This is a genomic window from Pseudomonas sp. YuFO20, from assembly GCF_035064975.1.
Classification (GTDB): Bacteria; Pseudomonadota; Gammaproteobacteria; order Pseudomonadales; family Pseudomonadaceae; genus Aquipseudomonas; species Aquipseudomonas putida_AE.
This window is the reverse complement of the sequence record NZ_JAXDEO010000019.1, coordinates 1-56,972: the sequence shown is the minus strand read 5'-3', so window position 1 is coordinate 56,972 and position 56,972 is coordinate 1. Positions and strand designations below refer to the sequence as shown.

General features: G+C 60.5%; 53 protein-coding genes, 2 pseudogenes and 1 riboswitch. Of the genes and pseudogenes, 39 read left to right on the top strand and 16 right to left on the bottom strand.

Features of this window, described 5'->3' with window-relative positions:
* Positions 1-155 precede the first annotated feature (155 nt).
* From SOP85_RS12775 to SOP85_RS12745, 7 genes are all read left to right on the top strand, one after another.
* On the top strand, positions 156-1,454 hold the full coding sequence (locus tag SOP85_RS12775; protein ID WP_425313640.1) for an OprD family porin: 1,299 nt from the start codon (positions 156-158) through the stop codon (positions 1,452-1,454).
* Positions 1,455-1,730: 276 nt separating this feature from the next.
* On the top strand, positions 1,731-2,555 hold the full coding sequence (locus SOP85_RS12770) for an NAD-dependent epimerase/dehydratase family protein (protein ID WP_323606017.1): 825 nt from the start codon (positions 1,731-1,733) through the stop codon (positions 2,553-2,555).
* A gap of 36 nt (positions 2,556-2,591) precedes the next feature.
* On the top strand, positions 2,592-3,479 hold the full coding sequence (locus tag SOP85_RS12765) for an SMP-30/gluconolactonase/LRE family protein (RefSeq protein WP_323627126.1): 888 nt from the start codon (positions 2,592-2,594) through the stop codon (positions 3,477-3,479).
* Between the two features lie 60 nt (positions 3,480-3,539).
* Complete coding sequence (locus SOP85_RS12760; RefSeq protein ID WP_274076310.1) at positions 3,540-4,511, top strand: TRAP transporter substrate-binding protein; 972 nt, start codon at positions 3,540-3,542, stop codon at positions 4,509-4,511.
* A gap of 78 nt (positions 4,512-4,589) precedes the next feature.
* Entirely contained in the window at positions 4,590-5,117 is a 528-nt protein-coding gene (locus SOP85_RS12755) for a TRAP transporter small permease (RefSeq protein WP_274076309.1), read from the top strand.
* A complete protein-coding gene (locus SOP85_RS12750; RefSeq protein ID WP_056852883.1) occupies positions 5,118-6,398 on the top strand; it encodes a TRAP transporter large permease in 1,281 nt (426 codons plus the stop codon). It abuts the gene before it with no gap.
* A 129-nt stretch (positions 6,399-6,527) separates the two neighbouring features.
* Positions 6,528-7,394, top strand: coding sequence for an aldose 1-epimerase (locus tag SOP85_RS12745; RefSeq protein WP_323606112.1), 867 nt, complete (start codon positions 6,528-6,530; stop codon positions 7,392-7,394).
* 67 nt (positions 7,395-7,461) lie between these two features.
* Here the strand turns inward: SOP85_RS12745 and SOP85_RS12740 are convergent, their stop codons facing one another.
* Positions 7,462-8,268 carry a sulfite exporter TauE/SafE family protein gene (locus SOP85_RS12740; RefSeq protein ID WP_323627163.1) on the bottom strand — a complete coding sequence of 269 codons (807 nt, stop codon included), beginning with the start codon at positions 8,266-8,268 and terminating at the stop codon, positions 7,462-7,464.
* A 161-nt stretch (positions 8,269-8,429) separates the two neighbouring features.
* On the opposite strand from SOP85_RS12740, the gene SOP85_RS12735 reads away from it, so the two are divergent.
* The gene (locus SOP85_RS12735) at positions 8,430-9,293 is read left to right on the top strand and encodes an MBL fold metallo-hydrolase (protein ID WP_323606021.1); all 864 of its coding nucleotides are present in this window, start codon (positions 8,430-8,432) and stop codon (positions 9,291-9,293) included.
* Positions 9,294-9,414: 121 nt separating this feature from the next.
* Here the strand turns inward: SOP85_RS12735 and bkdR are convergent, their stop codons facing one another.
* A complete protein-coding gene (gene bkdR, locus SOP85_RS12730) occupies positions 9,415-9,903 on the bottom strand; it encodes a Bkd operon transcriptional regulator BkdR (protein ID WP_008005367.1) in 489 nt (162 codons plus the stop codon).
* Positions 9,904-10,088: 185 nt separating this feature from the next.
* On the opposite strand from bkdR, the gene SOP85_RS12725 reads away from it, so the two are divergent.
* From SOP85_RS12725 to SOP85_RS12705, 5 genes are all read left to right on the top strand, one after another.
* Entirely contained in the window at positions 10,089-11,324 is a 1,236-nt protein-coding gene (locus tag SOP85_RS12725) for a 3-methyl-2-oxobutanoate dehydrogenase (2-methylpropanoyl-transferring) subunit alpha (protein WP_323627123.1), read from the top strand.
* Position 11,325: 1 nt separating this feature from the next.
* Entirely contained in the window at positions 11,326-12,384 is a 1,059-nt protein-coding gene (locus SOP85_RS12720) for an alpha-ketoacid dehydrogenase subunit beta (protein WP_274076305.1), read from the top strand.
* Positions 12,385-13,656: a dihydrolipoamide acetyltransferase family protein gene (locus SOP85_RS12715; protein ID WP_323606027.1), complete on the top strand. Its 1,272-nt coding sequence runs from the start codon at positions 12,385-12,387 to the stop codon at positions 13,654-13,656.
* Between the two features lie 18 nt (positions 13,657-13,674).
* Complete coding sequence (gene lpdA, locus SOP85_RS12710) at positions 13,675-15,057, top strand: dihydrolipoyl dehydrogenase (RefSeq protein ID WP_323627122.1); 1,383 nt, start codon at positions 13,675-13,677, stop codon at positions 15,055-15,057.
* Positions 15,058-15,324: 267 nt separating this feature from the next.
* Positions 15,325-16,344 carry a branched-chain amino acid aminotransferase gene (locus tag SOP85_RS12705; protein ID WP_323627121.1) on the top strand — a complete coding sequence of 340 codons (1,020 nt, stop codon included), beginning with the start codon at positions 15,325-15,327 and terminating at the stop codon, positions 16,342-16,344.
* Positions 16,345-16,408: 64 nt separating this feature from the next.
* Here the strand turns inward: SOP85_RS12705 and SOP85_RS12700 are convergent, their stop codons facing one another.
* A complete protein-coding gene (locus SOP85_RS12700) occupies positions 16,409-16,750 on the bottom strand; it encodes an FKBP-type peptidyl-prolyl cis-trans isomerase (RefSeq protein WP_323627120.1) in 342 nt (113 codons plus the stop codon).
* 145 nt (positions 16,751-16,895) lie between these two features.
* Between SOP85_RS12700 and SOP85_RS12695 the strand changes: the two genes are divergently transcribed.
* The 4 genes from SOP85_RS12695 (at position 16,896) to SOP85_RS12680 (ending at position 21,331) form a co-directional block, all read left to right on the top strand.
* Positions 16,896-17,951, top strand: coding sequence for a M4 family metallopeptidase (locus SOP85_RS12695; RefSeq protein ID WP_323627119.1), 1,056 nt, complete (start codon positions 16,896-16,898; stop codon positions 17,949-17,951).
* Positions 17,948-18,271 (top strand): protealysin inhibitor emfourin, encoded by a 324-nt coding sequence (locus SOP85_RS12690; protein ID WP_274076299.1) that lies wholly within the window; start codon positions 17,948-17,950, stop codon positions 18,269-18,271. The genes SOP85_RS12695 and SOP85_RS12690 overlap by 4 nt, the downstream gene beginning before the upstream one ends.
* Positions 18,272-18,375: 104 nt before the next feature.
* Positions 18,376-20,184 (top strand): monovalent cation:proton antiporter-2 (CPA2) family protein, encoded by a 1,809-nt coding sequence (locus SOP85_RS12685; RefSeq protein WP_274076298.1) that lies wholly within the window; start codon positions 18,376-18,378, stop codon positions 20,182-20,184.
* Positions 20,185-20,230: 46 nt separating this feature from the next.
* Positions 20,231-21,331, top strand: a complete 1,101-nt coding sequence (locus tag SOP85_RS12680) for a DNA alkylation repair protein (RefSeq protein ID WP_274076297.1) — start codon at positions 20,231-20,233, stop codon at positions 21,329-21,331.
* 63 nt (positions 21,332-21,394) lie between these two features.
* On the opposite strand, the pseudogene SOP85_RS12675 reads toward SOP85_RS12680, so the two are convergent.
* Positions 21,395-21,475 (bottom strand): annotated as a pseudogene (locus tag SOP85_RS12675) (outer membrane lipoprotein carrier protein LolA); the annotation flags it as partial.
* A gap of 81 nt (positions 21,476-21,556) precedes the next feature.
* Positions 21,557-22,462: a LysR family transcriptional regulator gene (locus SOP85_RS12670; protein ID WP_323627118.1), complete on the bottom strand. Its 906-nt coding sequence runs from the start codon at positions 22,460-22,462 to the stop codon at positions 21,557-21,559.
* A 120-nt stretch (positions 22,463-22,582) separates the two neighbouring features.
* On the opposite strand from SOP85_RS12670, the gene SOP85_RS12665 reads away from it, so the two are divergent.
* Positions 22,583-24,229, top strand: a complete 1,647-nt coding sequence (locus SOP85_RS12665) for a GMC family oxidoreductase (RefSeq protein WP_274076295.1) — start codon at positions 22,583-22,585, stop codon at positions 24,227-24,229.
* Positions 24,230-24,433: 204 nt separating this feature from the next.
* The gene (locus SOP85_RS12660) at positions 24,434-26,056 is read left to right on the top strand and encodes an MFS transporter (protein WP_274076294.1); all 1,623 of its coding nucleotides are present in this window, start codon (positions 24,434-24,436) and stop codon (positions 26,054-26,056) included.
* Between the two features lie 166 nt (positions 26,057-26,222).
* Here the strand turns inward: SOP85_RS12660 and SOP85_RS12655 are convergent, their stop codons facing one another.
* A complete protein-coding gene (locus tag SOP85_RS12655) occupies positions 26,223-26,591 on the bottom strand; it encodes a DUF427 domain-containing protein (protein WP_272606185.1) in 369 nt (122 codons plus the stop codon).
* 243 nt (positions 26,592-26,834) lie between these two features.
* Here SOP85_RS12655 and SOP85_RS12650 point away from each other — a divergent pair, with 243 nt between their 5' ends.
* From SOP85_RS12650 to SOP85_RS12635, 4 genes are all read left to right on the top strand, one after another.
* Complete coding sequence (locus SOP85_RS12650; RefSeq protein WP_323627115.1) at positions 26,835-28,778, top strand: DNA topoisomerase III; 1,944 nt, start codon at positions 26,835-26,837, stop codon at positions 28,776-28,778.
* A 247-nt stretch (positions 28,779-29,025) separates the two neighbouring features.
* Positions 29,026-30,765, top strand: coding sequence for a dipeptidase (locus tag SOP85_RS12645; RefSeq protein ID WP_323627113.1), 1,740 nt, complete (start codon positions 29,026-29,028; stop codon positions 30,763-30,765).
* A gap of 480 nt (positions 30,766-31,245) precedes the next feature.
* Entirely contained in the window at positions 31,246-32,223 is a 978-nt protein-coding gene (locus SOP85_RS12640; RefSeq protein WP_323627112.1) for an alpha/beta fold hydrolase, read from the top strand.
* Between the two features lie 271 nt (positions 32,224-32,494).
* The gene (locus tag SOP85_RS12635; RefSeq protein WP_274076284.1) at positions 32,495-33,055 is read left to right on the top strand and encodes a lipid-binding SYLF domain-containing protein; all 561 of its coding nucleotides are present in this window, start codon (positions 32,495-32,497) and stop codon (positions 33,053-33,055) included.
* A gap of 74 nt (positions 33,056-33,129) precedes the next feature.
* Here the strand turns inward: SOP85_RS12635 and SOP85_RS12630 are convergent, their stop codons facing one another.
* The 4 genes from SOP85_RS12630 to SOP85_RS12615 all read right to left on the bottom strand — a co-directional run bounded on the left by SOP85_RS12630 (position 33,130) and on the right by SOP85_RS12615 (position 38,351).
* On the bottom strand, positions 33,130-34,383 hold the full coding sequence (locus SOP85_RS12630; RefSeq protein WP_323627111.1) for an OprD family porin: 1,254 nt from the start codon (positions 34,381-34,383) through the stop codon (positions 33,130-33,132).
* A gap of 92 nt (positions 34,384-34,475) precedes the next feature.
* On the bottom strand, positions 34,476-35,780 hold the full coding sequence (locus SOP85_RS12625; RefSeq protein WP_323627110.1) for a CitMHS family transporter: 1,305 nt from the start codon (positions 35,778-35,780) through the stop codon (positions 34,476-34,478).
* 125 nt (positions 35,781-35,905) lie between these two features.
* The gene (locus SOP85_RS12620) at positions 35,906-37,225 is read right to left on the bottom strand and encodes a dicarboxylate/amino acid:cation symporter (RefSeq protein WP_323627109.1); all 1,320 of its coding nucleotides are present in this window, start codon (positions 37,223-37,225) and stop codon (positions 35,906-35,908) included.
* Positions 37,226-37,268: 43 nt separating this feature from the next.
* Entirely contained in the window at positions 37,269-38,351 is a 1,083-nt protein-coding gene (locus SOP85_RS12615; protein WP_274076280.1) for a 4-oxalomesaconate tautomerase, read from the bottom strand.
* 160 nt (positions 38,352-38,511) lie between these two features.
* On the opposite strand from SOP85_RS12615, the gene SOP85_RS12610 reads away from it, so the two are divergent.
* Positions 38,512-39,402: a LysR family transcriptional regulator gene (locus SOP85_RS12610; protein ID WP_274076279.1), complete on the top strand. Its 891-nt coding sequence runs from the start codon at positions 38,512-38,514 to the stop codon at positions 39,400-39,402.
* Between the two features lie 51 nt (positions 39,403-39,453).
* On the opposite strand, the gene SOP85_RS12605 is transcribed toward SOP85_RS12610, so the two are convergent.
* Genes SOP85_RS12605 through SOP85_RS12590 form a run of 4 tightly spaced genes read right to left on the bottom strand, consistent with a single transcriptional unit; the run spans position 39,454 to position 43,554 of the window.
* Entirely contained in the window at positions 39,454-40,347 is an 894-nt protein-coding gene (locus SOP85_RS12605; RefSeq protein ID WP_323627108.1) for a polysaccharide deacetylase family protein, read from the bottom strand.
* A gap of 52 nt (positions 40,348-40,399) precedes the next feature.
* Positions 40,400-41,308, bottom strand: coding sequence for an NAD-dependent epimerase/dehydratase family protein (locus SOP85_RS12600; protein WP_323627106.1), 909 nt, complete (start codon positions 41,306-41,308; stop codon positions 40,400-40,402).
* Between the two features lie 50 nt (positions 41,309-41,358).
* A complete protein-coding gene (locus tag SOP85_RS12595) occupies positions 41,359-42,093 on the bottom strand; it encodes an SDR family NAD(P)-dependent oxidoreductase (RefSeq protein WP_323627105.1) in 735 nt (244 codons plus the stop codon).
* Positions 42,094-42,135: 42 nt separating this feature from the next.
* Positions 42,136-43,554 (bottom strand): APC family permease, encoded by a 1,419-nt coding sequence (locus tag SOP85_RS12590; protein ID WP_323627104.1) that lies wholly within the window; start codon positions 43,552-43,554, stop codon positions 42,136-42,138.
* 433 nt (positions 43,555-43,987) lie between these two features.
* On the opposite strand from SOP85_RS12590, the gene SOP85_RS12585 reads away from it, so the two are divergent.
* From SOP85_RS12585 to SOP85_RS12515, 15 genes are all read left to right on the top strand, one after another.
* Complete coding sequence (locus SOP85_RS12585; protein ID WP_323627103.1) at positions 43,988-44,803, top strand: winged helix-turn-helix domain-containing protein; 816 nt, start codon at positions 43,988-43,990, stop codon at positions 44,801-44,803.
* Complete coding sequence (locus SOP85_RS12580; protein WP_274076273.1) at positions 44,800-45,282, top strand: hypothetical protein; 483 nt, start codon at positions 44,800-44,802, stop codon at positions 45,280-45,282. Before SOP85_RS12585 ends, SOP85_RS12580 begins: the two co-directional genes overlap by 4 nt.
* 153 nt (positions 45,283-45,435) lie before the next feature.
* Entirely contained in the window at positions 45,436-45,708 is a 273-nt protein-coding gene (locus SOP85_RS12575) for a hypothetical protein (protein WP_323627102.1), read from the top strand.
* 83 nt (positions 45,709-45,791) lie between these two features.
* Positions 45,792-46,163 carry a hypothetical protein gene (locus SOP85_RS12570; protein ID WP_274076271.1) on the top strand — a complete coding sequence of 124 codons (372 nt, stop codon included), beginning with the start codon at positions 45,792-45,794 and terminating at the stop codon, positions 46,161-46,163.
* Positions 46,160-47,146 (top strand): AraC family transcriptional regulator, encoded by a 987-nt coding sequence (locus SOP85_RS12565; RefSeq protein WP_323627101.1) that lies wholly within the window; start codon positions 46,160-46,162, stop codon positions 47,144-47,146. The genes SOP85_RS12570 and SOP85_RS12565 overlap by 4 nt, the downstream gene beginning before the upstream one ends.
* Positions 47,147-47,417: 271 nt before the next feature.
* Positions 47,418-47,918, top strand: a complete 501-nt coding sequence (locus SOP85_RS12560; RefSeq protein ID WP_323627100.1) for an outer membrane beta-barrel protein — start codon at positions 47,418-47,420, stop codon at positions 47,916-47,918.
* Positions 47,919-48,057: 139 nt separating this feature from the next.
* Positions 48,058-49,230, top strand: coding sequence for a DUF1624 domain-containing protein (locus tag SOP85_RS12555; RefSeq protein ID WP_323627099.1), 1,173 nt, complete (start codon positions 48,058-48,060; stop codon positions 49,228-49,230).
* A gap of 33 nt (positions 49,231-49,263) precedes the next feature.
* Positions 49,264-49,458: riboswitch (cobalamin riboswitch) on the top strand.
* A gap of 138 nt (positions 49,459-49,596) precedes the next feature.
* Positions 49,597-50,610, top strand: coding sequence for an ABC transporter substrate-binding protein (locus SOP85_RS12550; RefSeq protein WP_323627098.1), 1,014 nt, complete (start codon positions 49,597-49,599; stop codon positions 50,608-50,610).
* 8 nt (positions 50,611-50,618) lie between these two features.
* Positions 50,619-51,623 (top strand): FecCD family ABC transporter permease, encoded by a 1,005-nt coding sequence (locus SOP85_RS12545; RefSeq protein WP_323627162.1) that lies wholly within the window; start codon positions 50,619-50,621, stop codon positions 51,621-51,623.
* Positions 51,620-52,411 (top strand): ABC transporter ATP-binding protein, encoded by a 792-nt coding sequence (locus tag SOP85_RS12540; RefSeq protein WP_323627097.1) that lies wholly within the window; start codon positions 51,620-51,622, stop codon positions 52,409-52,411. The genes SOP85_RS12545 and SOP85_RS12540 overlap by 4 nt, the downstream gene beginning before the upstream one ends.
* A 23-nt stretch (positions 52,412-52,434) precedes the next feature.
* Positions 52,435-53,769: an OprD family porin gene (locus SOP85_RS12535; RefSeq protein ID WP_323627096.1), complete on the top strand. Its 1,335-nt coding sequence runs from the start codon at positions 52,435-52,437 to the stop codon at positions 53,767-53,769.
* Positions 53,770-53,877: 108 nt separating this feature from the next.
* Positions 53,878-54,486 carry a trimeric intracellular cation channel family protein gene (locus SOP85_RS12530; protein ID WP_323606086.1) on the top strand — a complete coding sequence of 203 codons (609 nt, stop codon included), beginning with the start codon at positions 53,878-53,880 and terminating at the stop codon, positions 54,484-54,486.
* 73 nt (positions 54,487-54,559) lie between these two features.
* Positions 54,560-54,925 (top strand): hypothetical protein, encoded by a 366-nt coding sequence (locus SOP85_RS12525; protein ID WP_323627095.1) that lies wholly within the window; start codon positions 54,560-54,562, stop codon positions 54,923-54,925.
* Positions 54,862-55,380 (top strand): GFA family protein, encoded by a 519-nt coding sequence (locus SOP85_RS12520; protein WP_442967905.1) that lies wholly within the window; start codon positions 54,862-54,864, stop codon positions 55,378-55,380. Before SOP85_RS12525 ends, SOP85_RS12520 begins: the two co-directional genes overlap by 64 nt.
* 52 nt (positions 55,381-55,432) lie before the next feature.
* Complete coding sequence (locus SOP85_RS12515; RefSeq protein WP_323627093.1) at positions 55,433-56,047, top strand: LysE family translocator; 615 nt, start codon at positions 55,433-55,435, stop codon at positions 56,045-56,047.
* A gap of 52 nt (positions 56,048-56,099) precedes the next feature.
* Here the strand turns inward: SOP85_RS12515 and SOP85_RS12510 are convergent.
* Together SOP85_RS12510 and SOP85_RS12505 are read right to left on the bottom strand one after the other, a co-directional pair.
* Positions 56,100-56,300, bottom strand: a pseudogene (locus tag SOP85_RS12510) (GNAT family N-acetyltransferase); the annotation flags it as partial.
* Between the two features lie 151 nt (positions 56,301-56,451).
* The coding region (locus SOP85_RS12505; RefSeq protein WP_323627092.1) for a KUP/HAK/KT family potassium transporter at positions 56,452-56,972 on the bottom strand (521 nt) is incomplete at its 5' end.

The window sequence follows — 56,972 nt, the reverse complement described above, 5'->3', positions numbered from 1 at the left end:
CCAGCAGGCTGGCTCACACAGGTTTTAACCATTGCCTTAAAGTCATCGTATAACTTCCGATTGACAACCCCTTAAAATCCCGCAAATATCTGCGCCAATGTTGTACGACGACGTATGACAAAAATAAAAACAAAAAGCAGCAAGGGAGCGTCACAGTGAGCAAGCTCGTCCGCGATTCGTCCGCCCGTACCCCACGCCCGTCCTTTACCCGTTTGCAGACGCTGAGCCTGATCGGTTGCAGCAGCCTGACCCTCGCCCTGCCCATCGCCTGCCAGGCCGAAGGCTTCACCGATGACGCCAAAGCCACGCTGAACCTGCGCAACGCCTACATCAATCGCAACTACACCAACCCGGCCTACCCCCAGGGCAAGGCTGAAGAGTGGACACAGAACTTCATCCTCGATGCCAAGTCCGGCTACACCCAGGGCCCGGTCGGCTTCGGTGTGGATGTGCTGGGCCTGTACTCGCAGAAGCTCGACGGCGGCAAAGGCACCGGGGGTACGCAGTTGCTGCCGATCCACGGTGACGGGCGCCCGGCCGACAACTTCGGGCGCCTGGGCGTGGCGCTCAAAGGCAAGATTTCGAAAACAGAACTGAAGGTCGGCGAATGGATGCCGGTGCTGCCGATCCTGCGTTCCGACGACGGTCGCTCGCTGCCGCAAACCTTCCGCGGCGGCCAGGTGACCTCCACCGAGATCAGCGGCCTGACGCTCTACGGAGGGCAGTTCCGCCAGAACAGCCCGCGCAACGATGCGAGCATGGAAGACATGTTCATGAACGGCAAATCGGCCGCCTTCACCTCGGACCGATTCAACTTCGGCGGCGGCGAATACGCCTTCAACGACAAACGCACCCAGGTCGGCGTCTGGTATGCCGAACTCAGCGACATCTATCAGCAGCAGTATTTCAACCTCAGCCACAGCCAGCCCATCGGCGACTGGACCCTGGGCGCCAACCTCGGCTACTTCATCGGCAAGGAAGACGGCAGCGCCCTGGCCGGCGACCTCGACAACAAGACCGCGTTTGCCCTGCTCTCGGCCAAGTACGGCGGCAACACCTTCTACGTCGGCCTGCAAAAACTCAGCGGTGACGACGTGTGGATGCGGGTCAACGGCACCAGTGGCGGGACCCTGGCCAACGACAGCTACAACTCCAGCTATGACAACGCCAAAGAGAAGTCCTGGCAGGTGCGTCACGACTACAACTTCGTCGCCCTCGGCATTCCCGGCCTGACCCTGATGAACCGCTACATCAGCGGCGACAACGTGCACACCGGCACCATCACCGACGGCAAGGAATGGGGCCGTGAATCGGAACTGGCCTACACCGTGCAGAGCGGTGCGCTGAAAAACCTCAACGTCAAATGGCGCAACGCGAGTATCCGCAAGGATTTCAGCACCAACGAATTTGATGAGAACCGGATTTTCATCAGCTATCCGATTTCGTTGTTGTAATTCCCGAAGATCGACCTCGTACCTGTAGGAGCCGGCTTGCCGGCGAAGGCGATCTCGCGGACGCCTTCGCTGGCAAGCCAGCTCCTACAGGTGCGAGTGCGATCACGGATCAATCACAGGGATCGAGATTTTCTCGGAGGATTGATCGCGACAACCCTCTGTCAAATTCCACCAATGTCGCGTTGACAAAAACCGGAAATCCTAACGATACTTCAGCAAGGTCGTACGACAACCTACAACGACCCAATAACAACAACTGCTTGTCCAGGAATTCCCATGACAACCACTGCAACCGCCCAAACGCCCTTCAATCGCCTGCTGCTGACCGGTGCCGCCGGTGGCCTGGGCAAAGTCCTGCGCGAGAGCCTGCGCCCGTACGCCAATGTCATTCGCCTGTCGGACATCGCCGACATCGCCCCTGCCATTGATGATCGCGAAGAAGTCGTGCCCTGCGACCTCGCCGACAAAAACGCCGTGGATCAACTGGTCGAAGGCGTGGACGCGATCCTGCATTTTGGCGGCGTGTCGGTTGAGCGCTCGTTCGAAGAAATCCTTGGGGCCAATATCTGCGGCGTGTTCCACATCTACGAAGCGGCCCGCCGCCACGGCGTCAAGCGCGTGATCTTCGCCAGTTCCAACCATGTGATCGGCTTCTACAAGCAGGACGAAGTCATCGACGCCCACTCCCCTCGCCGCCCCGACAGCTACTACGGTTTGTCCAAGTCCTACGGCGAAGACATGGCCACCTTCTACTTCGATCGCTACGGCATCGAGACGGTCAGCGTGCGTATCGGCTCTTCGTTCCCCGAACCGCAGAACCGCCGGATGATGAGCACCTGGCTGAGCTTCGGCGACCTTACCCAGCTGCTGGAACGTGCGCTCTACACCCCGAACGTCGGCCACACCGTGGTCTATGGCGCGTCCGACAACAAGGACGTCTGGTGGGACAACCGTTACGCCAGCGCGCTGGGTTACAAGCCCAAGGACACCTCCGAAGTGTTCCGTGAAAAAGTCGAAGCCCAGCCGCTGCCGGCCGCTGATGACCCGGCGCGGATCTACCAGGGCGGTGCCTTTTGCGCAGCCGGCCCGTTCGGCGACTGATCGTCCTGATCCCCCCAACCAATGGAATGAGTTGCCATGAAAGCCGAATTGATTGTCGATGCGCGCAACACGGTAGGTGAAAGCCCGGTGTGGGTGCCTGAGGAAAACGCCCTGTACTGGGTCGATATTCCCGCCGGCGGCCTGCAGCGCTGGAGCGCGCTGACCGGTCATGTGCACGCCTGGAAAACTCCGCAAATGCTCGCCTGCATCGCCCGCCATCCCGACGGTGGCTGGGTCGCAGGCATGGAGAGCGGGTTCTTCCATCTGCATGCGCATGCCGACGGCAGCCTCGACAGCGAACCCCTCGCCCAGGTCGATCACGCCCGCCCGGACATGCGTCTCAACGATGGTCGCTGTGACCGTCAAGGCCGCTTCTGGGCCGGCAGCATGGTGCTGGACATGGGCGCCAATGCCGCCGTGGGCACGCTCTATCGCTACAGCGCCGGCGAGCAAGGACCGCTGCCGGCGCAATTGAACGGCCTTATCGTGCCCAACGGCCTGGCCTTCAGCCCGGACGGCCGGACCATGTACCTGTCCGACTCCCATCCGCTGGTGCAGCAGATCTGGGCCTTCGATTACGACATCGACAGCGGCACCCCTACCAACCGCCGCCTGTTCGTCGACATGAACCAACACGCCGGTCGCCCTGATGGCGCGGCGGTCGATGCCGAAGGTTGCTACTGGATCTGCGGCAACGATGCCGGGCTGATTCACCGCTTCACCCCCGACGGTCGACTGGACCGCTCCCTGGCCGTCCCGGTGAAAAAACCGAGCATGTGCGCCTTCGGTGGCACTCGCCTGGACACCTTGTTCGTGACCTCGATCCGCCCGGGAGACGACCAGGATGAACAGTCCCTGGCCGGGGGCGTGTTCGCCCTCGATCCCGGCGTCAAGGGTCTGCCGGAGCCGCACTTCAAGCAGTAAACGCAAACGTTTCACCGCTGTGCCTTGAATAAAAAAAACAACAAGACTGGAGACACCCCCATGGACTTCAAACGCACCTTGCTCGCCGCAGCACTCCCCCTCGCCTTCACCCTCAGCAGCGCCGCCCATGCGCTGGAAATCAAATTTGCCGACATTCACCCTGCGGGCTATCCCACCGTGGTCGCCGAAGAACAGCTGGGCAAGACGCTGGTGGCCGACAGCGACGGCAAGCTGACCTTCAAGATGTTCGCCGGCGGTGTACTCGGCTCGGAAAAGGAAGTGGTCGAACAGGCCCAGGTCGGCGCCATCCAGATGGCCCGGGTCAGCCTCGGCATCGTCGGCCCGGTGGTACCGGACGTTAACGTGTTCAACATGCCGTTCGTGTTCCGTGACCAGGCGCACATGCGCAAGGTCATCGATGGCGAAGTGGGCGACGAGATCCTCGCCAAAATCACCGATTCCGAATTCGGTCTGGTGGCCTTGGCCTGGATGGATGGCGGCACGCGCAACATCTACACCAAGAAACCGGTGCGCAACCTGGAAGATCTCAAGGGCATGAAGATCCGCGTGCAAGGCAACCCGATGTTCATCGAGACCATAAACGCCATGGGCGGCAACGGCATCGCCATGGACACCGGCGAAATCTTCAGCGCCCTGCAGACTGGCGTGATCGACGGCGCGGAGAACAACCCGCCGACCCTGCTCGAACACAATCACTACCAGAACGCCAAGTTCTACAGCCTGACCGGGCACCTGATCCTGCCTGAACCTATCGTGATGTCGAAAATCACCTGGGAAAAACTAACCCCCGAGCAACAGGCGTTGGTGAAGAAAACCGCCAAAGCCGCGCAGGCACAGGAACGTACCCTGTGGGACGCAAAATCGGCCAGCAGCGAAGAAAAACTCAAGGCAGCCGGCGTCGAGTTCATCACCGTCGACAAGAAACCTTTCTATGAGGCGACCGCCTCGATTCGCGAGAAATACGGCGCACCTTACGTCGACCTGATCAAGCGCATCGAAGCCGTTCAGTAACCCTCCCTGCACTCAAGAAAGGCCCGGCGCCACTGACGTGGGTATCTGTCAGTGCGCGCCCGGTTACGGTGGAACCCGATGAAGAATCTGCTGCTACGTTTCAATGACAAGCTCTACATGACCTGTATCTGGGTCGCCGGGCTCTCCGTGCTGGCCATTGCGCTGATCATTCCCTGGGGCGTGTTTGCCCGTTATGTGCTCGGCACCGGCTCCAGTTGGCCCGAGCCTACTGCAATCCTGCTGATGATGGTCTTCACCTTCATCGGCGCAGCGGCCAGCTATCGTTCCGGCTCGCACATGGCAGTGGCGATGCTCACTGATCGGATGTCGCCGCAACTGCGCCAGGCCATGAGCGTGTTTTCACAATTACTGATGGCGACCATCAGCCTGTTCATGGCGATCTGGGGCACCAAGCTTTGCTTGTCGACCTGGAACCAGTTCATGAGCGCCCTGCCGACCCTGCGAGTGGGCATCACCTACATGCCGATTCCCGTGGGCGGCGTGCTGACGCTGATTTTTGTTCTGGAAAAACTCTTGCTCGGCGATCAGAGCAACCGTCGGGTCGTGCGTTTCGACCTCGTTGAAGAAAACGAAGGGGCTGCCTGAATGGACGCTTTTATTCTGTTGGGCAGTTTTATCGCGTTGATCCTGATCGGCATGCCGGTCGCCTACGCACTGGGGCTCTCGGCGCTGATCGGCGCGTTCTGGATCGACATTCCGTTCCAGGCGCTGATGATCCAGGTCGCCGGTGGCGTGAACAAGTTTTCCCTGCTGGCGATTCCGTTCTTCGTGCTGGCCGGTGCGATCATGGCCGAGGGCGGAATGTCCAGGCGTCTGGTGGCGTTTGCCGGGGTGCTGGTCGGGTTCGTGCGCGGTGGCCTGTCGCTGGTCAATATCATGGCTTCGACTTTCTTCGGCGCGATCTCCGGCTCCTCGGTGGCCGACACCGCCTCGGTCGGTTCGGTGCTGATCCCGGAAATGGAGCGCCGCGGCTATCCCCGTGAGTTCGCCACCGCCGTGACCGTCAGCGGTTCGGTGCAGGCCCTGCTGACCCCGCCGAGCCACAACTCGGTGCTCTACTCGCTGGCCGCTGGCGGTACGGTGTCGATTGCCTCGTTGTTCATGGCCGGCGTGGTACCGGGCCTGTTGATGAGCGCGTGCCTGATGGTGCTGTGCCTGATCTTCGCCAAGAAGCGTGACTACCCCAAGGGTGAAGTCATCCCGATGCGCGAAGCGCTGAAGATCTGCGGCGAAGCGTTGTGGGGCCTGATGGCGATGGTCATCATCCTCGGCGGGATCCTGAGCGGGATCTTCACCGCGACCGAGTCCGCGGCCATTGCCGTGCTTTGGTCGTTCTTCGTGACCATGTTCATCTACCGCGACTATAAATGGAGCGAGCTGCCGAAACTGATGCATCGCACGGTGCGCACCATCTCGATCGTGATGATCCTGATCGGCTTCGCCGCCAGCTTCGGCTACATCATGACCCTGATGCAGATCCCGGCGAAGATCACCACGATGTTCCTGACCCTGTCGGACAACCGTTACGTGATCCTGATGTGCATCAACGTCATGCTGCTGTTGCTCGGCACCGTGATGGACATGGCGCCGCTGATCCTGATCCTCACGCCGATCCTGATGCCGGTGATTCTCGGCATTGGCGTGGACCCGGTGCAGTTCGGCATGATCATGCTGGTGAACCTGGGGATTGGTTTGATAACACCGCCGGTGGGCGCGGTGCTCTTTGTGGGGTCGGCCGTGGGTAAAGTCAGCATCGAATCTACCGTCAAGGCCCTGCTGCCGTTCTACGGCGTGCTGTTCCTGGTGCTGATGGCCGTGACCTACATTCCTGCGCTGTCGCTGTGGTTGCCGCATCTGGTGTTGTAACCCGGCTGATCTTGCAACGCTTTGACTGTAGGAGCCGGTTTGCCGGCGAAGGCGTACTCAAGGACGCCTTCGCCGGCAAGCCGGCTCCTACATAGGGTAATCCGTGCATCTCTTCCCTTGCTGGTGAACATGAAACCCACACTGCTCGAACTCGAAGACTCCTTCACCCGCCTCACCCTCGCCCCCGAACTCGGCGGCAGCATCGTCAACTGGACTGTGCGCAGCACTGGCCAGCCCTTGTTGCGCCACGCCGATGAGCAGGCCTTGAACACCGGTCTTCCCGGCAAACTGGGCTGCTTCCCGTTGGTGCCGTGGTCCAACCGCATCGCCGAAGGCGGCTTCGATTGCCCGCACGGCTGGCTGGCCCTGACGCCCAACAGCCCCGATCCGTTACCGATTCACGGCAGCGCCTGGCAGCAACGCTGGCAGGTGGTTTCCACAACCGCTGACGAAGTGGTGCTGCAACTCGATAGCACCGAGCCCTTTGCCTATTGCGCCCGTCAACGATTCCATCTGAGCGAAGGCAAGCTGAGCATCGAATTGAGCGTCACCCATCTGGCCGAACAGGCAGCCTGGCATGGCCTCGGGCTGCACCCATACCTGCCGCGCAACGCCAACACTCTATTGCAGGCTACCGCCCGACAGGTCTGGTTGTGCGATGAGAGAAAACTGCCGACGCAACTGAGTGCGTTACCTGCCGAATGGGATTTCCAGCAGCCCAGGGCGCTGCCCCCCGCACTGGTCGACAACGGATTCTGCCAATGGGATGGCCACTGCCTGATCCAACAACCCGACCTCGGTTACGAGCTGGACTGTCAGGCCAGTGGTAGCGATTACTATTTGCTCTATTGCCCGCCAGGCCTGGCGTTTTTCTGCATCGAACCGGTCAGCCACCCGGTCAACGCCCATCACTTGCCCGGTCGCCCGGGGTTGCGATTGCTGGAGCAGGGGCAATCCACTGAACTGGCCTTCACGCTGCAGTACCGCCCCTTGTAGGAGCCCGGCTTGCCGGCGAAGGCGTCCTGAAGTGCGCCTTCGCCGGCAAGCCGGCTCCTACAATATTTCAGAGGCCCGCCCGGAACAGCATGTAGGCTGAAACCACCAGGCAGATGCTCGCAAACCCCACCTGCAACGCCCGCGCCGGCACGCGCGCGCAAAGCCTGCGGCCGACGATCATGCCGACGATGCTGGAAACGATGAAGGCCAGGCCCAGGCCGTCGATGCGCACCCCGGCATGCAATGCGCCGATCACGCCGATGGCCGAAATCAGGCTGATGACCATCAGGGACGTGGCGATGATGCCGCGCATCTGCACGTCGGTCAGCTGCTTGAACGCCGGCACGATCAGAAATCCGCCGCCCACGCCCAGCAATCCCGAGACCACACCGGTCACCGCACCCAGGGCTGCAAGGGTTGCGGTGCATTTGGCGGTCCAGGAGAAGCGCCCGGTCTGCTGGTCGAGCATGCAGTTCTTCTGGCCCCAGTTGGCATGGCCGTGGTCGCTCGGGCCTTCATCCTTGCGCTCGCGGCGCAACATCCGCGCGGCCACCATCACCATCAGCAGGCTGAACAGGATCATCAGGATTTTTTCCGGCAGCTGATGGGCGAAATAGATACCCAGCGGCGAAAAAATCGCCCCCAGCAGGGCAATCAACAGCGCCGCGCGATAGCGCACCAGGCCATGGCGCAAGCCATCGATGGCACCGACCGCTGCCGCGCTGCCCACCGCAAACAACGCGACTGGCGCGGCCGCGGTCATGCTCCAACCCAGCCCCAGCACCAGCGCCGGCACCGCCAGAATGCCGCCCCCTGCCCCGGTCAAACCGAGCACCAGGCCCATGACCACCCCAAAAAAACTCGCCAGCAACATATAACGCTCGTAATCCATGACAGAGGCCGGGAACGCCCGGTATCGATAGAATGACAGGATAGAGTCCGCCCGGATTTTTCGTTAGCAGAATTGTCGCAGGGCTGGTCAGCGCAGGGAAAATGAAACTACCCTCATGACTTACCTCTAAAGAAACAATCCACATGCCTGCCCTGATTGAAGCCTTTTTCGACGATGCCTCGTCCACCTACAGCTACGTGATCTACGAAGATAACGGCGGGCAGTGTGCGATCGTCGACCCGGTGCTCGACTACACCCCGGCAGCCGGACGCACCGGCACCCAACAGGCCGACCGGATCATCGCTTTCGTGCGCGAGCACCGCCTGCAGGTGCAATGGCTGCTGGAAACCCACGCCCACGCCGATCACCTGTCCGCCGCGCCCTACCTGCGGCGGGAACTGGGGGGCAAGATCGCCATAGGCCAGTCGATCTGCAAGGTACAGGGCGTGTTCAAGACCCTGTTCAACCTTGAGCCGGAGTTTTGCATCGACGGTTCACAGTTCGATCACCTGTTCGCCCCGGACGAGTCATTTTGCATCGGCAACCTCAAGGCCACCGCCCTGCATGTGCCGGGCCATACCCCGGCGGACATGGCCTACCTGATCGGCAACGACCTGATCCTGGTCGGCGATACCCTGTTCATGCCGGACGTCGGCACCGCCCGCTGTGACTTTCCCGGCGGCGACGCCCACCAGATGTTCGCCTCGATCCACAAGCTGCTGGCCTTCCCCGCCAGCGTGCGCCTCTACGTCTGCCACGACTACCCGCCCGAGGGCCGTGAACCGCACTGCATGACCACCGTGGGCGAGCAACGCAAAAACAATATCCACGTGCGCGACGGCATCGACGAAGCCGCCTTCGTCGACATGCGCACCCGCCGCGATGCGGGGTTGGGCATGCCGACGCTGCTGCTGCCGGCGATCCAGGTGAATGTGCGGGCGGGGAATCTGCCGCCGGCGGAAGACAATGGGGTGACTTACCTGAAGATTCCCCTGAATAAATTCTGACCTGTGGGAGCGAGCTTGCTCGCGAAAAACCTGAGAACACCGCGGGGGGTCAGGCTCCCCACGTCATCGTTGACCTCCATCGCGAGCAATCGAGCGTCGACCGGTTGCTCCTACAGGAGCTTCAATTATTCAAGGTCAAGCCATTGGCCGGCAACGGCAGCGCCGTTTTGTACCGCACCTGCTTGAGCGCAAAGCTCGACCGGATGTTCGCCACCCCCGGCACCTTGGTCAGGAAGTCCATCATGAAGCGCTCCAGCGACTGAATGGTCGGCACCAGCACCCGGATCAAGTAATCCGGATCGCCAGCCATCAGGTAACACTCCATCACTTCCGGGCGATCGGAGATGGCCTCTTCGAAATGCTGCAACGCCTCCTCCACCTGTTTTTCCAGGCTGACATGGATGAACACATTGACGTGCAGCCCTAGCAAGTCGGCATCCAGCAGGGTCACCTGCTCACGAATCAGCCCCAGTTCCTCCATCGCCTTGACCCGGTTGAAACACGGCGTCGGCGACAGGTTGACCGAGCGTGCCAGGTCGGCGTTGGTGATGCGTGCGTTCTCCTGAAGGCTGTTGAGAATGCCGATATCGGTACGGTCCAGTTTGCGCATGAGACAAAAACACCTGTTTTTTATGTTTATGCAGATTTTTTATCTGCAAATGATCTTGAGCGCAATGAAACAGAGAGAAATATTCTTCTTGGCCGGGCCTATGATTGTTGTAGGACAAGATTTCTTCCACAGAACGAAATCTGTCAGCTCACTACAAGAAATTCACAAGATCGAGCGTAGAAGCCATGACCCAAGCGTACGAACCGCTTCGCCTGCACGTTCCCGAACCCTCGGGCCGTCCCGGCTGTAAAACCGACTTCTCCTACCTGCACCTGACCGACGCCGGCACGGTGCGCAAACCCCCTGTTGACGTTGAACCGGCTGACACGGCTGACCTGGCCCGTGGCCTGATTCGCGTGCTCGACGACCAGGGCAACGCCCTGGGTCCCTGGGCCGAAGGCGTGCAGGTGGAGATCCTGCGCAAGGGCATGCGCGCCATGCTCAAGACGCGGATCTACGACAACCGCATGGTGGTCGCCCAGCGTCAGAAGAAAATGTCGTTCTACATGCAGAGCCTCGGCGAAGAAGCCATCGGCAGCGCCCAGGCCCTGGCCCTGAACATCGACGACATGTGCTTCCCGACCTACCGCCAGCAAAGCATCCTCATGGCCCGCGACGTGCCGCTGGTGGACCTGATCTGCCAACTGCTGTCCAACGAGCGCGATCCGCTCAAAGGCCGTCAGTTGCCGATCATGTACTCGGTGAAAGAGGCCGGTTTCTTTACCATTTCCGGCAACCTCGCCACCCAGTTCGTCCAGGCTGTGGGCTGGGGCATGGCCTCGGCGATCAAGGGCGACACCAAGATCGCCTCGGCCTGGATCGGCGACGGCGCCACCGCCGAGTCGGACTTCCATACCGCCCTGACCTTCGCCCACGTGTACCGCGCGCCGGTGATCCTCAACGTGGTCAACAACCAGTGGGCGATCTCCACCTTCCAGGCCATCGCCGGTGGTGAAGCCACCACGTTCGCTGGTCGTGGCGTCGGTTGCGGCATCGCCTCGCTGCGAGTCGATGGCAACGATTTCTACGCGGTCTACGCCGCTTCCGCCTGGGCCGCCGAACGTGCGCGCCGCAACCTCGGCCCGACCATGATCGAGTGGGTCACCTACCGCGCCGGCCCGCACTCCACCTCGGACGATCCTTCGAAATACCGTCCTGCCGACGACTGGAGCCACTTCCCGTTGGGCGACCCGATCGCGCGCCTCAAGCAGCACCTGATCAAGGTCGGCCAGTGGTCCGAAGAGGAACACGCCGCCGTCAGCGCCGAACTGGAAGCCGAAGTGATCGCCGCACAGAAAGAAGCCGAGAAATTCGGCACCCTCGCCGGCGGCCAGATTCCAAGCGCCGCGACCATGTTCGAGGACGTCTATAAAGAGATGCCGGAGCACTTGAAGCGCCAGCGTCAGGAGTTGGGGATCTGACATGAACGATCACAACAACAATATCGAGCTGGAAACCGCCATGACCACAACCACCATGACCATGATCCAGGCCCTGCGCTCGGCCATGGATGTGATGCTTGAACGTGACGACAACGTCGTGGTCTTCGGCCAGGACGTCGGCTACTTCGGCGGCGTGTTCCGCTGTACCGAAGGCCTGCAGACCAAATACGGCACCTCCCGCGTGTTCGACGCGCCGATCTCCGAAAGCGGCATCGTCGGCGTGGCCGTGGGCATGGGTGCCTATGGCCTGCGTCCGGTGGCCGAGATCCAGTTCGCCGACTATGTGTACCCGGCGTCTGACCAGATCATTTCCGAAGCCGCGCGCCTGCGTTATCGCTCGGCCGGCGAATTCACCGCACCGATGACCCTGCGCATGCCGTGCGGCGGTGGCATCTATGGTGGCCAGACCCACAGCCAGAGCATCGAGGCGATGTTCACCCAGGTTTGCGGCCTGCGCACCGTCATGCCGTCCAACCCCTACGACGCCAAGGGCCTGCTGATCGCCTCCATCGAAAACGATGACCCGGTGATTTTCCTCGAGCCCAAGCGCCTGTACAACGGCCCGTTCGACGGCCACCACGACCGCCCGGTGACCCCGTGGTCGAAACACCCGGCCGCACAAGTACCGGACGGCTACTACACAGTGCCGCTGGACGTCGCCGCCATCACCCGTCCGGGCAAGGACGTGACCATCCTGACCTACGGCACCACCGTGTACGTCTCGCAAGTCGCCGCTGAAGAAACCGGCATCGACGCCGAAGTGATCGACCTGCGCAGCCTGTGGCCGCTGGACCTGGAGACCATCGTCAAGTCGGTGAAGAAAACCGGCCGCTGCGTCGTGGTTCACGAAGCCACCCGTACCTGCGGTTTCGGCGCCGAACTGGTGTCGCTGGTGCAGGAGCACTGCTTCCACCACCTGGAAGCGCCAATCGAACGCGTCACCGGCTGGGACACCCCCTACCCGCACGCGCAAGAGTGGGCGTATTTCCCTGGCCCGTCCCGAGTGGGCGCGGCTTTGAAACGGGTCATGGAGGTCTGAATGGGCACGCACGTCATTAAAATGCCGGACATTGGCGAAGGCATTGCAGAAGTTGAATTGTCGGTATGGCACGTCAAGGTCGGCGACATGGTCGTCGAGGATCAGGTGCTGGCCGATGTCATGACCGACAAGGCGATGGTGGATATTCCTTCGCCGGTGCATGGCAAGGTCATCGCCCTGGGCGGCCAGCCCGGTGAAGTGATGGCGGTCGGCAGTGTACTGATCAGCATTGAAGTCGAAGGCGCGGGCAACGTTAAGGAATCGGCGCAACCGGCTCCGGTTAAAGAAGCGCCAGTTGCTGCGCCGAAAGTCGAAACCGTGGTGGAAACCAAACCGGTCGCTGCCCCAGCGCCGAAAGCTGCCGTCTGCCAGGGCCCGATGGTGGCCCGCGAAGCCGATGAGCGTCCGCTGGCCTCTCCCGCCGTGCGCAAGCATGCGCTGGACCTCGGTATCCAGTTGCGTCTGGTCCGTGGCACTGGCCCTGCCGGTCGGGTGCTGCACGAAGACCTCGATACCTATCTGGCCCAGGGTCAGTCCAATGCGTCGACCGTCAGCAGCGCTTACAGCCAGCGCACTGACGAAGAACAGATCCCGGTGATCGGCATGCGCCGCAAGATCGCCCAGCGCATGCAGGACGCCACCCAGCGTGCCGCACACTTCAGTTATGTCGAGGAAATCGACGTGACTGCCGTGGAAGAACTGCGCGCGCACCTCAACGAAAAACACGGGGCCAGCCGCGGCAAGCTGACCTTGCTGCCGTTCCTGGTCCGCGCCCTGGTCGTCGCCCTGCGTGATTTCCCGCAGATCAACGCCCGCTACGACGACGAAGCCCAGGTCATCACCCGCCTTGGCGCGGTGCATGTCGGCATTGCCACCCAGGCGGATATCGGCTTGATGGTGCCGGTGGTGCGTCACGCCGAAGCCCGCAGCCTGTGGGACAGCGCCCAGGAAATCTCCCGTCTGGCCACGGCTGCCCGTAACGGCAAGGCCAGCCGCGATGAACTCTCCGGCTCGTCCATCACCCTGACCAGCCTCGGCGCGTTGGGTGGCATCGTCAGCACTCCGGTGCTGAATCTGCCGGAAGTGGCGATCGTCGGCGTGAACAAGATCGTCGAACGGCCGATGGTGATCAAAGGCCAGATCGTTATCCGCAAGATGATGAACCTCTCCAGCTCCTTCGATCACCGGGTGGTCGACGGCATGGACGCGGCGCAATTCATCCAGGCCGTACGTGGCCTGCTCGAACAACCCGCCACCTTGTTTGTGGACTGATTTTTGTTGGAGAGCATCATGCAAACTCTGAACACCACGCTGCTGATCATCGGCGGCGGCCCTGGCGGTTATGTGACGGCGATCCGTGCTGGCCAGCTGGGCATTCCAACCATTCTGGTGGAAGGCCAATCCCTGGGCGGCACCTGCCTGAACATCGGCTGCATTCCGTCCAAGGCGCTGATTCACGTCGCTGAACAGTTCCACCAGACGCAGAACCATAGCCAGCATTCGGCCCTGGGCATCAGCGTTGCGGCGCCGACCCTCGACATCACCAAGAGCGTCGAGTGGAAGGACGGCATCGTCGACCGCCTGACCACCGGCGTCGCAGCCCTGCTGAAAAAGAACAAGGTCCAGGTTATTCAAGGCTGGGCCAAGGTTGTCGACGGCAAAACCGTCGACGTCGGCGAAACGCGCATTCAGTGCGAGCACCTGGTGCTCGCCACCGGATCGAAAAGCGTGAACTTGCCGATGCTGCCGATTGGCGGGCCGATCATCTCCTCCACCGAAGCCTTGGCTCCGACGTCCGTGCCCAAACGCCTGGTCGTGGTGGGTGGCGGCTACATCGGCCTGGAGCTGGGCATTGCTTATCGCAAGCTCGGCGCCGACGTCAGCGTGGTCGAAGCCCAGGAGCGCATCCTGCCGGCCTACGACGCCGAACTGACCCAACCCGTGCACGACGAACTGAAAAAGCTCGGCGTGAAGCTTTACTTGAAGCACAGCGTGCAAGCCTTTGATTCACAAGCCAATACCCTGCAAGTTCTTGACCCGAATGGCGACACCCTGAACCTGGAAACCGATCAGGTGCTGGTGGCCGTCGGTCGCAAACCCAACACCCAGGGCTGGAACCTCGAAGCGCTGAACCTGGACATGAACGGCGCGTCGATCAAGATCGACAGCCGCTGCCAGACCAGCATGCGCAACGTGTATGCCATCGGCGACCTCAGTGGCGAACCGATGCTCGCCCACCGGGCCATGGCCCAGGGCGAGATGGTGGCTGAGCTGATCAGCGGCAAGCACCGCGAATTCAACCCCACCGCCATCGCCGCCGTGTGCTTTACCGACCCGGAACTGGTGGTGGTCGGCCAGACCCCGGACGACGCCAAGGCCGCTGGCCTGGACTGCATCGTCTCGAACTTCCCGTTCGCCGCCAATGGCCGGGCGATGACACTGGAGTCCAGAAGCGGCTTCGTGCGCGTGGTCGCTCGTCGGGATAATCATGTGATCGTCGGCTGGCAGGCAGTGGGTGTCGGCGTCTCCGAATTGTCCACGGCGTTCGCGCAAAGCCTGGAAATGGGCGCGCGGCTGGAAGACATTGGTGGCACCATCCATGCGCATCCGACCTTGGGCGAAGCCGTTCAGGAAGCGGCGTTGCGGGCCCTTGGCCACGCGTTGCATCTGTAAATAAGGACGATGGGTGGTGTGGCAGATGGCCCCTTCGCGGGCAAGCCCGCTCCCACGTGATCGTGGTGTTTGCAAGATCTATGGCATACCAAAATCCAATGTGGGAGCGGGCTTGCTCGCGAATTCTCAAGGGCAACTGTGTTTATATGCCAATCACCCGATAGTCCGGGCTGCGAAATGGGCCCGGAATGAAGTATTGTTGTCCCCATCCAGAAAACGTCAGAAACATTGAACCGTTTCGGCGGTTGTTAAGTGATAGAGGGTGTCATGGGTAACGAAAGCATCAATTGGGACAAGCTGGGTTTTGACTACATCAAGACCGACAAGCGCTATCTGTCGAACTGGCGTAATGGCGAGTGGGACAAGGGCACCCTGACAGAAGACAATGTGCTGCACATCAGCGAAGGCTCCACGGCCCTTCACTATGGCCAGCAATGCTTCGAAGGCCTGAAGGCCTATCGTTGCAAGGACGGTTCGATCAACCTGTTCCGCCCAGACCAGAACGCCGCACGCATGCAACGCAGCTGCGCGCGCCTGCTGATGCCGCAAGTGTCCACCGAGCAGTTCATCGAAGCGTGCAAGGAAGTGGTCCGCGCCAACGAGCGTTTCATCCCGCCTTACGGCACCGGCGGCGCGCTGTACCTGCGTCCGTTCGTGATCGGCGTGGGTGACAACATCGGCGTGCGTACCGCCCCCGAGTTCATCTTCTCGATCTTCTGCATCCCGGTCGGCGCCTACTTCAAGGGCGGCCTCACCCCGCATAACTTCCTGATCTCCAGCTACGACCGCGCCGCGCCACAAGGCACCGGTGCGGCCAAGGTCGGTGGCAACTACGCCGCCAGCCTGATGCCAGGTTCCCAGGCCAAGAAAGCCCACTTCGCCGACGCCATCTACCTGGATCCGATGACCCACACCAAGATCGAGGAAGTCGGTTCGGCCAACTTCTTCGGGATCACCCACGACAATAAGTTCGTGACCCCGAACTCGCCGTCGGTGCTGCCGGGCATCACCCGCCTGTCGCTGATCGAGCTGGCCAAGTCGCGCCTGGGCCTGGAAGTGATCGAAGGTGACGTGTTCATCGACAAGCTGTCGGAGTTCAAGGAAGCTGGCGCTTGCGGTACGGCTGCCGTGATCACGCCGATCGGCGGCATCAGCTACAACGACCACCTGCACGTATTCCACAGCGAAACCGAAGTCGGCCCGATCACCCAGAAGCTCTACAAAGAGCTGACCGGCGTGCAAACCGGCGACGTCGAAGCGCCAGCCGGCTGGATCGTCAAGGTCTGACCTGACGCCCCCCCTGCCATAAAAAACGCCGCCCTCGAATTCGAAGGCGGCGTTTTTTTATGCCTCATCCATCATCCCGCGTCAGCACTTCCAGCAACTCGATTTCGAAAATCAGGTTCGAATTGGGCGTGATCCTGCCCATCGTGCGCTCGCCGTAGGCCAGGTGCGCGGGGACCAGCAGTTTGCGCTTGCCACCGACCTGCATGCCCATCAGGCCCTGGTCCCAGCCCTTGATCACCCGCCCGGTGCCGATCACGCACTGGAACGGCTTGCCTCGACTGAAGGAAGAGTCGAATTCGCTACCGTCTTCCAGCCAGCCACGGTATTGGGTGGTGATCAGCGCGCCTTTGACGGCGGCCTTGCCGTCACCCGGCTCAAGATCAATGATTTGCAGTTCGTCGTTCATGTTCTTAACTCATCTACAGTGCCCTGGACTTGCGGGCGCGGACGCAGGTTTTCGCAGAATCCGCCGCGGATGGCAACCGGCGGAACCGCAAGAGCCCGTTCCGCTCAGAATAAGTATCGATTTCGCGCTCAGAAAGGATGCTCTGATGAACGATCTGCGCAGTTTCATTCCGCCGTACATTCTGCATCGTATCGTCGCGCACGGCTCTGAACGCCAGCGTTCCAGCGCCATGAGCACGCTGGCCCACGTGCGCACCCTGTGGCACCCGCCTGGCCCACCGGTGCGCACTGCTGCTGCCGCGATCCTGCCAGCCCCCGGCAAACCTGGCCAGGCACAGCGCAGCGTGCATGATGCCCAGGGCAAGATGCTCTTGCCCGGCATGCCGGTACGCCTTGAAGGCCAGGCAGCGAGCGGCGATCCGGCGGTCGATGAAGCTTACGACGCCTTGGGAGCCAGCTACGATTTCTTCTGGAAGGTGCTGGGTCGCGACTCCATCGACGGCAAGGGTTTTGCCCTGATCGGCAGCGTGCATTATGGCCAGGACTACGAAAACGCCTTCTGGAACGGCTCGCAAATGGTCTTCGGCGACGGCGATGGCGAGATTTTCGAACGCTTCACCCGCTCCCTCGACGTGGTTGCGCACGAGCTGACCCACGGCGTGGTCGAGAGCGAAGCGGGCCTGGTGTATGCCGACCAGTCCGGGGCGTTGAATGAATCACTGTCAGACGTGTTTGGCGTGCTGACCAAGCAATATCTACTGCAGCAGACCGCCGAGCAGGCGGACTGGCTGATCGGCGCGGATTTGCTGACGCCGCGCATCAAGGGCATCGGTCTGCGCTCGATGGCCCACCCGGGCACCGCCTACGACGACCCCCTGCTGGGCAAGGACCCGCAACCGGATCACATGCGCAAATTCGTCATCACCCAGGAAGACAATGGCGGCGTGCACATCAATTCAGGCATACCCAACCGGGCGTTTTACCTCGCCGCCAAGGGTTTGGGCGGCTTTGCCTGGGAAAAGGCCGGGCTGATCTGGTATGACGCCCTGTGCGACAAGCGCTTGGTCCGCGAGGCGTCGTTCAGCGCCTTTGCAGAACTGACCGTGGAGCACGCGCGGCGGCGCTTCACGGCCAGGGAAGCGCTGGCAGTGCAGCATGGCTGGTCGCAGGTGGGTGTCGATTCGACACAGGAGGAACCATGAAAACCCTGCCAACACTGGACGACCGGGCGGTTGTGCGCCTCTCTCGCCAGGGCGGCTTTGCCGCGATCCAGGCCACGACTCGGCCCCGGGAGATTGCATTCGCGCAATGCAATATCGAGGAACGCTCGCGCATCTGTGTGCTGCTGGAAGGTTGCCTGCCGCTGGCCAGCCCGGTCGCAGGCGGGGGCGACCAGCGCTTTTACCAGATCGAACTGCGCTACCGCGAAGGCGATCAGGATGACCAAATGGTGATGAAGGTCCCGGAAGACCAGGCTCCTGCTGAGCTGGTACGGCTCTGGAACCTGGGCGAATTGTTGTAGCGGCGCGGCATTGCCCGCGCAAAACTTCCCTCCTGCGATAGCGTTGACCCAAGACCAGCCTTTATCCTTGTCGACCGCCGTACCGAGTTGATGGAGTTTTTCTCATGCCCCATGAAGGCAGTCTGTTGCAAGCCGCAGTCGTATTCCTGCTCGCGGCCGTACTCACCGTTCCCCTGGCCAAGCGCCTGCAACTGGGCGCGGTGCTGGGTTATCTGTTTGCCGGGGTGATCATCGGCCCCTCGGGCCTGGGCCTGATCGGCAATACGGAAAGCGTTGCGCACATCTCGGAACTTGGCGTGGTGTTGCTGCTGTTCATCATCGGTCTTGAGTTGTCGCCACGCCGCTTGTGGGTGATGCGCAAGGCGGTGTTCGGCGTCGGCTTGGCGCAGGTGCTGCTGACCGGAGCGCTGCTGGGCGCGTTGGCCCTGTATGTCTTCGGGCAACCCCTGAACACCTCGATCGTGCTGGGCCTCGGGCTGGCCCTGTCGTCCACCGCCTTCGGCCTGCAGAGCCTGGCCGAACGCAAGGAACTGACCAGCCCCCACGGGCGCCTGGCGTTCGCGATCCTGCTGTTCCAGGACATCGCCGCGATTCCGCTGATTGCCATGGTGCCGCTGCTGGCGGGCAGCGCTGAAAACGTCAGCGCGGCCGACGATGTGAACCAGGGCCTGCGCGTGTTGATCAGCATCGCCATCGTGGTAGTCGGCGGACGCTACCTGCTGCGTCCGGTGTTCCGCGTGGTGGCCAAGAGCGGCTTGCCGGAAGTGTCCACCGCGACTGCGTTGCTGGTGGTGATGGGCACCGCCTGGCTGATGGACCTGGCCGGTATTTCCATGGCCCTCGGTGCCTTCCTGGCCGGCCTGCTGCTGGCGGACTCCGAGTATCGCCACGAACTGGAAGCGCAGATCGAACCCTTCAAGGGCCTGCTGCTGGGGCTTTTCTTCATGAGTGTCGGCATGGGCGCCAACCTCAGCCTGCTGCTGAGCGAGCCCATCGTGGTGCTGGGACTGACCCTGCTGCTGATCGCCGTCAAGCTGCCGTTGCTGTTCATCGTGGGCAAGCTGGCTGGCGGTTTGAACCGGATCAGCGCCATTCGCCTGGGCATCGTGCTGGCCGCCGGTGGTGAGTTTGCCTTCGTGGTGTTCAAGATCGGCCGTGACCATGGCTTGTTCGATCCGCGCCTGTACGACTTGCTGGTGCTGGCGATCACCCTGTCGATGGCGATGACCCCACTGTTGCTGCTGCTGTGCGCCCGCCTGGCCAGCCCCAAGGTACAACCGGTGGCAGTGCCGGAGCAATTTCGCGAAATCGATGCCGATGAACCCCGGGTGGTGATCGCCGGCATGGGCCGTATGGGGCAGATCGTCGCGCGTATCCTGCGGGCGCAGAACATCAAGTTCGTGGCGCTCGACACCTCGGTGGAAACCATCGAACTGTCGCGCAGCTTCGGCGGCGTGCCGGTGTACTACGGCGACCCGATGCGCCCTGAGATCCTCAACGCGGCCAAGGTCGGCGATGCCGAGTTCTTCATCATCGCCACCGACGACCCGGACACCAACATCAAGACCGCTGAGCTCGTGCACAAGCTCTATCCGCACATCAAGATCATTGCCCGCGCGCGCAACCGCCAGCATGTGCATCGCCTGGTGGACCTGGGCGCCCACGCGGTGCGCGAAACCTTCTACTCCAGTCTGGAAATGAGTCGGCAGACCTTGATCGGCCTGGGGCTGACCCCCGAGCAGGCCGATGCACGGATCAAACGGTTCAAGCATCACGACGAGCAGGTGCTCGAAGCCCAGCATGCGATCTACGACGACGCGGTGAAGGTCAAGCAGACGGCGCAGGAAGCGCGGGCGGAATTGGCACGGCTGTTCGAGTCGGACCAGCTCGAAGAGCAAGCGAAGAACGGTTGAGGAATCTGGCCGCTTCGCGATAAACCACAATCACAGGGATCACACCATGGCTGGCGATACCGCCTCCCCCGCGCTCAAGGAAATCTTCAACGCCGAACGCCTGCGGCACATCGCCGCCGAGATGACGGCGGTGTATCCCGGCTTCGATGCCAAAGAATTCCTCAAACTGGCCAACGACGGCCTGGCCGAGTTGTCAGTGATGCAGCGCATGGCCCGCGTCAGCGAATGCCTGCACGCGGTACTGCCAGCCGGTTATGAAGCGTCGCTGGGGCTCTTGCGCGCCCTCGCCCCGCGCCTCAACAGCGGCTTTGTCAGCATGTGCCTGCCGCAGTACGTGGCGACCTATGGCGCGGACCGGTTCGAACTGTCGATGGAGGCGCTCAAGTACTTCACCGCGTTCGGCTCCTCGGAATTCGCCATCCGCCATTTCCTGCGCGCCGATCTGCAGCGCTCGCTGCAGCTGATGCATGACTGGTCGCTGGACGCCAACGAACATGTCCGGCGCCTCGCCAGCGAAGGTAGCCGGCCACGCCTGCCGTGGTCGTTTCGCCTGGAGCAGATCCAGGCCGACCCGCGCCTGGCCGCCGGCATCCTCGATAATCTAAAGGCCGACCCCAGCCTTTACGTGCGCAAATCGGTGGCCAACCACCTCAACGACATCACCAAGGACCATCCCGAGTGGGTGCTGGAGCTGATCGAGGGCTGGTCGCTGGACAACCCGCACACCGCGTGGATCGCCAGGCATGCCCTGCGCAGCCTGATCAAACAGGGCAACCTGCGTGCGCTGGCAATCATAGGTGCCGGCGGCAAGCCTGAAGTGCAGATCATCGACGTGCAGGTCAATCCGCCGGTAATTGGCCTCGGAGAAAAGATCACCCTGTCCTTTGCGGTCAAGTCCACGGTCCACACCAGCCAGCGTCTGGTGATCGACTACGCCATCGATTACGTCAAGGCCAACGGCAGCACCTCGGCCAAGGTCTTCAAGCTCAAGGCCCTGACGCTGCCGGGTAACGCCACACACGCCATCGCCCGAGGCCAGCACATCAAGGAACTCACCACCCGCCGGCATTACGCGGGCAAGCACGCAGTGCATGTGCTGGTGAATGGGGAGCGGCTGGCCAGTACGGCGTTTGAAATACTGGGCTGAGATGCGCTACTGAACCCTGCGCTGCTCTTTCGGACGCCCCCTCTCTCACGGTCGTACCCGATCCACTGTAGGAGCGAGCTTGCTCGCGAAAAACCTTAGAGCGCTGCGGGGTGTCAGGCTCCCCGCGTCATCGTTGACCACCATCGCGAGCAAGCTTGCTCCTACAGTGGATCGGCTACGGCCGTGAGAGAGGGGTCGTCTGTCAGGCTCGCTCCCACAGGATCTTCACCCGCCGTGAGGGGGATTGGGCCCCAGCAACAATTCCTGCTCCCGCTCGCACAACTCCACCACGTAATCCCACATCACCCGCAGCCGCACCGACTTGTGCAGCTCGCGGCGGGTGCTGATCCAGTAGCTGCGCAGGATGCTCTCCTGGGGGAACAACGGCACCAGCGCGGAATCGGCGCTGGCCATGTAGCACGGCAGCACGGCGATGCCCAGGCCCGCGCGCGCCGCCTGTTGCTGGGCGATGACGCTGGTGCTGTGGAAGACCACCCGGGGGTTGCGGCAGAAGCTGTTGAGGAACATCAGCTCCTGGCTGAACAGCAGGTCGTCGACGTAGCCGATCCAGGCATGCCGCCCCAGGTCTTCGCGATTGCGCAGCGGCGGCGAACGATCGAGGTATTCCTGGCAGGCGTAGAGCGCCAGGCGATAGTCGGCCAGTTTGCGCGTAACCAGCATGTCGGCGGCCGGGCGCTCCAGGTGGATGCTGATTTCCGCCTCGCGGTTGAGGATGCTGACGAAACGCGGCACCGCCACCAGCTCCACTTCCAGCCCCGGGTAACGCTCGAACAGGCCGTTCATGCGGCTGGCGAGGAACATGATACCCAGCCCTTCCGTCACCCCCACGCGGATCTTGCCCAGCGGCGCCGTGGACTGGGTAATTTCTTCCTGCGCCAGCAGCGCGACGTTCTCCATGGCCTCGGCGTGCTTGAGCAAGGCTTCGCCGGCCGGGGTCAGCTCGTAACCCTGGGCATGCTGCACGAACAGTGCCGTGCCAAGGCTCTTTTCAATGGCCTCGATGTGCCGCGCCACGGTGGCATGGGTGGTGTTCAAGCGGCGCGCGGCGGTGAGCAAACGCCCGCTACGCTGGAGCTCGAGAAAGAAGCGCAGGTCATTCCAGTCGAACATCGTCCATCCTTAGGTCAGCGTTGTTTAAAAACGCACAGCAGCTGGGTAAAAACTAACATTCTTTAAACGAAAGCTAACAACTAGGATGAACTCCAACAAGAACAACAAGCGAGGTCAGGGATGCACGCTTCCCTTGATGAATACGACTACATCGTGGTCGGGGCCGGTCCCGCCGGTTGTCTGCTGGCCAATCGCCTGTCGGCCAACCCGCAACACCGCGTCTTGCTGCTCGAAGCCGGCGGTCGCGACAACTATGCGTGGATCCACATCCCGGTGGGCTACCTGTTCTGCATCGGCAACCCACGCACCGACTGGTGCTTCAAGACCGAGGCGCAACCCGGCCTGCAAGGCCGCACCCTGAGTTACCCACGTGGCAAGGTCCTCGGTGGCTGCTCGTCGATCAACGGCATGATCTACATGCGCGGCCAGGCCGGCGACTACGATGGCTGGGCGGCCGAGGGCAACCCCGGCTGGCGCTGGCAAGACGTGCTCCCGTTGTTCAAGAAAAGCGAAAACCATTTTGCTGGCGAATCAGATTTTCACGGCGCCAGCGGCGACTGGCGGGTGGAACGCCAGCGCCTGTCCTGGCCGATCCTCGATGCCTTCCAGAGCGCCGCCGAGCAGAGCGGCATTGCCCGCATCGACGACTTCAACCAGGGCGACAACGAAGGCTGTGGCTACTTCCAGGTCAACCAGAAAGCCGGCATCCGCTGGAATGCCGCCAAGGCGTTCCTCAAGCCGATTCGCCAGCGCCCCAACCTGACGGTGCTGACCGGCGTCGAGGTCGACCGCGTGCTGCTGGAAAACGCTCGCGCCTCGGCGGTCAGCGCCCGTTGGCAAGGTCAGGCGAAAACCTTCAAGGCGCGCAAGGAAATCATCCTGTGCGCAGGTTCCGTCGGCTCACCGAGCATCCTGCAACGTTCCGGCATCGGTCCGCGCCCGCTGTTGCAGCGCCTGGGCATCGGCGTCGCGCATGAACTGCCCGGCGTTGGCGGCAACCTGCAGGATCACCTGCAACTGCGCCTGATCTACAAACTGGAAAACGCCCGCACCCTGAACCAGATCGCGGGCAGCCTGTGGGGCAAGATGGGCATGGGCCTGCGCTACCTGTATGACCGCAGCGGCCCGTTGTCCATGGCGCCGAGTCAACTGGGGGCCTTCGCCCGTTCCGGGCCGGAGCAGACTTCGGCCAATCTGGAGTACCACGTGCAACCGCTGTCGCTGGAGCGTTTCGGTGAACCGCTGCATGCCTTCCCGGCGTTTACCGCCTCGGTCTGCGACCTGCGCCCGCAAAGCCGGGGCCGGGTGGAGATCCAGTCAGCCAACCCGCAGCAGGCGCCCCTGATCCAGCCCAACTACCTCAGCCATCCCGAGGACTTGCGCGTTGCCGCCGATGCCATTCGCCTGACCCGGCGCATCGTTGCCGCACCAGCCTTGAAGGCGTTCAAGCCGGTCGAGTACCTGCCCGGCGACAGCCTGCAGACCGAAGAACAGCTGCATGAAGCCGCCGCGCGGATCGGCACCACCATCTTCCATCCCGTCGGCACCTGCCGCATGGGCAATGACGCGGACGCGGTGGTCGATGCCGAACTGCGCGTGCACGGCATCCCCGGCCTGCGCATCGCCGACGCCTCGATCATGCCGCGCATCACCTCGGGCAACACCTGTTCGCCTACGCTGATGATCGCGGAGAAAGCCGCACAACTGATCCTTAACCCCGCCACAAGGAGCATCACCGAGACAGAGGAACTGGTCACAAACGCCTGAACGCACTCACACGGACATGTAGGAGCCGGCTTGCTGGCGATTACGGTGGATCAGTCAACGTCAATTTCGCCTGATTCGCCGCCATCGCCGGCAGGCCGGCTCCCACAGGGAACGCGTACACCCGCATCGACAGTAGCGGCACCCGCCCACAAGGCCGGCGCCGACAGTGGAACAACAAAAACAATCACTGTGAGGGATACCGATATGTCAGAACACGTTCAACCCCTGGAAGCCGTGCGCAGCGCGGGCACCAGCCAGGAAACCCAGAAAGTCATCTTCGCCTCGTCGCTCGGGACGGTCTTCGAGTGGTATGACTTCTTCCTCTACGGCGCCCTCGCGGCGGTGATCAGCAAGCAGTTCTTCGCCGGGGTCAACGACACCACGGCGTTCATCTTCGCCCTGATGGCGTTTGCCGCCGGTTTCATCGTCAGGCCGTTCGGTGCCCTGGTGTTCGGCCGGTTGGGGGACATGATCGGGCGCAAGTACACCTTCCTCGCCACCATCGTGCTCATGGGCCTGGCCACCTTCTGCGTCGGCTTGCTGCCCACCTACGCGAGCATCGGCATCGCCGCGCCGATCATCCTCGTGGTGCTGCGCATGCTCCAGGGCCTGGCACTGGGGGGTGAGTACGGCGGTGCCGCGACCTACGTGGCAGAACACGCGCCAATGGGCAAACGCGGATTCCACACGAGCTGGATCCAGTCCACCGCCACCCTGGGCCTGTTGCTGTCGCTGCTGGTGGTACTCGGCTGCCGGTACTTCACGGGCGATCAGTTCGAAGTCTGGGGCTGGCGCATTCCGTTCCTGTTCTCGATCATCCTGCTGGGCATCTCGACCTGGATTCGCCTGAGCCTGCACGAGTCGCCTGCGTTCGTGAAAATGAAAGAGGAAGGCAAGCTCTGCAAGTCGCCGATCCGCGATTCCTTCGGTAAGTGGGAAAACCTCAAGGTGGTCCTGATCGCCCTGTTCAGCATCAACGCCGGGCAAGCGGTGACCTTTTACGCGGCGCAGTTCTATGTGCTGTTCTTCCTCACCCAATTCCTGAAAATGGACCCCGCCGTGGCCAACGGGCTGCTGATCGTCAGTGTGACCATCGGCGCGCCCTTCTTCATTTTCTTCGGCTGGCTGTCGGACAAGGTCGGGCGCAAACCGGTGCTGATGCTCGGCCTGCTGCTCGCCACGGCGTTGTACTTCCCGATCTTCAAGACCCTGGCCCACTACGCCAACCCGGCTATCGACCAGGCCAGCCGCCAGGCCCCGATCACCGTGCTGGCAGACCCGGCCACCTGCACCTTCCAGTTCGACCCGGTAGGCAAGGCGAAATTCGACAGCCCCTGCGACAAGGTCAAGACCTTCCTGGTCAAGCAGGGCCTGCCGTATCAAAGCGAAGCGGCCCCGGCCGGCAGTGGCGTGCAGGTCAGTGTCGGTGACGTGAAGATCGACGGTTTCGACGAAGCGGCCCTGCGTGGCGCGGTGACCCTGGCCGGTTACCCGCAACAGGCCGACATGCAGCAGATCAACAAGCCGATGATCGTGGCGCTGATCGTCGCCCTGATCATCATCTCCGCCATGTGCTACGGCCCGCTGGCGGCGCTGATGGTCGAACTGTTCCCGACCCGCATCCGCTACACCTCGATGTCCCTTCCCTACCACATCGGCAACGGCTGGTTTGGCGGGTTCCTGCCGACGGTGTCGTTTGCCCTGGTGGTCTATACCGGCGATATCTTCTACGGGCTGTGGTATCCGGTGGTGATCACCGGGGTGAGCCTGGTGGTGGGGCTGCTGTGCCTGCGTGAGACGCGTAACGTCGACCTGGATAAAAACTGATGTAAACCCTCAATGAGCCTTCGCCTGCAGGAACCAACTGCCGGCGAAGGCGAACCTATAGCCGCTACGGCCGCACCCCATCCACTGTAGGAGCTGGCTTGCCAGCGATGGGGCCCGAAAGACCAGCGAAAGGTTCAAGACCGCCTTCCCCGGCTTGCCCGCGAACTCACTCATCAATATCAATCAACTCAAACGTCACCTGATCCGGATAGAACGCCACATACTCCTGGATCTGCCTGACCGACACCTTGGGGTTCTCATAGCTCCACACCGCATTGGCGCCCTCATGTCCCGGCACCTGCAAACTGAAATAACTGGCATCGCCCTTGTACGGGCAATAGCTGGTGTGGTCGGTACGGGCGTAATACTTTTCGTCGATGTCCTCACGCGGCACGTAGTACACCGGAGGGTAATTGGCTTCCAGCAGCACCAGCGCACGAGCGGACGCTGCCACTTGAAAGCCGTGGAACTTCACCAACAGGCAGCCGGGCTGCTCGGCGATGGTGATGACAGGGCTGGGACCGGAGCTTTTCATGGAATGCGCACCTCTCACGGTGATGGACTTGTAACAGCAGGGCTGCACAACGCCCCGGAAATCTCGGTTTATCAGGTATAACCCAAGTTGCGGACCCGCGACGACTGCGCAGCCGAACGGATTCATCCGGTTGGGTAACCACGCGCAACGCTTTTGCTGTACATCCATACAGATAAAGATTGCTCTCGCGCCCGACTCCCGCCATCCTGTGCTCCTCCCGGACACTGATCGACGATGGTGGTTATGCGGCTGTACCTCTGTGAAAAACCTTCCCAGGCCAAAGACATTGCGGCCGTGCTCGGCGCGCGGCGGCGCGGTGACGGCTGCTGGCTGGGAACGGACGTCACGGTAACCTGGTGCATCGGCCACCTGCTGGAAACTGCGCCCCCGGATGCCTATGACGCGCGCTACAAGCGCTGGGTGCTGGCCGACCTGCCGATCATTCCCGACAAATGGAAAATGACCGTCAAGCCGCGCACCGCCAGCCAGTACAAGGCGGTCAAGCGCCTGCTCGGCGAAGCGTCCGAGCTGGTGATTGCCACGGACGCCGACCGCGAGGGCGAAATGATCGCCCGGGAACTGGTCGAACATTGCCGCTATCGCGGGCCCATCCAGCGTTTGTGGCTGTCGGCGCTGGACGATGCCTCGATCCGCAAGGCCCTCGCCGCACTCAGGCCCGGTGCGCAGACCTTCAGCCTTTATCATTCGGCACTGGGACGTTCCCGGGCCGACTGGCTGATCGGCATGAACATGAGCCGGCTGTTCACCTTGCTGGGACGCCAATCCGGTTATCAGGGCGTGCTGCCGGTCGGCCGGGTGCAGACGCCTACATTGCGCCTGGTAGTGGATCGCGACCGCAGCATTGCCGACTTCGTGCCCGTGCCCTACTGGGCTGTCGAGGTGCAGTTGCTGCACGACGGCAGCACCTTCACCGCCCAATGGCGGGCCGCCTCCGACGTGTGCGACGACCAGGACCGCTGCCTCAACCAGGCCCTGGCGCAACGGGCGGCAGAGGCCATGCGCACCGCCGCCAGCGCCAGGGTGGTCAAGCTGCGGACCGAGCGGATGCGCGAAGTGGCGCCGCTGCCCTTCGATCTCGGCACCTTGCAGGAAGTCTGCTCGAAAAAGCTCGGCCTCGGAGCCCAGGAAACCCTCGACATCGCCCAGGCGCTTTACGAAACCCACAAGGTCATCACCTACCCGCGCAGCGACTGCGGCTACCTGCCCCTCAGCCAGCACAGCGAAGCACCGGGCATCCTCGCAGCGCTGCGCCAGGCCGATCCGGCACTGAACGCCTTGCACGACTACCTGGAACCCCAGCGTCGTTCACGGGCCTGGAACGATGCCAAGGTCAGCGCGCACCACGGCATCATCCCCACCGCCGCGGCGAAAAACCTCGATCGCCTGATGGGCAAGCAGCGCGCGGTCTACACCTTGATCCGCGCCCGTTACCTGGCGCAGTTCCTGCCCAATCACGAGTTCGACCGCACCCAGGCCGACTTCGATTGCGCCGGCGAGGCCTTGCGTGCCGTGGGCAAGCAAATCGTCGAACCGGGCTGGAAACGCGCCCTGCCCGAAGCCCTCGCACCGGCCAAGGGCCGCGAGGCCCCCGCCCCGCAAACCCTGCCCAGCCTCTGGGAAGGGCTCGATTGCGTGGTGGCCGACGTGCTACTCAAGGACCTCTGGACGCAACCGCCCAAGCCGTTCACCGAGGGCGACCTGATCAAGGCCATGAAAAACGTCGCCAAACTGGTGGAAGATCCCTTGCTCAAGCAAAAGCTCAAGGACACCACCGGCATCGGCACCGAAGCGACCCGCGCCTCGATCATCCAGGGTCTGCTCGACCGTGGCTACCTGATCAAGAACGGCAAGGCGCTGGCGGCGACCCCGGCCGCTTTCAGCCTGATCGATGCGGTCCCGCGCGCCATTGCCGACCCCGGCACCACGGCCATCTGGGAGCAAGCCCTGGACATGGTGCAGAGCGGCGAAATGAGCCTGGACGAGTTCGTCACCAAGCAGGCGGCCTGGATGAGCAAACAAGTCAGCCGCTGCGCCGGCCTGAGCCTGACCATCAGCGGTCCGGCCAGCCCTGCGGGGCGCGGTGCGACGCCGTGGAAAAACAAGCGCAAGCCGGCCAAGCGCAAACCGGCGGGCACCCCCAAACGCAAGGCAAAAGCGCCCTTGTAGGAGCTGGCTTGCCAGCGAAAGCGGTGGTACAAACAACACAGATCTCGACTGAAGCTACACCATCTCCAGCAACAGCAACCCACCCCTTCAACATCTTTTTCGATTCTGCGCCGCTTTTGCATTTCTGTGCGACAGATCCCACTTCAGGGGCTGCCCCATCCCACCTTCGCGGTGTAAGTTTGCAGATCTTTCTGACTAAACGATCAGAAGTTTCCTACAACCCACCTGCAAAGGAATGCCTCCAGCAATGGACTTTTCACTCAAAAAACTGGCCGCGGCCACCCTGATGTTCGCCAGCCTGTCGTCGTTCACCCTTGCTGCACAGGCCAACATCACCCCGCAACAGAGCGCGATCATCCTCAAGACGTTCAGTGATGCCTCGGTCACGGATTTCCGCCAGTTCCTGGCCAGCCTGGCCAAGAGCGACGTCGCCAAGACGGACAACCTCGGCCCGGCCATCAGTGCCTTCCAGGACAACAAGACGCTGACGCCTGAACAGCAAAACGAAATCCACCGCCTGCTCGGCCTCTATGCCCGGATCAAGTACGGCAGCGCGGCCACCGAAACCCTGCGTGAACTGGTGGCCATCCCCACCGTGCGCGTCGAGGGCGTTGCCCAGCATGACAATCCCGAGTTCATCAAGATCGCCGGGAAGATCAAGGGCCTGGCCCAGGCGTTCAACCTGAACTTTCGCAACATCGACAACCGCGTCTATGAAATCTCGCTGGAAGGGACGGGCGATGAAGTCGTGGGCATTCACGCCCATGCCGACGTGGTACCGGTGACGCCAGAGAACTGGGTGCTGCAGGATGGCACCCGGCTCGATCCGTTCAAGGTCACCCTGGTCGGCGATCGCATGTATGGCCGGGGCACCGAGGATGACAAGAACGGCATCGTGGTCGCGCTGTACGCCATGAAGGTCATCAAGGAAGAAAAGCTGCCGCTGGCACGCAACTTCAAGCTGCTGGTAGACACCACCGAGGAAACCACGGGCGACGCCATCCCCTACTACTTCGAACGCAACCCGACGCCCAACTACAACCTGGCGCTGGACGGCGGCTACCCGGTGGTGATCGCCGAGAAAGGCTACGGCACAGTCATGGCCAGCTTCGCCAAGCGCAAGGGTGAGGGCAAGGGCGCCGAAATCACCTCGATGACCGGCGGCCTGGCCACCAACCAGATTCCGTCGACCTCGGTCGCCACCCTGGTGACAGACAAGCCCGCAGAGCTGGCCGCCAGCCTGCAACAGGCCGGCAGCGAGTATGCCAAGCGCAATGGCGGCAACTTCGAAGTCACCGCCAAGGTGGACGGCAAGGACGTCAAGCTGACCGTCACCGGCGTCTCCGCCCACTCCTCCGAACCCGAGTCCGGTGTCAACCCGGTGGCCAGGATGCTCGACTTCATCAACAGCCTCGACGGCAAGGTCGCACTCAAGCACAACCACATCACCGACGCCGCCCGCTACGCCGCCGACAACTGGGGGCTGGACTACCTGGGTGGCAAGTTGGGGGTGGGTTTCTCCGATGAGTTCATGGGCCCGCTGACCACCTCCCTGACCTATGTCGGGATGGATGAAAAAGCCTTCAAGCTGGCGGTCAACCTGCGCGTGCCGAAGGGCAAATCGCCGGAAACGCTCAAGACTGAAATCGCTACAAAACTGGATGCCTGGAGCAAGCAGAGCAAGATCGCCCCAGCGTTTGACTACTCCATCGCCGAACCGATGTTCCGCAATCCCGAGGGTGAATGGGTCAAGGCCCTGCTCGCCGTGGCCAGCGAAAACCTCGGCATGGAGCACAAGTTCGGCACCTCCGCCGGCGCCACTTCGGTGCATGAACTGCCCAACGGCGTGCAGTTCGGCCTGGCCATGCCGGACGTCAAGTACACCGGTCACAACGACAACGAGTTCAAGACCACCGAGCAGTTCCTGCTCGACCTGCAGATCGTGACCGAGATGATGGGGCGTATCGGGCAGTTACCGAAGCTTTGATCCACCTGGCGTCCCGCCTCCTCAGTAAATTGTAACCACACAAGTACCCCTCTCCGAGGGGTATTTTTTTCGCTAATGTGCTGATTAGTTGGCCCGGTTCACAGGCGCTGCCGAGGGGTGGATAGCGATTGATATTGGCGGGGACAATCTCAGGCCGCAAGCATTCGTTTCGGACAGGCCCACGCTTTCCGGGAAAGCTCGGATACAGGTCCACATCCCGCCCGGTAAATTGGAACGCTCCGACGATGGACGCTAACGATGACGCGGGAAACCTGACGCACCGTGGCGTTCTCTGGTTTTTCGCGAGCAAGCTCGCTCCTACAGGGGGGGGTGTCCATACCAAAGCGTTAATCCCACACACCCATGTCCAGTGTTCAGTGCCTTGGTTTGCCCATAAATTCCGAGCTGCCAAAGCGTCGCCGGATGGCCTGTCCCGGGCCCCCCCGGCGCTATCTTTAAAACACACATGAGGTGTCGATCATGACTGATGAGACAAGCGGAACTACCCGCAGAGGATTGATGACCACCGGTGCCATGGCCGCCGCCCTGGCCGTGACGCTACCTGCGCTCGCAGCGCAATCGACCCCGGCAGCCGTGCCGGCGGGCAGCAAGAACGACGGCCATGCCAGCGGGTCGGGGATACTCACCGTCAAGGACGGCACGCAGATTTTCTACAAGGATTGGGGCACCGGACAGCCGCTGGTGTTCCATCATGGCTGGCCCCTGTCCAGTGACGACTGGGATGCACAGATGCTGTTTTTCTCAGGCAAGGGCTTCCGTGTCATTGCCCACGATCGCCGCGGCCACGGTCGCTCGTCGCAGACCACTGTGGGTAACGAGATGGATACCTATGCCGCCGACGTGGCGCAGCTGATGGCGCATCTCGACATCAGGAACGCCGTGCACATCGGTCACTCCACCGGTGGCGGTGAGGTGGCGCGTTATGTGGCGCGTCATGGCCGCGGTCGCGTCGCCAAGGCGGTGCTGATCGGCGCCGTGCCGCCGATCATGCTGCGCACCGCGAACAATCCGGGCGGCCTGCCTCTGGACGTCTTCGATGGTCTGCGCAAGGCCCTGACCGACAATCGTTCAGGATTTTATCGTGATTTTCCGAGCGGTCCCTTTTATGGCTTCAATCGCCCGGGCGCGAAAGTCTCCGAGGCGATCATCGACAACTGGTGGCGCCAGGGCATGAATGGTGGGGCCAAGGCGCAATACGACTGCATCAAAGCCTTCTCGGAAACCGACTTTACCGACGACTTGAAGGCCATCGACGTGCCGACCCTGGTGCTGCACGGCGAAGACGACCAGATCGTGCCGATCGCCGATTCGGCGCACCTGGCCATCAAGCTGCTCAAACAGGGCACGTTGAAAACCTACCCCGGCCTGCCCCATGGCATGTGCACCACCCATGCCGACGTGATCAACCAGGATCTGCTGTCCTTCATCAAAGGCTGACGCTCGCTTCGCAGGTGCCCGATCGCAATGAACCGGCACCTTGCGCGCCCACCGGGAACAGACAATACGAACGGCAGTGATGAACTGCTGCCATCACTCAGTGGTCACAACAAGTGATGGCATCGCAACTGATCACTTGTTCCACTCAGCCGCGACGCTTGAAATCCACACATTCCAGGGTGCGCCGGATAACGTTCAGTGATTTCGGTTCCTGCCGCAAGTAGGCGCTGACTGCTACTGCCATCCAATGCTCCCTTATCGGAGTACGCAAATGACTCAATCCATACGGATGTTCCTGACGGCTTTGCTTGCGGTTGTCGCATTGGCCTCGGCCAGTTTCCTGAATACGGCAGGCGCCGCGACCGCCGAGGACCTCACCACCGACTCCAAGCAAGCGCTGCAAACCCTGTACAAGACCAATCCCGCTGCCGAAACCATTGGGAAACAAGCCAAGGCGATACTGGTCTTCCCGAAAATCATCAAGGCGGGCCTGGTATTCGGCGGCAGCTACGGCGAAGGCGTCTTGATGAAAGGCAACACAGCAGTGGATTACTACAACTCCGTCGGCGGCTCCTGGGGCTTGCAGGCCGGCGCCCAGTCCTATGGCTATGTGGTTTTCCTGATGACCGACAAAGCGGTGAAATACATCACTGAAACCAAAGGTTGGGAAATCGGTGTAGGGCCAACGGTGGTCGTGGTGGATGAGGGGCTTTCGAAGAACCTGTCCAGCTCGACGTTGAAAGACGACGCCTACGCGTTCATCTTCTCCCAGCAAGGTTTGATGGCCGGGATCAGCATTGAAGGTACGAAGATTTCCCTGATCAAGCGCTAAAACCGGCAGTTCATTGGATCGTCGGACGAGTGAAGGCAGCCTGGTCCAATCAGGCCAGGCTGCCAACGTGCGCTCTACCAGAGCGCGATGTCATAGGTGATGTAAATCCGGTTGCTGTCGCGCCCACGTGCGAAGTCCGCGCGGTAGACGTAGTTGCGCAGCTTTACACCGACGCCTTTGAACGCACCGCTCTGGACCACGTAGGCCAGTTCGGTGTCACGTTCGGATTCCTTGATCCGGGTGTCGGACTTGCCATCGTTGCCCTTCAGGTATCGGGTCAGGAACGTCAGGCCTGGGACGCCCAGGGGCGCAAAGTCGTACCCGTAGCTGAGCATCCAGGTTTTCTCGTCCTCCTCGATGAACTTGCCGATACCGGCGTTGCTGAACGAGTAAACCGTGGCACCGCTGATGTAGGGCAGCCCTGCATCACCGCTGAGGGTTTGATAGCCGCCGCCAAAGGTGTGGCCTGCCACCGCGTAGGACACCAGGGCACTGAGCATGTCGTTGTCAATCTTCGAGGCGTAGGCGCGGCCCGCGTCATGGCTGTTGAAATAGCGCAGGTCGCCGGTCAGGGTCCCGCGACCTAACGCCAGATCGTGCTGGATGCCGGCGAAGTCCTGGCGATAGAAGTCTTCCAGCTCGCCGTGGAAGTAGCTCAGGCGCGTGTTCTTGCCGAGTTTGTAGTCGGCGCCGGCGTAGGTGAAGTCCCCGCCTCTGTCGCCCGAGTAGCCATCAGGCACGATCGACACACTGTCCGTGGAATCACGCTGCTTGAAGCGGTCCAGGCGTCCGCCGGTCAGGGTCAGGTTGTCGATATCCGTGCTGGTCAGCTGGCCGCCCTCATAGGTCTGCGGCAACAGGCGTGCATCGTTGTAGATCAGTACGGGCGTCCTGGGCAGCAGTGTCCCGTACTTGAGGGTGCTCTTGGCCAGCCTGATCTTCGCCGTGGCGCCGGCGCTGGAGAATTCATCGGCGGCGCGGCCATCGTCATGCACCGGCAACAGGCCGGTACCGCTGCGCCCTCGCCCCGAGTCCAGCTTCACCCCCAGCAAGCCCAGTGCATCGACGCCCAGACCCAATGCCCCCGGGGTAAACCCCGACTGATAATCCAGCAGGAAGCCCTGCGCCCACTCGGTGCGCTCGCTTTTAGCCGTGCTGGCCGCACGGGCACTCAGGCCATGCTCATCACGAAAGTTTTCATTGAAGTAGACATTGCGCAACTGCAGCTTCAGCTTGCTGTCGTCGATGAAATCGCTGGCATCAACCACGGCAATCGGGAATACCCCAAGGAGAGGTAAAAGCGCCCTGCCAATCAGAGAATGGGTCATGCGGAACTACTCTTGTTGTTTTTCAGGATGCAGGAATTCGCGCGCCGGCGAACGGCGCGTGGTCAGGCGTCTAGCCGTGCGTCAGGGATAACTCAGGAGAACAGCGTCAAGGCGCCGGTCAGCAGGGCCAGTGCGGTGATCACCAGGGAGGTGAGCACGGCCCATTTCACGGTGGCGCGCTGGAAGTCGCCGATATCGCGATCGACCATGCCCACCAGCAACAGGGTCGACGCCACCAAGGGGCTCATCAGGTGCACCGGTTGGCCCAGCACCGATGCCCGGGCGATTTCCACCGGGTCGATGCCGTAGGCGGCCGCTGCGTTGGCGAGAATCGGCACTACGCCGAAGTAATAGGCATCGTTGGACAACACGAAGGTCAAGGGCATGCTGGTAATCGCCACCACCAGCGGAAACAGGTGGCCCCAGGACGGTGGAATCCACTCCACCAGCGTCTGGGCCAGGGCATCGACCATTTTCGTGCCGGAGAAAATCCCGGCGAAGACACCGGCGGCGAACACCAGCAGGACCACGGTCATGGCGTTGCCGGAATGGGCGAGAATGCGTTCCTTTTGGATGTCCAGCTGCGGGTAGTTGATCATCAGCGCAAGGACAAAACCGATCAGGAACAGGATCGCCGAATGGGCCAGGCCCATCACCAGCGCGATCATCACGCCGATCACCAGCATCAGGTTCACGTAGGCCAGCTTCGGGCGTTTGTGCGGCGTGTCTTCAAGAATGGCCTTGATGTAGCAATCACCACCGCCGCTCTGCAGCTGGATGTTACCGATGCGCTTGCGCTCGGCGCGACCCAGCAGAAAGGCGGTGAAGACCACCCAGGCGGCGCCGCCGATCATGGTCGGCAACAACGGGATGAAATATTCCCCCGCATCCACCCCCAGCGCGGCAATCGCCCGGGTGGCCGGCCCGCCCCAGGGGCTCAAGCCGCTCATGATGCTCAGCGACAGCATGGCAACGGTCGCCAGGATCATCGGGTTCATGCCGATGCGCTTGTACAACGGCAGCATCGCCGCGCAGGTGATCATGTAGGTGGTCGTGCCATCGCCGTCCAGTGCGACCGTCAACGACAGCAGCGCGGTGCCGATGGCGATTTTCATCGGGTCGCCGTTGACCCGCTTGAGAATCTTGCGGATCAGCGGGTCGAACAGGCCCGAGTCGATCATCAAGCCGAAAAACAGGATCGCGAACAGCAGCAACGCGGCCGACGGCGCGACCATCTTCAGGCCGTCGAGCATCATTTTCCCGGTGGACCCGCCAAAACCGCCGATCAAGGCAAAGACGATCGGCACAACGGTCAACGCAACGATGGGCGACAAGCGCTTGGACATGATCAGGTAGGTGAACACTACCACCATGGCCAGGCCGAGTAAGGCGAGCATAGGGCATCTCTCTTGTTGTTATTGATGGCGAGATCGACGCGCAGGCGAACGACCCCGAGACTACCAGACGTTGCACTCGGCAACGTCCGGCAATGAGCGGCGATGAACGGCTTTGCGGGTAGCGGTCAGCTGCGGTAGGCGACTTCCACCGGCTCCCAAGCCTGGTCCCCGGCCAGCGGCGTCGAGGTTTTTCCGTCCAGGGTATCGAGCAGCACCTGACGGTCGCAGGCATTCTCGGAGATGGCGATGACCACGGTCGCGACGGCATTGCTGGCCAGGCTGGTCAATGCACGGGCTTCGGACATGAAACGATCGATGCCGATCAACAAGGCCAGGCCCGCCAGCGGAATGTCATGGATCACCGACAGCGTCGAGGCGAGGGCCACAAAGCCGCTGCCGGTGACCCCTGCGGCGCCTTTGGAGGACAGCAGCATGATTGCCAGCATGGTCAGGGTCTGCGTGAGGCTCAGCTCGATATTGCAGGCCTGGGCAATGAAGACCGCCGCCAGCGACAGGTAGATCGCCGTGCCATCGAGATTGAACGAATACCCCGTCGGCAACACCAGCCCCACGACACCCTTCCTGCACCCCAGCGCCTGGAGCTTTTCCAGCATGCGTGGCATCACCGGTTCCGTGGAAGACGTGCCCAGCACCACCAGGAACTCTTCGCGCAGGTAGCGCAGCAACTTCCACAGGCTGAAACCATGGGCGCGGCAAATGCTCCCCAGCACCACAAAGACGAAGAAAGCGCAGGCGATGTACAGGGTCATGATCAACTTCGCCAGGGAGCCCAGCGAGGTGATGCCGTACTGTCCGACCGTGAACGCCAGCGCCCCGAAGGCACCGATCGGCGCAAAGCGCATCAGGTAGGAAAAAATCTTGAAGACCATCTGCGATGCTGCTTCCAGTACATCGAGCACGGGCTTGCCGCGCTCACCCAGGGATGACAGGGCAAACCCGCACAGCACTGCGATAAACAGCACCGGCAGCACTTCGCCTTTGCTGAACGCACCGATGAACGTATCGGGGATGATGTGCATGAAAAACTCGACGACACCAAGTTTGGCTGCCGACTCCGTGTACTGGGACAACCCTGCGGTGCTCAACTGGCTCGGATCGATGTTCATTCCCGCGCCCGGCTTGAACAGGTAGACCGCCACCAGGCCGATGATCAGGCTGACCACCGTCAGCCCGAGGAACAGCAGCATGGTCTTGCTCAACAAGCGCCCGAGCGAGCGCTTGTCGCTCATCCCGGCAATGCCGGTGACGATGGTGCAGAACACCACCGGGGCAATCATCATCTTCACCAGTTTGATGAAGGCATCCCCCAATGGCTTGAGGGCGACGGCTTGCTGGCCCCAGAAATGCCCGACCACGACACCGAGCAGGACCGCGCAGAGGATTTGAAAGTAGAGCGATTTTACGATTTTCATGGCATCACCCATTTTTAGAATTGTGCTGATGCAAACCACAGGCAGCGTCAGATCACTACCCGGCGAGTCGCTGGGAAGCCGGGGCATAGACGAAACCGGAAAACAGCCGTCGCGCGGTGCGCACAACCGAGGCACGGATGGTCTGGCCGTTGTCGCCGATGTAGGACAACACCACATCGATGCCGCCGCTCGGGTGCTCGATACGCACCTGTTGCAGGCGCGGACCACCGCTGTTGCCGAGCATCCGTGCGACGACGCTGCCTTCGCTGACACAGGCCGTCGCCAGGCCGATGGAGCCGGTAATGGCCAACGCGCGATGGCAGTTGTGGGGCATGAAGTAGCGAACCTGCAGGGTGCCACCGGCCTTGGCCGGGGACACCAGCACCGGCTTGGGGATGACCTTGTCGCTGACATCGCCCAGCCCCATCGCCCTTCCCGCCTGCAACCGCAAGGCTTCGAGCCGACGCAGGAAATCCTTGTCGGCGTCCAGCTCGGCCGGGGTTTCATCGCCGCGCTTGTGCAGATGACGGGCCTCGATGATCACCATCGGCATGGCCATGTCGATGCAGGTCACAGGCACCCCGTCGAACACATCCAGTGTGTTGCCGGTGGGGAAAAGCTTGCCGGTCTTGCTGCCGGCCGCATCGAGGAAGGTCAACTGCACCGGGGCCGCGCTGCCCGGCACGCCATCGATGACCGTGTCACCCTCGTAGCTGACTTTGCCGTTGGGCGTCAGCACGTCGGAGGTGACGAAGGTGCCAGTGTTGAGGTTGCGAATGCGCACCCGGGTGGAGTCGCCGGCTGCCTTGACCAGGCCCTGCTCGATAGCAAATGGGCCGACGGCGCAGAGCATGTTGCCGCAGTTGGGCGCCGTGTCGACCCGACGCTGGGACACCATGACCTGGACGAACAGGTAATCGACGTCCGCCTCGGGATGCAACGAAGGGCTGACGATCGCGACCTTGCTGGTCTGCGGGCTGCCGCCGCCGATGCCGTCAATCTCCAGTTCGTGACCGGAGCCCATCACCGAGAGCAACAGTTCATCGCGCTCTTTAACGCAGACCGGTAGATCCCAAGCGAGAAATACCGGGCCCTTGGAGGTACCACCGCGCATGAGAACACAAGGAATACGTTGCATGGCTTATCACTCTTGTTGATCAATCGGGTTAATTGATGTCTTGCAAACAAGAGTGACAGGGAAGCACTGGTGTTTCCAATGCAAAGATTGGCGCTATTATTCCACTTCACGAATGAATCTTTCCGGCCGTGGCCAAGCCTCTTTTGGGTGAGACAAGCACATGGAATATGAGCTTCAGGACATCAGGTCCTTTGTAAAAATCGCTGAGCTGGGCAGCTTTCACGAAGCCGCAGAAGCCTTGCATCTGTCGCAGCCCGCCTTGAGCCGGCGGATCAAGAAACTCGAGGAGGGGCTGGGCACCGCGCTGCTCGATCGAACAACGCGCAAGGTCAGCCTGACCAGCGTCGGACGTGATTTCCTGCCCAAGGCACGTCGATTGCTGGACGACTTCGACGACTCGATTCTCAATATCCGCGAATTGGCGGAACGGCAGATCGGTCGGGTAACGCTCGCCTGCATCCCCACCGCGGCGTTCTACTTCCTGCCCTCGGTGATCCGCATCTACAACGAACGTTACCCGAAAATCCGCATTCGCCTGCTCGACCTGAGTGCCAATGAAGGCCTGGAAGCGGTGCTGCGCGGTGAAGCGGATTTTGGCATCAACATGATGAGCGGCCAGCACCCCGACATCGAGTTCGTGCCCTTGGTCAACGAACCCTTTGTCCTCGCCTGCCGGCGCGACCATGAGTTGGCCGGGCGCAGTTCGGTCAGTTGGTCTGAACTGGGTGACTATCGGTTGATCGGCGTGGGGCGGCTGAGCGGCAACCGCATGCTGCTGGATCACGCGCTGTCAGGCCTGAGCTGGCGTCCTCAGTGGTTCTACGAAGTGCAGCATCTTTCCACGTCATTGGGATTGGTCGAAGCAGGGCTAGGCGTGTCGGCGATGCCCAGCCTGGCGATGCCCGCAGGCGATCATCCAACACTGGTCAGCGTTCCTCTCATCGACCCCGTGGTCAATCGGTCGTTGGGCCTGGTTTATCGACGGGGCGCTTCACTCTCCCCGGCCGCAGAAAAGTTCGTGTCGATACTGCTTGAGCAGTGGCCGCAATGACCGGGGATCAGGCAGAGCAGCGACCCTCCCTCGAGGGTCGCCTTCTCCCTTTTATCGATGGGCCTTAACCGGTCCCTGGTAATACGGCAACCTGTCGATCCGTGGTTGGTAGGCCCCCGTGGCCACACTACGCTGGACATGCGCGGCGATCTCATCCATCCGCGCAAACCAGACATCACCCTTGGCCATCATGTATTCGATCAGCTTCGACACCTCATGCCAGCGTGACAATCGACCGGAAAGGAACGGATGCCAGACCGGCACGAAGAGCGCGCCATACTCCCAGGCGGCATCGAACTCGGCCTTGAACACCTCGACGGCGCGTTGCGGCGACTGGATCGGCATCTGGAAATCCAGGTCGATGCTGTGCATGTACTGCGGCCAGTCATCCAGCGCCCAGCTTGAGGGCAACTCCACCAAGTCCCCCGCTCCCGTGCGCAACAGATAAGGCACATCATCGCCCATCAAGGAGGCGTCATAACTGAAACCGCGTTCGATCAACAGGTCAGCCGAGTACTCTGACATGTTGTAAAGCGGCGCCCGCCAGCCGCGCGGTGCCTGACCGGTAAAGCGCTTGATGGTGTCGCAACCACGATCGAGCCAATAGGCTTCCTCTTCCCGACTCAGCTCGTTGGGATGCTCATGGATGTAGCCGTGGTGGGCAATTTCGTGCCCACCTTCGACGATCGCCTCGATGGCCTGCGGGTATTGCTCGATGCACCAGGCGGGAATGAAAAACGTCTGCTTGATCTCGAAGCGTCGATAGGTTTCCAGGATCCTTGGTATCGCCACTTTAGGGCCGTAGTGCAGCATCGAAATACTCGCAACCCGTGTCGCGGAATCCTTGGGGTGCGCCACATGCAGAATGCTGTCTGCATCCATATCAAAGGTAAAGGCCACGGCGCAGCGTGCACCGTTTGGCCAGACAATCGGATTTTCAATCATGCTTAATCACCCGTGAGTATTGAACGTTCACCAACAGCGACCCAGCGCCCGATCAATACTCGTGATCGACCAACCAGTTGGAATAATGGGTGAGTCCTTTTTCCAGCGACCACTGCGCGCGATAACCCAACTCCCGCTCGGCGGCACTCAGGTCCCATTCGCCATGGCGATCGAGATGCCAATAACCGCCGCCCACTTCGATACGCGCTTGGGGAATGATCTTGCGGATGATTTCAACGGCTTGATGCAGCGTCCAGGAGCGATCACCGGCAATATTGAAGACGCCGCCTTTGAGGTCCCGGGTTTCGGCCGCCATCAATACGGCACGCACGACGTCTTCCACGTGGATGTAGTGGAACCTGTGATCGCCGCCCGAAGCCAAGGTAAATGTTTCACCACGGTGGACGGTTTTGAGGATGTCCCTGAGCACCTGGGGCATCTTGTTTTCCGGGCCATACACTTCTGCGATTCGCAGGGAAATCACTTCCATGCCATAGAGATCGTTGTAGACCCGGCCAAAGTGCTCGGTGGCAATCTTGGTGACGCCGTAGGGAGTCGTTGGGTAGGTCGGTGTTTGCTCATTGATCTCTCCTTCGTAATGTCCATAGACCGTTTCCGAAGAAAAGTTGACCAACTTCTTGATGCCCGCCAGGCGCATGGCTTCAAGCAAATGAATGGTGCCATCGATGTTCGCCGTCACCGTCGTGATGGGCAGGTCGATAGACAGGTCGGGATGGGACATGGCCGCCGTGTGAATGACTCGATCAACGCCATGTTCCTTGATGGTTCGGACAATCCTCGGTATGTCGAATAACTCCCCCTGCACAGGCGTCATGAATTCAGACCTGGCTTCGGAGTAGTCACGGTTGTAACTCACCACCTTGACGCCTTGTTCGCTGAGCTTTTTCGTCAAGTACCTGCCCACATAGCCCAAACCACCGGTAATCATTACAGCGCTCATGTTGTTTCCTTCTTGTTATTAGCGGTGAAGTTAAACTTCAAGACAGCCCACTAGATCGCAGCGCCGCCATTGGGGCTGATGATCTGTCCAACCATGTAATCGCCCGCGGGCCCGGCCAGGGCTTCGACCATGGCGGCGATTTCATCTGGCTTGCCAAAGCGCCTCAATGGCAGGCTCGCACGGGTTTCATCGTTGAATTCGAGGGTGTCGTTGATCAGCATGTCGGTCTCGATCGGCCCCGGCGCCACCGAGTTGACCAGTACACCTTTGGGGGCCACTTCCTTGGCGACCGCCTTGGTCAGCGCGATCACCCCGCCCTTGGAAGCGCAATACGCGGCGTAGGTCGGGAAGCCGATCAGCCCCAGCTCGGAGCTGATGTTGATGATCCGCCCCTGACCGCGTGCCAGCATGCCCGGTAACACCGCCTGCATGCAGGCCCAGGTCCCGCCGAGGTTGGTACTGATCATCTGCTCCCACTGCGCCCAGGTCGTTTGCTCGACTGTCGCCGACACCAGTCTCCCGGCACTGTTGACCAGGATATCGACCCGGCCGTAGCGGCTCTCCGCCTCGCGAAGAATGCCGGCTGCGGATTCGGGGTTACTGATATCCGCCTGAATGGTGATCCCGTCGCCACCGTTGGCTTCGGCTGTGCGGATGACCTCGTCCAGTTGATCCCTGGTGTCGAAGTAGTTGAGCACCAGATGATCACCACTTGCCGCAAAACGCCTGGCGATGGCCAGCCCAATACCCCTTGCAGCGCCCGTGATAACGACTACACGTTTCATAAGTTCTCCCATGATTTTTTAGATGAAAGCCGTGCGTGCAAATCAGGCTTTGGAAAGTACGGGTTTCCTGGAGACACGCGATTGCCAGACCAGGATCAGTGCGCCAGACAGTATCGTCAGCGCGCCCAGGTACCAGGCCGTGTATTGATCCTCTGGCGAGACCGGATTGGCGCCGGCGGTGTAACCGATGTATCCCAGGACGAGAATGGCGAGAGTTGCAGGGATCGACAGTGCGAACGCGATTGCCAAACGCTGACGGCGGAACGTCATGACAATGAAGGCAGCAATGGCGGCCATGTAGGACATCACCAGCGTGATAGTCACCACGTCGTAGTACCAGACGATCTTGTCCAGCGGCTTCCACCACAGCAGTGCAATGGCGACGGCCGCGACGATCACGCTGGCGAGCCAGGGCGACTTGGTCTTGTTGACGGCACTGAGCGCCAACGGCAGATGCCCTTCTTCACTCATGCGATAAAGCGTGCGCGCCGCTGCACTCGAAGAGATCTGCATGCCGGCACAGGCCGACGTAATCACCACGAACAAGGCAATCCAGGCCAGGGCCGGTGGCAAGTAGACGTTTGCCACCGCGGCGATTGGCCCACCGTTGCCGTCCTCGATGATGGCCGCCAGTGTCTCCACGGGCACGGCGTACTGCCAGCCGATGGCCGCGAGGGTGTAGATGACGAAGGCGGACGTCAGCACGAGCAACATGGAGCGTTGCACGGTACGAACCGGAATCCGCGACTCCTCGATGTAGTTGATCGCCGAATCGAAGTTGGCGAGCATCCATACACCGAACAGCACCCCTGGCCCGATGGCTGACCAACCGTCCGCCCCTTCTGGCGTGTACATGGACAGCACCGATAGATCCGGTACCTGAGGGTCGATGATGCCCATCAACCCGAGCCCGGCAACGACACCGATCTCGAAAATCAGGAAAATGCTGGCAATTTTCGCGGTGGCATTGACGCCCTTGCAGGAAATGGCCAGGAAGACCAGGACCATGCCCGTGCCAATCAGTTTGGCGTTGAGCGCACCCGCCAGGGCCGGGAACAGCGCCTGGATATATTCGGTGCCGATGATTGCGCACATGGCCATTACGGCCGTACAGGCAACGGAGTAGGCCCAGCCGAGAATGGTCCCGACGCTGGTATGCAGGAAACGCGAGGTGAAGGTAAAGACGCCGCCTGCCGAGGGGGCCTGGCGAGTGAGGGAGATCATGCAGAACGCCATGACCAGCATGGGGAAGAAGTACGCAATCAATATGGCCAGCGGCGCATGGTGGCCCGATATCGAGTAAAGAATCGACATCGAAGAGGCGGCAATCCAGCCCGGAGCATTAAAACCAAGCGCGGAAAACGTTACATCCCTGGTGGTGAGCGTCCCCTTGTTCAGCGCTGTATCAAGTTCACGAACAGTTCCGTCACGGTCATAACCGATGATTTCATAGAAGTTCATTTGTCAGGCTCTGATTAATAGCTATAGAAGATCTTGTAGCGTCAAGCCGTGGGAATCGGTTTGAACGCCGCTGTTATTATTCAACTATGCAAAATGCAGATACTCACAACCCGAACAAGCCAATCAAATAGCTTATGCAGAGTTGACTTGCAGCTTTGTTGTTTTTATTGCTGTGGTATTTAAACCTTTGAATGGGTGGCCAGTATAGAAACAGCCAAAAAAAACCTACCATCAGGAATTTCCGATCTTTGCATCTGAATGGGCGAAGTAAGGCTCGCCCACCTTGCAGTTTTCGGATAGCGCCGGTCATTCGATCCGCGCATCATCACCGCCCCCGCTCATAGCCGTTCCCTTCGACAAGAATGCACTGCGTCAAATCGGCCTCTGAAACCGTCTCTATACTCAGCCAGAACCACCTGAACGGAGGACTCCCATGCGCTACGCCTTCACATTGAAAAATGGTGCCATGGCCCTTTTCGATCCAGACACCGCCTTCCTTACCCTCACCACGCCCCATGGGGAAGTACAAAGCACTACGATAGGCAGAGCAGAATCGCGTCTATTGGAGCTGCTGCTCATGGAGCCCGGCCAGACTAAAAGTCGTGAAGAGATCATCGACTACACCTGGAATGACCGCGTCGTCGCCTCCGGCAGTTTGAACCAGGCGGTTTTCTCCCTTAGAAACATTCTCAATGACAGCCGTGATCACGAGATTCTGATGACGGTTCCGCGAAGAGGTTATTGCTTCAACCGTCTTTATGTAGTCGATGTCCCCACAAATCCCCCAATGCCCTCGGAAGAAGCTGCGCCTGTGCTCGCCGTTGAAGAGCCGGCGCCGTTCGGGAATGACGATCTTGCGGTGCCTTCAGCAAAGACCAGGAAATCAACTTACCTGACAAAAGCCCATTTAATCGGCTATGTGCTGACCTTGGCAGTCTGCGCCTACACGGGTTTCCACTCAGGTTTCGACACATCGAAAATAGAAGTCTCCACCCTCAAACAAAATGAACTGGTCATCCATGCATTAGGCGAGAGTGTCGCCGAAGCTGAATCGCTGAGGGATCTCTCGGCGACCCAGGTGCAACAGCTACCGCCAAACTTGAAAGGCGAAGTCTGGTTGAACCTGTTTAAAACAAACTACTCTGTTTCGTGCGTTCGTCCGGATCTAAGCACTGCAAACCTGCAATTGAATAGCGGGCAAAAAGACCTTGCCCCGATGATCCGGCAATGTTTGGAAGCCACCCTATGAAGTCAATGACCTCTTCAACTGTTCACTGGATCGTGCTTGCAATCATCAACGCCGCCTGTGTCTTTTCCCTGACCTATTCGCCCTCTTATTACATGGAAAATATCAGTTATCAAACCATGACTCGTCAATGGCTGGAGGACTCCAATCAACTCAATACCGAAGAGTACCTGACCATCGGCCATGGCCGACTGACACAAACCACGATTGAAAGCCTGAACGGAAAGATTCGTAATGCAACCATCTCGGCGCAGATTGTCCGGGAAAGCAAACACCATGTGCAAATAAAGATCAGCAACGTCAAACTCAGCCAGGACACTGAATTATTCGCCATTGAAAAGACTCCGGATCTGTTTTTCAGGCGTCAATTCGTTCTACAGGAAGGCGCCGTTCTCAACTATGAGTTGCTCCCCACCTCCAACAAAAACGCCGTATGCTTTTATGTACATGACATTGGCCGCTTGCGCTGCATGAATCACTGAGACATCTGCAACCCATCACATCAGAACAAAAATAATAATTACTAATTTGAATCAAACCCCCTCCCCCCGCAACATCCCGCCTTTGTAGCGCTCGAAGTCGTTCCTGCTGACATCAGCGTTGAAAACATACATTTTCCGCGAGTCGTCAAATCAATGATAACCAGGATCCTGGCAGTTCTAGCGCTGGCTGCTCTATCGTTTGCTTGCGCGGCACACAATGAATATTCGGTCGGCAGTACGGAAATCGAACTCTACGAATTGGAAATGAGCCCGAACGAAACAATCAAGCTCAAGCACTTGAAAATCTACTCTGAAAAGGAAGCCCATGACGATGAAGACGCTTTTGACAACGCCTTGCCTGCCCCGCCACAAAATCAACAATCAGAGTCACGACCTGTCGCTGACTCCAGTTTGAGCAAAATATGAGTTTTTGACTTCAACCAGCATCGTGGGAGCAGGACTATCCGCAGGCACTGCCTGAAAACATCATCAACAAGGAACGCACGTCAATGCTGCTAAAAAACCTCGCTACCGTATCCTTTGGTGTATTGCTGTCTCTCAAGGCCTTGGCTGATGACAAGGAACTCTATGGCGCCGACCTGACGCGTATTGAAAGCAACAAGAACAAGCTGAGCGATGAAAAGTCCGATTACAGGATTGTCACAGCCTATCGTGCTGAGGATTTTTTTGCTTTTGATGCGGCAGCCATCGGCCCGGCCAGCCAGAAAACCGCGATCTTTGGATCGAACCTGGCACCCGATAAACTTCAAGGCCTGGTGGAGTTATCCTCGAGCGACGCGTACGTCTTTACTGCGGCATTGTCGATGCCTGAGAAAAACCCGGGCACTGTCCAATTAGCTGAAGAGCAATCTATTCCATGAGCATCATGATCCCTGATGAAGTCTTTCACGTAACGGCCACGCCTGCGGACCAAACCGATAGAACAGTTGGCCGTTGGCAGCTGAGCCTCGCACCGTTGGAACACGAAGCAAACATCAGGCAGCACAAGCTCTTTCAGGGTTCCAGGCTGCAATGCAGTCGTCTGGAGTTTGACTCAACCGTCACCTTGATGGGTTGTGTCCCTCAGGGCTTTGTAACCCTTGCCATTTCACAGGCTTTGGTGGGTCGACCCACGGTCAATAATCATCATTTGTGGCCTAACGAAATCATCGTCTTGTATAGCGGTGAGCCCGTGCACTACACCTGCGAGCCGAATGAAACGCTTTTCACCCTGACCACGACTCTCGAACATTACGTACATTGCCTTGGAAACCATTCTTCCATCGATATGCTGCGGGATAGAAAGGAGCAGCGCTTTCAGGTTGCACATTACCAGTTGGTGCAATCCGCCATTCAGGCGATCAACGCCTACTCCATGGACGCCACCCCGCCTCGTTTGCAACCGCTCAGCTGCGCTGAAACTTCAGCGGCTGAAAGTGCGTTGCTGATTTCTCTGCTACGGGCCCTGATACCTGTTGGCCGATCCGCGCTTACTCCCCCGCGAAGAAGAAAGATCGCAATAGAGGCCATGCAATACATTCATGAAAACACCAAAAAATCCCTCAGCATGAAGGCGTTGGTCAAACAACTTCAAACCACAACTCGCAGCTTGCACCATGGCTTCGTCGAAACGTTCGGGATTTCGCCGATCGCTTACATCAAGAACCTGAGACTCGCTCGTGCCCGTCGGGACTTGATCCGCAACACTTGGCCGACGGTCACTGAAACCGCCATGTATTGGAATTTTCACCATCTGGGCCGGTTTTCCAAAGCGTATCAGGATGCTTATGGAGAAACCCCCTCGGAAACGGCCAGGCGTAATTCTGCAAAACTGGCCACGGCCGCCAAAAATAACAATCAATAATTTTCATCCAACAACCTGAATGGTCAGCATGCTTGTTTCTACCCAAGGGGATAAGCATGCGCTATCGACTGAATTCGCTACCACTCAAACAGAAAGTCATCTTTTGCCTGGCCGCCTATTTATCGGGCGTTGCCTTAGCCTGGTTGGTTAACACCTATCAAACCCTTTGAAGGCATTCATAAATATCAATCAATGACTTCAATCATTCTTCACGCTCATTCAAATTCTCGGCCAACACCCATCGACAACCCGTAGAAGGACCCTGCCTCACATGCTATTTCGAAACCTTGGCTTCGTTTCACTGCTTTCGTTACTGTCTTTTCAGGCGCTCGCTGATGACAAAGGTTTATATCTTGGCGCTGGCGTCAGCAGCATTGAAACCGACAAAGTCCATTTGAACGATGAAGACACCAGTTATAAGGTTTTTGCAGGTTATCGCCTCAACGGCTATCTGGCCTTCGAAGGCGCCTTCGTTGATCTGGGCCAATTCGAAGACAGCAATCTGGATTTCGACGGTAAGTCTGTCCAGGCCAGTGCCCATCTCGGCTTTCCGTTGGGAGACCGAGTGCGCGTTTTCGGCATTGTCGGTGCCCATGCCTGGGATGCTGACGGCAATGCCGCCGATGACGATACGGGCGTGGACCTGACCTACGGTGCCGGCGTTGAACTCGATGTATTTCGCAACATCGGTGTCCGCGCTGAATATGAAGTACTGCAGGTCGGCAACATGGACCTGAATCAAACAACGGCATCCGCTTACATTCTCTTCTAAACCCCTCCTGAATTGAGCGGCCAGGCTGGTCGCTCAACCTCAAGCCTTCATCCCCCCCCGCTGTCTTGCCCTGTTGATCTCTTTTTTTTGCCCGGATTAAATGTTATGTTATATCAATACTCACGGACCGCGACTTTCAATGACAAACCTTGTTCAAAACCCACCCATCACCAGCGTCAGCCAACGCCTGATGTCCATCGATGCCCTTCGGGGATTGGTGATCATCTTCATGCTGCTGGATCACGTGCGCGAAACCTTCTTCCTGCACCGCCAGGTCACCGACCCGATGCTCATCGACAGCACTGAACCGACGTTGTTTTTCAGCCGCACACTCGCCCACTTGTGTGCGCCGGTGTTCGTCCTGCTCACGGGCTTGTCTGCGTTTCTGTACGGGGAAAAGCACCAGGGCACGCACGCCGTGTCGACCTTCCTGTTCAAGCGCGGCCTGTTCCTGGTGGTGCTGGAGTTCACCCTGGTGAATTTCGCCTGGACCTTCCAGTTCCCGCCCACCGTGATTTACCTGCAGGTGATCTGGGCGATCGGCGTCAGCATGATTGCCCTCGCGGCACTGGTCTGGCTGCCGCGACCCATCCTCTGCGGCCTGGGGCTGATCATCGTGGGCGGGCACAATCTGCTCGACTCCCTGCACTTCCCGGTTGGTTCGGCGCTGCACATCCCTTGGGCCATTCTGCATGATCGCGGCTGGATCGAATTCTCCGACAGCCTGCGCCTGCGCACGTCCTACCCGGTGCTGCCGTGGATCGGGGTCATTGCCCTGGGTTACAGCATCGGCCCCTGGTTCGCCCGCCCCGCCTCGACCGCCCTGCGTCAGCGTTATCTGTTGCTGGCGGGGGCCGGCGCACTGATCGGTTTTGTCCTCCTGCGCCTGGCGAACGGTTATGGCGAGGCACACTGGGCGGTCCATGAAAGCACCACACACACCCTCATGAGCTTCTTCAACATCACCAAATACCCACCTTCCCTGCTGTTTCTGGGCCTGACGCTGGGCATTGGGCTCTTGCTGTTGCTGGGCTTCGAGCGGGCCCAACAACGCAAGTGGATCAGCACCCTGGCGGTCTTTGGCGCGGCACCGATGTTCTTCTACCTGCTCCATCTTTATGTGCTGAAAGTGCTGTACCTGGTCAGCGTGGCGTTGTTCGGTCTGAACCACGGCGACTACTTCGGGTTCGATGGCATTTGGGCCGTGTGGCTGACCGCCGTGCTGCTGGCTGCGGCGCTGTATCTGCCGGTGCGCTGGTTCGCCGCATTGAAGGCGCGTCGGCGTGATATCGGCTGGCTCAAATACTTCTGATCAGGAGATGGGTTCGCCTCGGGCGGCATGATCGACTACCATGCCGCCGCCGGTTTCCACATGGGATTAATAGGGAATCCGTGATGCTGCCAACGCATCAAACGGAACTGCCCCCGCAACTGTAGGTGCTGAGCCTGCTCCTCAATTGCCACTGGGATCGAATCCCGGGAAGGCTGGAGCAGGCGATGACGCACCAGTCAGGAGACCTGCCGGCCAAGCAACAATCACTAACCGGCGGGGTGTCCGGGGAGGACATCCTTGTGCGCGCGTCACCCAGGTGACGGGCCCTGCTCTGCCTTTCCGGCAGCGTTCGATGATGTGTTTCCAGACCCTTGCGCCGTGTACGGTTCAAATGGAGATTGCATCATGCTGCTGCCCCGCTTTGTCGCCCTGGTCACTGGCCTGGGTCTTACTTCCCTCGCCTGTGCCTCCCCTACTCATTACCCGCTTACAGTCGAGAACTGCGGCAGCACGCTGACCTTCGCCCACGCCCCTGCCCGGGCGGTGACCATCGGCCAGGCCGGCACCGAGATGCTCTTCGCCCTGGGATTGGGCGACAAACTGGTCGGTACTTCGCTGTGGTTCAATGATGTGCTGGCTCAGTACAAGGCGCAGAACGACAGGATCGAACGCCTGGCCGATAACGAGCCGAGTTTCGAATCGGCGATCGGCAAGCGCCCGGAAATGGTCGCCGTGGAGCTTGAGTGGATGGTTGGCCCGCAAGGCGCAGTCGGTACTCGCGAGCAGTTTCACGAGCTGCAGATTCCCACTTACCTGATGCCCTCGGACTGCGAGTCCAAGGACAACCTGGTGGGTGCTGACGGTACTCGCCTGCAGCCGTTTCGGATTGAAAGCATTTACAAAAGCGTCACCCAACTGGCCGAGATCTTCGACGTCCAGGCCCGTGGGCAACAGCTGAACGCACAACTGCAGGCCAGCCTGGCCAGGTCCATGGCCCTGGTGCAAGGCAAGGACCTCAGGCACACCAGCGCGCTGGTCTGGTTTTCCAGTGCCAGCCTGGATATCGACCCCTATGTCGCCGGGCACAAGGGCATTCCCGACTTCATACTCAACACCCTGGGCGTGCGCAATGTGGTGCAGTCCGACGAAGAGTGGCCAACCGTTGGCTGGGAAACCATCGCCAAGGCCAACCCGACGTTCCTGGTGATCGCGCGCATGGATCGCCGGCGCTTCCCCGCTGACGACTATCAGAAGAAACTGCAATTCCTGCGCAGCGATCCTGTGACCCGCAACATGGACGCGGTGAAAAACAACCGCATCATCATCCTCGACGCCATGGCCATGCAGGCCAGCCTGAGAACGTTCGACGGTCTCGAGGCGCTGGCTACCGCCATCAACGGCTACGACCTGCCGCAATGACCAGGACGCTGATTCGCACCCTGCTCGCGTTGCTGATACTGCTGCTGGCCGTGACCGCCGGTGTGGCCATCGGTGAAACCAACATTGAACCGGCGGTGGTGTTCCAGGTGCTGGCCAACAAACTGTGGTCTGCAGGTTTTGCCGTCGATCCCATCGACGAGGGCATCGTCTGGAACTACCGCCTGACCCGCGCGCTGGTGGCGGCTGCTTGCGGTGCGGGCCTGGCGACTTGCGGGGTGATCCTGCAATCGCTGCTGCGCAACCCCTTGGCCGATCCTTACCTGCTGGGCATTTCCGCAGGGGCCTCGACGGGCGCGGTGCTGGTGGCGTTGCTGGGCTTGGGCGCCGGAGCCATTTCGATGTCGGCCGGGGCGTTTGCCGGGGCCGTTACGGCCTTTGCCGTCGTTGTCTTGCTCGGCCGGGCCAGCGGTTCGCCTGGCAGCACCTCGCAGATCATCCTGGCGGGGATCGCCGGTTCGCAATTGTTCAATGCGCTCACGGCGTTCCTGATCACCAAGTCGGCCAGTTCCGAACAGGCCCGCGGCATCATGTTCTGGTTGCTGGGCAATCTCAGTGGCGTGCGTTGGCCTTCGGTGTGGCTGGCGGTGCCGGTTGCGCTCGCCGGCCTCGCGGTTTGCCTGTGGCACCGGCGTGCGCTGGATGCCTTCACCTTTGGCGCGGATTCTGCGGCCTCGCTCGGCATCGCAGTGCGTCCCGTGCAATTTCTGTTGATCGGTTGTGCCGCCCTGGTGACGGCGGTGATGGTGTCGATCGTCGGCTCCATCGGTTTCGTTGGATTGGTCATTCCCCACGCCGCCAGGCTGTTGCTGGGCACTGGGCATACGCGACTGCTGCCGGCGAGCGCGCTGGGTGGCGCGGTGTTCCTGATCGCCGCCGATGTGCTCTCGCGCACGCTCATCAAGGGCCAGGTGATACCGGTCGGTGTGATTACCGCATTGGTCGGCGCGCCGGTGTTCGCGCTGATCCTGGTCGGTCGGAGGAATGCCCGATGAACGCGGCTGCACCTGTTCTCCACGACCCCGTGCTGAGTTGCTCCGGTGTCGGGTTCTCGATCCGCGATGCCGAGTTGCTGCGCGACATTCACCTGGACATCCACCCCGGCGAGACCCTGGGCCTTGTGGGGCCCAACGGCTCGGGAAAATCCACCTTGCTCAAACTGCTGGCCGGCGTGCGCAGCCCCAGCCGGGGGGACATCCACCTCAACGGCCAAAACCTCAAGACCCTGTCACGGCGAACCATCGCGCAAACCCTGGCGGTGGTTGAACAGCAGGCCGACACCCTGGATGCGATCAGTGTGTTCGATGCCGTGGCCCTGGGCCGCACGCCGTGGCTGTCGGCCATGAGTCCATGGTCGACGGCGGACGATGACATCGTCCATCAAGCCTTGCTCGACGTGGATGCGACGCATCTGCGCAAGCGTACCTGGCGCAGCCTCTCCGGTGGCGAGCGCCAGCGCGTGCACATCGCTCGCGCCCTGGCCCAGCGCCCGCGGATCCTGCTGCTGGACGAACCGACCAATCACCTGGACATCCAGCACCAGCTGGCGATCTTGCAGGTTGTTCACGCGCTGCCCGTGACCACCGTGATTGCCCTGCACGACCTCAACCAGGCACTCACCTGTGATCGTTTGGCCGTTCTGGAAAAGGGCCGCCTGGTGGCCCTGGGCAAACCGCTTGATGTGTTGACCCCACAACGCCTGCTGGACACCTTCGGCGTCCATGCGCACTACCTCATCGACCCCTTTGACGGCGCGCAGATCCTGCGCCTGCGTTCATCCTGATCTTGTTTGTGGACACCGCGAAAATGCCTACCCGATCCGCCTTTCTCCTCGCCCTGGCCAGTCCATTCACGCTGGCTGATTCGGCGCAATCGCAAGCCAATGGCTTTGTCCAGGACAGCGCCTGGAGTGTGCTCAATCGCATGGTCTACGACCATCGCGAGTACCGTCATGGCGCCCGCAACAGCGCTGCGCGTAACGCCTACAAGCCACGTGACGAGCGTAATGGCTACGCCGAGGAATGGGGCTACGGGCTGATGGGTACGCTGCAATCGGGCTTCACCCAAGGCCTGATCGGGGTGGGTTTGGATGCCCATGCCTATCTGGGCATACAACTGGACAGCGGCGGTGGCCGCGCAGGGAAAGCGCGATTGCTTGGGCTCGACAACCAGGGGCATCCCAAGGACGAGTTCAGCCGTGGCGGTGCCGCGATAAAATTCCGCGCATCCTCGACAGTGCTGAGCTACGGCGAGCAGCGGGTGAAAACCCCGGTGTTCAGTTCATCCGACAGTCGCCTGCTGCCGGAAACCGCCACCGGCCTGTTCCTCACCAGCAACGAGTTCTCGGCACTGAAGCTGGTGGCAGGACACTTCACCGAGAGTACCGATCGCAATGCCAGCAGTCACGACCAGGGCCTGGTGGTCAATTACTCCAACGCCGTGAAAGGCAAGACCTTCGATCTCGCGGGCATGGTTTTCGCACCGGCAAAGAACCTGAACCTCAGCCTCTATTCATCGCGCTACGAGGACACCTGGAACCAGCACTACCTGGGTGGCACCTTCCTCCAGCCGCTGGGTGAACAGCGCTCGTTGGCATTCAACCTCAACCTGTACCGCACCACTGATGAGGGCAAGTCGTTATCCGGCAGGATCGACAATACCACCTGGAGCCTGATGTCCACTTACACCCAGGGCCCCCACGGCTTCAGCCTCGGTTATCAGAAGGTCGATGGAAACACGCCGTTCGACTACGTCACCCGTGGTGCGATCTTCATCAGCAACGCCGTGCAGCTGTCGGACTTCAACGCACCCAATGAACGATCCTGGCAGGCTCGCTACGATCTGGATGCCAGCCCTTGGGGCGCGCCGGGCCTGTCCATGAGCGCCGCTTATGTACGCGGCAGCCAGATCGATGGCAGCCACGTTGACCCGCAAGGTGGTTATGCCTATCTGGGTTATGGCGAAGGCGGCAAACATTGGGAGCGTGACCTGGAGATGCGTTATGTGGTGCAAGGTGGCGCGGCGAAAGGCACCACGTTGTCGCTGCGACACAATGTGCATCGGGGCAATACGGCCCAGGCAGAACTGGACACGGACCAGATACGCCTGGCGGTCGAATACCCGCTGACAGGCAGGTTGTGAAAAGGTCGGTTATCGTTGTGACAGGCGCAAATCCGGGCTTGCACTGGATTACACTCAGGAGGCTGTTCGCAGGCGCATTGGCCAGCCGCCACCTGAAAGGAATACCAGATGCTTTATTTCCAGCAAATGTTAGGCATTGCCGTGTTTTCCATCACCGGCGTGCTGGCAATCAAGAAAGCCGATGTGGATTTATTTGGTGCCGTAGTGCTGGGGATCATCACCGCCATTGGGGGTGGCACGATAAGGGACCTGCTGCTCGATCTGCCGATCTTCTGGATCGCCGACTTCAACTACATCTGGGTCGCCCTGTTCGCTGCGCTGTTGGCGTTCTTTTGCACGCAACGCCTGCAACGACGTTACCGTATCCTGCTGTATCTCGACGGTCTGGCAGCGGCGCTGTTCGGCTTGTCGGCCACCGAAAAAGTCCTGGCCTTGCAGCTGGCCGCCCCCCTGGCAGTGATGATGGGCGTGCTGACCAGCATCGGCGGCGGTATCGTCCGGGATGTCCTGGCTGGTCGGGTTTCGCTGCTGATGTCGCGGGAGATCTACGCCACGCCCATTCTGTTGGGCTGTACCCTCTACGTGCTGTTGCGAGACGTGTTCCCGACCATCTGGGTCGCCGGCTGGATTGCCTTGATCTTCACCTTCGGCCTGCGGTTTTTGGCCATTTACAAGCATCTGCAGATGCCGGCAATCTTTTCCACCCGGCAGGGATGATTCGTCGGTAAATTACGACCAGCGATGCAGCCAACGCTGGAATGGACCCTCTCCACTACAAGGACGCGACATTATGGAAATCCCCTTTTCTCAACTCAGCGAGCGCTTGCACGATCGCCGATTTACCGTAGCGGGCAACACCCACGGGCTATCCGGCGCAGGCACGGTCTTTCATTACCAGGTCGAGGGCGATGCCATTTCGGGGACTTACCAGGGCGGCAAGATCCGCATGGGCCACCAAGTCGGCCGCGTGACAGGCCCCGATACCATCGAGCTGCTGTTTCATTGCCTGACCACGGAGGGCGAGATTCTTTCCGGCTGGTCCCGTGGCACGGTGGGCGTTGATCACACGGGATATACCACGCTGGCCTTCGTATGGGGCTGGTTATCGGGTGCGACTGGAGGTGGCGAGTCGAGCTATGTCGAGCTTGCTGCGTAGCAAACTGCAAAAACGAATCACACCCTGATCTGCGCACAGAGACAAAACCGGAGGATGAAATGAAAGGAAGCTGCGCCTGTGGGGCGGTAGGTTATGAGATCGACAGCATCGATATGCCCATCAGCCATTGTCATTGCAGTACCTGCCGCAAGACCCATGCCGCCGCTTATGTTTCCACGGCAGGCGTGCTGAGAGCGCATTTCCGATGGACTCGAGGCCTGGAGGCATTGCGGGCTTTCGAGTCATCACCCGGGAAGAAACGACACTTCTGTTGCCACTGCGGATCGCACCTTGCCGCTGAGCGTAACGGTTCAGCCGCGATGATCGTGCGCGTAGCCACGCTGGATGAGGAGCCTGGCGCCAGGCCCGAGTTCCACATCTGGACGGAGCAGGACGTAGCGTGGCTGAATGGGAAAGGACTGCCTGAGTATTCACAATGGCAGCCCGGACGATAATGGAATGTTTGCCTGGTCATAATCACCGTCCGCGGGACTTGCGAGGAAGCACATGATCGATGGTTCTGCCGTTTTGACGGTTTTTCTGGTCTACCTGGCCGGCGTCGTTATCCCTGGACCCAATTTCGTCGCAGTGGTCCACAAAGCGGTTGCGGCTACACGGTCGCAAGCCCTGGCCTTGGTAGCAGGGATCGTGCTGGTCAACCTGTTCTGGTCCACCTGTGCCATTGCAGGTCTCGGCATTGTCTTTGCTGCGCTCCCCTGGGCTGCGCTTGTGGTGAAGGTTCTGGGGGCCGCCTACCTGATGTGGTTCGGCTTGCGCTTGCTGGTCAACGCGGGGAAGCATGCGCCTGGCCGGCCAGAGGATGCCGTCGCGGGTAGTTGCAGGCAGGCCTTTATCCAGGGGGTGGTGACCAATATTGGCAACCCCAAGTCCATGGCCTTTTATGCCGCGGTTTTTTCAGCCGCCGCCCCCGCCCACGTTTCGCCAGGCACCTTTGCGTCGATGCTGGCGGTTGTCGTGGTGGTGTCGATGGCCTGGTATGGCATGGTCGCCATCGCCCTTTCGCAACCCAGGATTGCTGGCGCGTATCGAGGGAGGAAGAAGGCCATCGATCGACTGTGCGGTGGGTTGATTTTGTCCCTGGGAATTCGCCAGCTGGTTTAGCAATCTGGTAATGGGTGCCGGATTTCCGTGTCACGACACATCAGCAACTGCTCAAAATGCGCTTCTCCAGACGCAATGCAGGCGCATGGTCTTCGTAGTAGTCGTGAACCACAGCGAAGCGTCGGTAACCGTTACGCTCATAAAGGCTGATAGCGACGGGATTATCCGGCCGCACTTCCAGTCGCAGGTAGGCGCGGCCGTGAGCGCGCGCACACGCCTCCGCCTCATCCAGGAGCTGTTTGCCAAGGCCGAGGCGGCTCGCGAGTTGCAGCAGAAATTCAACGCGGCCTATCCGCTTTTTCTCACGGGAATGCTGGTTGCGGGGGGCCTGATGGTCGTCGCGCTCAAGCGTCTGACACGGGGCTCATCCAGCATCAATGGCCCGCATTGAACGCTTGAGATCTTTACATCTCAACCTGTGTGCCCAGCTCAATCACCCGATTCAACGGCAACTTGAAGTACTTCAGATTGCTGTTGGCGTTCTTGAGCAAAAACGCAAACAGGCTTTCTCGCCAACGGGCCATGCCGATGCGCTTGGTCGGGATCACCGTTTCCCGGCTGAGGAAATAGGTCGTGCGCATCGGGCTGAAATCCAGGTCGGTCAAGTGGCACAGACTCAAGGCCAAGGGGACATCGGGTTCCTCGATAAAACCAAAGTGCAGGCTGACCCGGAAGAACCCTTCACCATAGGCTTCAACCTCGAACCGCTGTTGCGCACTCACGCGAGGGCTGTCCTCAGACACTACGGTGAGCAGTACCACCTGCTCATGCAAAACCTGGTTATGCAGCAGGTTGTGCAACAGCGCATGAGGAACAGCATCGGTCCTGGCCGTCAGGAACACTGCCGTGCCTTGCACACGATGGGGAGGTTGCGAACGGATGCTGTCGATGAATAGCGGGAGCGGCAGTGCGGTTTCATCCAAGC

What these genes read in the sequence shown, in the direction of transcription:
- SOP85_RS12770 (WP_323606017.1), top strand. Translation starts at nt 1,731, where the DNA reads ATGACAACCACTGCAACCGCCCAAACGCCCTTCAATCGCCTGCTGCTG.
- SOP85_RS12765 (WP_323627126.1), top strand. Translation starts at nt 2,592, where the DNA reads ATGAAAGCCGAATTGATTGTCGATGCGCGCAACACGGTAGGTGAAAGC.
- SOP85_RS12760 (WP_274076310.1), top strand. Translation starts at nt 3,540, where the DNA reads ATGGACTTCAAACGCACCTTGCTCGCCGCAGCACTCCCCCTCGCCTTC.
- SOP85_RS12755 (WP_274076309.1), top strand. Translation starts at nt 4,590, where the DNA reads ATGAAGAATCTGCTGCTACGTTTCAATGACAAGCTCTACATGACCTGT.
- SOP85_RS12750 (WP_056852883.1), top strand. Translation starts at nt 5,118, where the DNA reads ATGGACGCTTTTATTCTGTTGGGCAGTTTTATCGCGTTGATCCTGATC.
- SOP85_RS12745 (WP_323606112.1), top strand. Translation starts at nt 6,528, where the DNA reads ATGAAACCCACACTGCTCGAACTCGAAGACTCCTTCACCCGCCTCACC.
- SOP85_RS12740 (WP_323627163.1), bottom strand. Translation starts at nt 8,268, where the DNA reads ATGTTGCTGGCGAGTTTTTTTGGGGTGGTCATGGGCCTGGTGCTCGGT.
- SOP85_RS12735 (WP_323606021.1), top strand. Translation starts at nt 8,430, where the DNA reads ATGCCTGCCCTGATTGAAGCCTTTTTCGACGATGCCTCGTCCACCTAC.
- bkdR (WP_008005367.1), bottom strand. Translation starts at nt 9,903, where the DNA reads ATGCGCAAACTGGACCGTACCGATATCGGCATTCTCAACAGCCTTCAG.
- SOP85_RS12725 (WP_323627123.1), top strand. Translation starts at nt 10,089, where the DNA reads ATGACCCAAGCGTACGAACCGCTTCGCCTGCACGTTCCCGAACCCTCG.
- SOP85_RS12720 (WP_274076305.1), top strand. Translation starts at nt 11,326, where the DNA reads ATGAACGATCACAACAACAATATCGAGCTGGAAACCGCCATGACCACA.
- SOP85_RS12715 (WP_323606027.1), top strand. Translation starts at nt 12,385, where the DNA reads ATGGGCACGCACGTCATTAAAATGCCGGACATTGGCGAAGGCATTGCA.
- lpdA (WP_323627122.1), top strand. Translation starts at nt 13,675, where the DNA reads ATGCAAACTCTGAACACCACGCTGCTGATCATCGGCGGCGGCCCTGGC.
- SOP85_RS12705 (WP_323627121.1), top strand. Translation starts at nt 15,325, where the DNA reads ATGGGTAACGAAAGCATCAATTGGGACAAGCTGGGTTTTGACTACATC.
- SOP85_RS12700 (WP_323627120.1), bottom strand. Translation starts at nt 16,750, where the DNA reads ATGAACGACGAACTGCAAATCATTGATCTTGAGCCGGGTGACGGCAAG.
- SOP85_RS12695 (WP_323627119.1), top strand. Translation starts at nt 16,896, where the DNA reads ATGAACGATCTGCGCAGTTTCATTCCGCCGTACATTCTGCATCGTATC.
- SOP85_RS12690 (WP_274076299.1), top strand. Translation starts at nt 17,948, where the DNA reads ATGAAAACCCTGCCAACACTGGACGACCGGGCGGTTGTGCGCCTCTCT.
- SOP85_RS12685 (WP_274076298.1), top strand. Translation starts at nt 18,376, where the DNA reads ATGCCCCATGAAGGCAGTCTGTTGCAAGCCGCAGTCGTATTCCTGCTC.
- SOP85_RS12680 (WP_274076297.1), top strand. Translation starts at nt 20,231, where the DNA reads ATGGCTGGCGATACCGCCTCCCCCGCGCTCAAGGAAATCTTCAACGCC.
- SOP85_RS12670 (WP_323627118.1), bottom strand. Translation starts at nt 22,462, where the DNA reads ATGTTCGACTGGAATGACCTGCGCTTCTTTCTCGAGCTCCAGCGTAGC.
- SOP85_RS12665 (WP_274076295.1), top strand. Translation starts at nt 22,583, where the DNA reads ATGCACGCTTCCCTTGATGAATACGACTACATCGTGGTCGGGGCCGGT.
- SOP85_RS12660 (WP_274076294.1), top strand. Translation starts at nt 24,434, where the DNA reads ATGTCAGAACACGTTCAACCCCTGGAAGCCGTGCGCAGCGCGGGCACC.
- SOP85_RS12655 (WP_272606185.1), bottom strand. Translation starts at nt 26,591, where the DNA reads ATGAAAAGCTCCGGTCCCAGCCCTGTCATCACCATCGCCGAGCAGCCC.
- SOP85_RS12650 (WP_323627115.1), top strand. Translation starts at nt 26,835, where the DNA reads ATGCGGCTGTACCTCTGTGAAAAACCTTCCCAGGCCAAAGACATTGCG.
- SOP85_RS12645 (WP_323627113.1), top strand. Translation starts at nt 29,026, where the DNA reads ATGGACTTTTCACTCAAAAAACTGGCCGCGGCCACCCTGATGTTCGCC.
- SOP85_RS12640 (WP_323627112.1), top strand. Translation starts at nt 31,246, where the DNA reads ATGACTGATGAGACAAGCGGAACTACCCGCAGAGGATTGATGACCACC.
- SOP85_RS12635 (WP_274076284.1), top strand. Translation starts at nt 32,495, where the DNA reads ATGACTCAATCCATACGGATGTTCCTGACGGCTTTGCTTGCGGTTGTC.
- SOP85_RS12630 (WP_323627111.1), bottom strand. Translation starts at nt 34,383, where the DNA reads ATGACCCATTCTCTGATTGGCAGGGCGCTTTTACCTCTCCTTGGGGTA.
- SOP85_RS12625 (WP_323627110.1), bottom strand. Translation starts at nt 35,780, where the DNA reads ATGCTCGCCTTACTCGGCCTGGCCATGGTGGTAGTGTTCACCTACCTG.
- SOP85_RS12620 (WP_323627109.1), bottom strand. Translation starts at nt 37,225, where the DNA reads ATGGGTGATGCCATGAAAATCGTAAAATCGCTCTACTTTCAAATCCTC.
- SOP85_RS12615 (WP_274076280.1), bottom strand. Translation starts at nt 38,351, where the DNA reads ATGCAACGTATTCCTTGTGTTCTCATGCGCGGTGGTACCTCCAAGGGC.
- SOP85_RS12610 (WP_274076279.1), top strand. Translation starts at nt 38,512, where the DNA reads ATGGAATATGAGCTTCAGGACATCAGGTCCTTTGTAAAAATCGCTGAG.
- SOP85_RS12605 (WP_323627108.1), bottom strand. Translation starts at nt 40,347, where the DNA reads ATGATTGAAAATCCGATTGTCTGGCCAAACGGTGCACGCTGCGCCGTG.
- SOP85_RS12600 (WP_323627106.1), bottom strand. Translation starts at nt 41,308, where the DNA reads ATGAGCGCTGTAATGATTACCGGTGGTTTGGGCTATGTGGGCAGGTAC.
- SOP85_RS12595 (WP_323627105.1), bottom strand. Translation starts at nt 42,093, where the DNA reads ATGAAACGTGTAGTCGTTATCACGGGCGCTGCAAGGGGTATTGGGCTG.
- SOP85_RS12590 (WP_323627104.1), bottom strand. Translation starts at nt 43,554, where the DNA reads ATGAACTTCTATGAAATCATCGGTTATGACCGTGACGGAACTGTTCGT.
- SOP85_RS12585 (WP_323627103.1), top strand. Translation starts at nt 43,988, where the DNA reads ATGCGCTACGCCTTCACATTGAAAAATGGTGCCATGGCCCTTTTCGAT.
- SOP85_RS12580 (WP_274076273.1), top strand. Translation starts at nt 44,800, where the DNA reads ATGAAGTCAATGACCTCTTCAACTGTTCACTGGATCGTGCTTGCAATC.
- SOP85_RS12575 (WP_323627102.1), top strand. Translation starts at nt 45,436, where the DNA reads ATGATAACCAGGATCCTGGCAGTTCTAGCGCTGGCTGCTCTATCGTTT.
- SOP85_RS12570 (WP_274076271.1), top strand. Translation starts at nt 45,792, where the DNA reads ATGCTGCTAAAAAACCTCGCTACCGTATCCTTTGGTGTATTGCTGTCT.
- SOP85_RS12565 (WP_323627101.1), top strand. Translation starts at nt 46,160, where the DNA reads ATGAGCATCATGATCCCTGATGAAGTCTTTCACGTAACGGCCACGCCT.
- SOP85_RS12560 (WP_323627100.1), top strand. Translation starts at nt 47,418, where the DNA reads ATGCTATTTCGAAACCTTGGCTTCGTTTCACTGCTTTCGTTACTGTCT.
- SOP85_RS12555 (WP_323627099.1), top strand. Translation starts at nt 48,058, where the DNA reads ATGACAAACCTTGTTCAAAACCCACCCATCACCAGCGTCAGCCAACGC.
- SOP85_RS12550 (WP_323627098.1), top strand. Translation starts at nt 49,597, where the DNA reads ATGCTGCTGCCCCGCTTTGTCGCCCTGGTCACTGGCCTGGGTCTTACT.
- SOP85_RS12540 (WP_323627097.1), top strand. Translation starts at nt 51,620, where the DNA reads ATGAACGCGGCTGCACCTGTTCTCCACGACCCCGTGCTGAGTTGCTCC.
- SOP85_RS12535 (WP_323627096.1), top strand. Translation starts at nt 52,435, where the DNA reads ATGCCTACCCGATCCGCCTTTCTCCTCGCCCTGGCCAGTCCATTCACG.
- SOP85_RS12530 (WP_323606086.1), top strand. Translation starts at nt 53,878, where the DNA reads ATGCTTTATTTCCAGCAAATGTTAGGCATTGCCGTGTTTTCCATCACC.
- SOP85_RS12525 (WP_323627095.1), top strand. Translation starts at nt 54,560, where the DNA reads ATGGAAATCCCCTTTTCTCAACTCAGCGAGCGCTTGCACGATCGCCGA.
- SOP85_RS12520 (WP_442967905.1), top strand. Translation starts at nt 54,862, where the DNA reads ATGGGGCTGGTTATCGGGTGCGACTGGAGGTGGCGAGTCGAGCTATGT.
- SOP85_RS12515 (WP_323627093.1), top strand. Translation starts at nt 55,433, where the DNA reads ATGATCGATGGTTCTGCCGTTTTGACGGTTTTTCTGGTCTACCTGGCC.